The sequence below is a fragment of the Streptomyces sp. NPDC033845 genome, assembly GCF_055576225.1.
On record NZ_JBVIRI010000012.1, the window covers coordinates 113,202 to 169,692 of the forward strand.

The following is a 56,491-nucleotide window of genomic DNA, read 5'->3' on the forward strand; positions in this document are numbered from 1 at the left end:
TGGAGCATGCGCTTCTCGTTGTTCACGATGATCTCGGGGGCACCGAGGTCGAGAAGGCGCTTCAGGCGGTTGTTGCGGTTGATCACGCGGCGGTACAGGTCGTTCAGGTCGGAGGTCGCGAAGCGGCCACCGTCCAGCTGCACCATCGGACGGAGGTCCGGCGGGATGACCGGCACGCAGTCGAGCACCATGCCCTTGGGGCTGTTGCTGGTCTGCAGGAACGCGGAGACGACCTTGAGGCGCTTGAGCGCACGGGTCTTCTTCTGGCCCTTGCCGGTGCGGATGATCTCGCGGAGGCGCTCGGCCTCCTCCTCCAGGTCGAAGGACTCCAGGCGCTTCTGCAGCGCCGCGGCACCCATCGAGCCGTCGAAGTACGTGCCGAAGCGGTCACGCAGCTCGCGGTAGAGGAGCTCGTCGCCCTCCAGGTCCTGGACCTTGAGGTTCTTGAAGCGGTTCCAGACCTCGTCCAGGCGGTCGATCTCGCGCTGGGAGCGGTCGCGGAGCTGCTTCATCTCGCGCTCGGCGCCTTCGCGCACCTTGCGGCGCACGTCGGCCTTGGCGCCCTCGGCCTCCAGCTCGGCCAGGTCGGTCTCGAGCTTCTTGGCGCGGGCTTCGAGGTCGGCGTCGCGGCGGTTCTCGATCTGCTGGCGCTCGACGGAGACATGGGCCTCCAGCGACGGCAGGTCGCGGGTGCGGCGCTCGTCGTCCACGAACGTGATCATGTACGCGGCGAAGTAGATGACCTTCTCGAGGTCCTTCGGCGCGAGGTCCAGCAGGTAGCCCAGGCGCGACGGGACGCCCTTGAAGTACCAGATGTGGGTGACGGGGGCGGCGAGCTCGATGTGGCCCATCCGCTCGCGGCGCACCTTGGCGCGCGTGACCTCGACGCCACAGCGCTCACAGATGATGCCCTTGAAGCGGACACGCTTGTACTTGCCGCAGTAGCACTCCCAGTCCCGGGTCGGACCGAAGATCTTCTCGCAGAAGAGTCCGTCCTTCTCGGGCTTCAGGGTGCGGTAGTTGATGGTCTCCGGCTTCTTGACCTCGCCGTGCGACCAGGTTCGGATGTCGTCCGCGGTGGCAAGGCCGATCCGCAGCTCGTCGAAGAAGTTGACGTCGAGCACTGTGCGTCAATCCCTCTTTCGGGGTCGTGTCTCTTGATCAGTGGTCTGAAACGGTCCCGGGGACGGCCGGGGGATCACGGGGATCCCCCGGCCGGGCCCGTCAGACCTCTTCGACGCTGCTCGGCTCGCGCCGGGACAGGTCGATTCCGAGCTCCTCCGCCGCGCGGAAGACGTCCTCGTCGGTGTCGCGCATCTCGATGGACATGCCGTCCGAGGACAGCACCTCCACGTTGAGGCAGAGCGACTGCATTTCCTTGATGAGCACCTTGAAGGACTCGGGAATGCCCGGCTCGGGGATGTTCTCGCCCTTGACGATGGCCTCGTAGACCTTCACTCGGCCGGTGACGTCGTCGGACTTGATGGTCAGCAGCTCCTGGAGGGCGTAGGCGGCGCCGTACGCTTCCAGCGCCCACACCTCCATCTCACCGAAGCGCTGGCCACCGAACTGCGCCTTACCACCCAGCGGCTGCTGCGTGATCATCGAGTACGGACCGGTCGAACGCGCGTGGAGCTTGTCGTCGACCAGGTGGTGGAGCTTGAGGATGTACATGTACCCGATCGAGATCGGGTCCGGGAACGGCTCGCCGGAGCGGCCGTCGAACAGGCGCGCCTTGCCGGAGGGGAGGACCAGGCGGTCCCCGTCGCGGTTCGGGATGGTGTGCTCGAACAGGCCGGCGAGCTCGTCCTCGCGGGCACCGTCGAACACCGGGGTGGCGACGTTGGTACCGGGCTCGACACGGTCGGCCCCGATGACCTTCAGACGCTCGGCCCAGTCCTCACCGAGGCCGGAGACGTCCCAGCCGCGGCTGGCGAGCCAGCCGAGGTGGATCTCCAGGACCTGTCCCGGGTTCATTCGGGACGGGACACCCAGCGGGTTGAGGATGATGTCGACCGGCGTGCCGTCTTCCAGGAAGGGCATGTCCTCGATCGGAAGGATCTTGGAGATGACGCCCTTGTTTCCGTGGCGGCCGGCGAGCTTGTCGCCGTCGGTGATCTTGCGCTTCTGCGCGACGTAGACGCGGACCAGCTGGTTCACGCCCGGGGGAAGCTCGTCCCCCTCCTCGCGGTCGAAGACGCGGACGCCGATGACCTTGCCGATCTCACCGTGCGGGACCTTGAGCGAGGTGTCACGCACCTCGCGGGCCTTCTCACCGAAGATCGCGCGGAGCAGACGCTCCTCCGGGGTCAGCTCGGTCTCACCCTTGGGCGTGACCTTGCCGACCAGGATGTCGCCGGCGACGACGTCCGCACCGATGCGGATGATGCCGCGCTCGTCGAGGTCCGCCAGGACCTCCTCGGAGACGTTCGGGATGTCCCGGGTGATCTCCTCGGGGCCCAGCTTGGTGTCACGGGCGTCGACCTCGTGCTCCTCGATGTGGATCGAGGAGAGGACGTCGTCCTGGACGAGGCGCTGCGACAGGATGATCGCGTCCTCGTAGTTGTGGCCTTCCCAGGGCATGAACGCCACGAGCAGGTTCTTGCCGAGGGCCATCTCGCCCTCTTCGGTCGCCGGGCCGTCGGCGAGGACCTGGGATTCGATGATCCGGTCGCCCTCGTTGACGATCACCTTCTGGTTGACCGAGGTGCCCTGGTTCGAGCGGGAGAACTTGGCGACGCGGTACGTGGTGTACGTGCCGTCGTCGTTCGCCACGGTGATGTAGTCGGCCGAGACCTCCTGGACCACACCGTCCTTCTCCGCACGGATCGAGTCACCGGCGTCGACCGCACAGCGGTACTCCATGCCGGTGCCGACGAGCGGGGCCTCCGCCTTGATGAGCGGAACGGCCTGGCGCATCATGTTCGCGCCCATCAGGGCGCGGTTGGCGTCGTCGTGCTCCAGGAAGGGGATCATCGCGGTGGCGACGGACACCATCTGGCGCGGGGAGACGTCCATGTAGTCGACGTCGTCGCCGGCGATGTAGTCGATCTCGCCGCCACGGCGGCGGACCAGCACGCGGGACTCGGTGAAGCGCATGTCGTCGGACAGGCCGGCGTTGGCCTGGGCGATGACGAAGCGGTCCTCCTCGTCTGCGGTCAGGTAGTCGACCTCGTCGGTGACGGTGCCGTCGACGACCTTGCGGTACGGGGTCTCGACGAAACCGAACGCGTTGACCCGGCCGTAAGAGGCGAGCGAGCCGATCAGACCGATGTTCGGGCCTTCGGGGGTCTCGATCGGACACATACGGCCGTAGTGCGACGGGTGCACGTCGCGGACCTCGAAGCCGGCCCGCTCACGGGACAGACCACCCGGGCCGAGGGCGGACAGACGACGCTTGTGCGTCAGCCCCGACAGCGGGTTGTTCTGGTCCATGAACTGGGACAGCTGGCTGGTGCCGAAGAACTCCTTGATGGAGGCGACGACCGGCCGGATGTTGATCAGGGTCTGCGGCGTGATGGCCTCGACGTCCTGCGTGGTCATGCGCTCGCGGACGACGCGCTCCATACGAGCCAGACCCGTGCGGACCTGGTTCTGGATGAGCTCGCCGACGTTGCGCAGACGGCGGTTGCCGAAGTGGTCGATGTCGTCGGTCTCGACGACGATCTGGTTGCCGTTCTCGCCCACCGTCTCGGTCTCGCCGGCGTGCAGCTTGACCAGGTACTTGATGGTGGCGATGACGTCGTCGGTGGTGAGCACGCCGGCGTCCAGCGGCTCGTCCGCGCCGAGCTTCTTGTTCACCTTGTAGCGGCCGACCTTGGCGAGGTCGTAGCGCTTCGGGTTGAAGTAGAGGTTCTCGAGCAGCGTCTGAGCGGCCTCGCGGGTCGGCGGTTCGCCCGGACGCAGCTTGCGGTAGATGTCGAGCAGCGCGTCGTCCTGGCCCTGGGTGTGGTCCTTCTCCAGGGTGGCGCGCATGGACTCGTACTCGCCGAACTCCTCCAGGATCTGCTCGGTGGTCCAGCCGAGAGCCTTCAGGAGGACGGTGACGGACTGCTTGCGCTTGCGGTCGATGCGGACACCGACCATGTCGCGCTTGTCGACCTCCATCTCCAGCCAGGCACCCCGGGAAGGGATGATCTTGGCGGAGAAGATGTCCTTGTCGGAGGTCTTGTCGATGGAGGAGTCGAAGTAGACACCCGGGGAACGGACCAGCTGCGACACCACGACACGCTCGGTGCCGTTGATGACGAAGGTGCCCTTGTTGGTCATGAGCGGGAAGTCGCCCATGAAGACCGTCTGAGACTTGATCTCACCGGTCTCGTTGTTCGTGAACTCGGCCGTGACGAACAGCGGCGCCGCGAACGTGAAGTCGCGCTCCTTGCACTCGTCCACGGAGTTCTTCGCCGGCTCGAACCGGTGGTCGCGGAAGGTGAGCGACATCGACCCGGAGAAGTCCTCGATCGGCGAGATCTCCTCGAAGATCTCCTCCAGACCGGACTTCGTGGGGACGTCCTGTCCACTCTCCAGCGCCGACTCGACGCGAGACTTCCAGGCGGCGTTGCCGAGCAGCCAGTCAAAGCTCTCGGTCTGCAGCGCCAGGAGGTTCGGAACCTCGAGGGGCTCCTTGATCTTTGCAAAGGAGATGCGCAGCGGGGCGGTGCTGGCGCCGTTGTTCGTATTGGTCGAGGCGTTGCGCGAGGCGGCCAAGAGGGGGTCCTTCCGAGGGCTCGGACTCACTACGCGCGTACCGGTCCCAGCCGACACAGAAGACATACGGTTTCTCATCCGGCCAAAAGACCAGGTCAGAGACGTTCAGTCTGTGTGCTCTAGCGTGGGCATGCCCCTGGCGACGGGCAGGGGGCAGCTAACAGGCAGCGCAAAGGGTCAGTGTAGCCACTTGGCTCACTGATGTCCAGACCAGGTTTCCGGAAACCGGCAACAGGCCTTCCCCTTGTTGTTAACGCTGCGGCCCTCGTACACAGAGCGCGTATCGATACTGCCCTCTTCGTAATCGATCCATGCCTCGGATTCGGATCGATCTGTGCGTCTCGCGACGGGTCTGAGAATTGCGCGCCGCGTCCCGTTCGTCAAGGCCCTCTGCTCCGTGCGGATCAGCTCGGGGCCCGCCGGGAGGACGACGAAGATCACCATACTCCCCTACGGGAGCAGGGCAAACCAGGCTTTTCGGGTACGCCGAAGGGCGACCACCCTTACGGGTGATCGCCCTTCGTCTGAGGCCGTCAGGCGGCCTCGGAGGTGTTACTTGACCTCGACGGCCGCACCGGCAGCCTTGAGGGACTCGGCAGCCTTCTCGGCGGCCTCCTTGTTGACCTTCTCGAGGACCGGCTTCGGGGTGCCGTCGACGAGGTCCTTGGCCTCCTTCAGACCCAGGGAGGTCAGCTCGCGCACGACCTTGATGACCTGGATCTTCTTGTCGCCGGCGCCGGTGAGGATGACGTCGAACTCGTCCTTCTCCTCTTCCTGGGCAGCGGCGTCGCCGCCACCCTGGCCCGGGGCGGCAACGGCGACGGCCGCGGCGGCGGTGACGTCGAACTTCTCCTCGAAGGCCTTCACGAACTCGGAGAGCTCGATGAGGGTCATCTCCTCGAACTGGGCGAGGAGGTCGTCCTGAGAGAGCTTCGCCATGATGGGCGATCCTTCCACTTTTCGGCAGGTGCCGGATGTATAGAGAGGCGGGCGTACTTACGGCCCGCTACGACCCGTGCGCGAGAGCGCTCGGATCAGTGCGCGAGCCGAATTACTCGGCACCGCCCTGCTCGGCGAGCTTGACGCGAAGCGCTTCCGCGGTGCGGACGAACTTCGACGGCAGCGCCTGGAAGAGCGAGGCAGCCTGGGACTGCTTGCCCTTGAACGCGCCGGCCAGCTTGCTGAGCAGAACCTCGCGGGACTCGAGGTCCGCGAGCTTCTTGATCTCGTCGGCGGTCAGCGCCTTGCCATCAAGGACACCGCCCTTGATGACGAGGTTCGGGTTCTCCTTGGCGAAGTCACGCAGAGCCTTCGCCGACTCCACCGGGTCACCGGTGATGAAGGCGGCCCCGGTCGGACCAGCGAACTGGTCGTCCAGCGAGGCGATCCCGGCCTGGTTGGCCGCAATCTTGGTCAGCGTGTTCTTCACCACGGCGTACTGGGCGTTCTCACCGAGCGAACGACGCAGCGTCTTGAGCTGCGCCACGGTGAGACCCCGGTACTCGGTCAGCACAACGGCGTTCGAGCTGCGGAACTGGTCCTCAAGCTCGGCTACCGCGGCAGCCTTGTCGGGCCTTGCCATAGAGCGTCGGCCTCCTTCCGGGTGATGAGGACCGCTCAGAAGGGGCTGGGAAAAACGAAACGCCCCGGCGCGGGCGCCAGGGCGTAGCTCAACCGGAACGAGTCCGGGAACTTTCCACAGTCACCTGCGCGGGTCGTCCGCATCAGCGGATCCTTCGGCCACCGCCCCCTCACGGGCACGGCAACGACCAGCGGTCTTTGGCTTCTGGGGAACCATACGTGAACCGGATCGGCTCAGGCAAATCGGGCCGTCCGGGTGAGTCGGCGGCGGCCCGGCGGGAGGGTCAGGCGGCGGGGCCGGCGCCCTTCTCCGGGAAGAGCATCGCCGTGACGTCGAGGACCTCGGCCGCGTCGGGGCCCCGCAGGGTGAGCGGGGTGCCGTAGTCGGTGTAGTGGGCGTCCAGGGTGACCGCGCCGCGGCCGGAGTCGACCACGGCCCTGAGCCGGGCCGGGTAGCCGTCCGCGTTGACCCAGACGTCCATGTCGTAGCCCTTGATGCCGGCCTTGCGGACGGCCTCGACCAGTTCACGGCGCTTCTCGGCGGGCAGGCCGGCGGCGGACTCGCGGGTGGCGAGCATCTCCTCGAAGGTGACCAGGCCCTTGTAGTGCTCGGTGGGGGCCCCGTCGACCTTCTCGGCACCCAGGTGCTCGATGTTCGGGGATTCGAGGAGCAGGGCGAGCTGCCTGGCCGGGTCCTGGCTCATGCTCTGCTGCTGGCCGAGGTCCCCGAAGGGGCTGCCGGCGTCCTTGCCGAGGGCCCGGCTCGCGGCCTCGGTGTCGAACTTCATCCACTTCTTGCCCTTGGCCTTGGCCGCGAGCGCGCCGTCCAGCCCGATGTACATGACCTTGTCGAGCATCAGGATGTGCTTGGGGCCGTCGTCGGCCCCGGCGCCGGGCAGCAGGGCGCCGTCCGCCTTGATCCGGATGTCCATGGCCGGCCGCTCGCCCCAGCCCTGGGTCCCGGACAGCTCCATGGTGCCGGTGCCGGTGCCGGCCGCGCCGGCGGTCGCGGAGGCGGAGACGGTCATCCGGACCTTGGCCGAGCTCGCCTTGTCCGTCTTGCGGTAGGCGGCCTGGAGGGCCACCGTGGCCGCCCGGGAGCTCTCGGCCCGCTCGGGGGATCCGGCGGGCCGCTCGGCCGCCTTGTCGCCGCCCTGGCAGCCGGCCGCGCCGAGCACCACGGCCGTGACGACGGCGCAGGCGCCCAACCGTTTCAGAACCGACCGCTCCATGTCCCCCACCCCTGTACACAGTCGTACGAACCTTTGCGCGAACCCGTGCGAATTCGCCGATCCTCGGCAGCCTAGTCACAAAGAACCGGGCCCCGCACCTGGGAAGGTGCGGGGCCCGGTTCGATCACCTCGGTGAGCCGGAGTGCGGCTCAGCCGGCTCAGACAGCGGCCGGGTCCTCTTCGACGAGGAGGTTCCGGGTGCGGTTGGAGTCCAGCTGGATGCCGGGGCCCATCGTGGTCGCCAGGGCGGCCTTCTTGATGTAGCGGCCCTTGGCGGCGGACGGCTTCAGACGGAGGATCTCCTCCAGGGCCGCGCCGTAGTTCTCGACCAGCTGCTCATCGGTGAAGGAGACCTTGCCGATGATGAAGTGCAGGTTCGAGTGCTTGTCGACGCGGAACTCGATCTTGCCACCCTTGATCTCGGTGACAGCCTTCGCGACGTCCATGGTGACGGTGCCGGTCTTCGGGTTCGGCATCAGACCACGGGGACCGAGCACGCGGCCGAGGCGGCCGACCTTGCCCATGAGGTCCGGGGTGGCGACAACGGCGTCGAACTCGTTGAGGCGGTTGCCCTTGGCGATCTCGTCGATCAGTTCGTCGTTGCCGACGATGTCGGCTCCGGCGGCTTCCGCGGCCGCAGCACGGTCACCGGTCGCGAAGACCAGGACCCGGGCGGTCTTGCCGGTGCCGTGCGGGAGGTTCACGGTGCCGCGGACCATCTGGTCGGCCTTGCGCGGGTCGACACCCAGGCGGAAGGCCACCTCGACGGTCGCGTCGAACTTGACGGACGAGGTCTCCTTGGCGAGACGGACGGCCTCGAGCGGGGCGTACAGCTTCTCCCGGTCGACCTTGGCGTCCGCAGCGCGGAGAGTCTTGCTGCGCTTCACTTCTGCTCCTGTGTTGATTGCTTCAGGGTGTGGAGTCGTGGTGCGGACCAGCGCTTGGCCCTACCACTGGGACTACGGGGGCTGATCAGCCCTCGACGGTGATGCCCATGGAACGCGCGGTGCCCGAGATGATCTTCTCGGCGGCGTCCAGGTCGTTCGCGTTGAGGTCAGGCAGCTTGATCGTGGCGATCTCGCGGACCTGCTCGCGCGTCAGCTTCGCGACCTTGGTCTTGTGCGGCTCGCCGGAGCCCTTCTCCACGCCCGCGCTCTTCAGGATGAGGCGCGCGGCCGGCGGGGTCTTGGTGATGAAGGTGAAGGAGCGGTCCTCGTAGACCGTGATCTCCACCGGCACGACCATGCCACGCTGCGACTCGGTCGCGGCGTTGTAGGCCTTGCAGAACTCCATGATGTTGACGCCGTGCTGACCGAGCGCGGGGCCGACCGGCGGAGCCGGGTTGGCCGCACCGGCCTTGATCTGGAGCTTGATAAGCCCCGTGACCTTCTTCTTCTTGGGAGGCATTGCTCTCTCCGGGTCCTAGTGAGAGTTATCCAGCCGCCAACCGGTCATCCGGATGGAGGCATACCGCACCACGATAACGGGTACAGGTGCGGGGCTGAAAACCGAGCAGGTCAGACCGCCCTTGAGGGGGCAGATCTGACCTGTCCGGAAGCTTTCGCGCAGAAGATCCGAATCCCGTGGATCAGTTCTTCTGGATCTGGTCGAAGCTGAGCTCGACCGGGGTCTCGCGACCGAAGATCTCGACGAGGCCCTTGACCTTCTTGGAGTCCGGGTTGATCTCGTTGATGGTCGCCTGGAGGGTCGCGAACGGACCGTCGGTGACGGTGACCGAGTCGCCGACCTCGAAGTCGAGGACCTCGATGGTGCGCTTGACGGCGGGGGCGGGCAGACCGGCGGCCTCGGCGGCGGCGCGGTCGGCCTTCTCCTTGGCCTCGGGCGCGAGCATCTTGACGATCTCGTCCAGGGTCAGCGGGTACGGGTCGTACGCGTTGCCCACGAAGCCGGTGACGCCGGGGGTGTTGCGGACGACGCCCCAGGACTCGTTCGTCAGATCCATGCGGACGAGAACGTAACCGGGCAGCTTGTTCTGCCGGACGTTCTTGCGCTCGCCGTTCTTGATCTGGACGATCTCTTCCTCGGGCACCTCGGCCTGGTAGATGAACTCCTCGACGTTCAGCGAGACGGCGCGCTGCTCCAGGTTGGCCTTCACCCGCTTCTCGTAGCCGGCGTAGGTGTGGATCACGTACCACTCGCCGGGCAGGAGGCGGAGCTCGTCGCGCAGGGCCTGGGTCGGGTCGACGGGTTCGGCCGGCTCCTCGGGAGCGGCCTCGGCCTCGACGACCTCGGAGTCGGCGGACTCGTCCTCGTCGTCCTCGTCGGACTCCTCGTCCTCGTCGGAGTCGGAGTCGGTGTCCTCGGTGTCGGACTCGTCCTCGGCGTCAGCCTCGTCCTCGTCCGCGACGGCGTCGGCGAGCTCGGTCTCGTCGGGTTCCACGGCGTCCGCCGCCTCGACGATGTCGAGCTCGTCCTCGACGGACTCGACGGAGTCGGGGCTCACGTTCAGGTTCGGGTCAGACACGGTGGCGGCTTCTTCCTGGATACAAAAATGGGTGGAACATGCGAAAACGGGCGGCACCCATCAAGGCGCCGCCCTCCGCGGGGATCAGCCGAAGACGAACTTGATGGCTTCCTGGAACCCATAGTCAATCACGGTCACCAGACCGATCATGATGAGCACGAAGACAATCACCACAGTGGTGTACGTCGTCAGCTGGTTACGAGTGGGCCAGACAACCTTGCGGAGTTCCGCTACGACCTGGCGGTAGAACAGCGCGAGCCGACCGAAGGGGCCCTTCTTGCCGCGCTTGCCGCCCTTGCGGGCCTTCTTCTCGCGGGTTTCGTCCTCGGCGTCAGGCATGTCGATGGAGCCCAGGGCGTCCGTCACGTCTCTCACCTGAATCCGGGTCATGGCCGTGCCGCGCCCGGTTGAGCCGCACGGCTGCATCGAAATACGTACCTGCGCACACATCCGGCGAAGGAGTGTGGAGCAGGGCCGGAGGGACTCGAACCCCCAACCGCTGGTTTTGGAGACCAGTGCTCTACCAATTGAGCTACGACCCTTTGCGTGCCCCAACCTACCGCATCCGAGCGAGTGCACCGAGTGCGCTCGTTGTGGAGGGTCCGCTGAGGTCCGACGACAGGTGAGTGTACGTGGTCAGAGCCCCGACGTCGAACAGCATGGAGCGGGAGGGCGGATGGAAGCTGTCCGGAGCGGTGCTGGAGGCGCCACGGAGGCAATCGGTCCGCTCTCTGGAACGGGGTGCGGCGCCGGATTGCGGTCTGGGACGATTGGGTCCATGACCTCTGCAACGCCTTCTTCCGAGCGCCGGGTGTCCGCCCGTATCGGCGCCATTTCCGAGTCCGCCACCCTCGCCGTCGACGCCAAGGCCAAGGCCCTCAAGGCCGCCGGGCGTCCGGTGATCGGCTTCGGTGCCGGCGAGCCCGACTTCCCGACCCCGGGCTACATCGTCGACGCGGCCGTCGAGGCCTGCCGCGACCCGAAGTTCCACCGCTACACCCCGGCCGGCGGGCTGCCGGAGCTGAAGAAGGCCATCGCCGAGAAGACCCTGCGGGACTCGGGCTACCAGGTCGACCCCGCGCAGGTGCTGATCACCAACGGCGGCAAGCAGGCCATCTACAACGCCTTCGCGGCGATCCTCGACCCGGGCGACGAGGTCATCGTCCCGGCCCCCTACTGGACCACCTACCCGGAGTCCATCCAGCTGGCCGGCGGTGTCGCGGTGGAGGTGGTCGCCGACGAGACCACCGGGTACCGGGTCTCCGTGGAGCAGCTGGAGGCCGCGCGCACCGAGCGCACCAAGGTGGTCCTGTTCGTCTCCCCGTCCAACCCGACCGGTGCGGTCTACAGCGAGGCCGACGCCAAGGCGATCGGCGAGTGGGCGGCCGAGCACGGCCTGTGGGTGCTGACCGACGAGATCTACGAGCACCTGGTCTACGGGGACGCGAAGTTCACCTCGCTGCCGGTCCTGGTCCCGGCCCTGGCCGACCGCTGCATCATCGTCAACGGGGTGGCGAAGACCTATGCGATGACCGGCTGGCGGGTGGGCTGGGTGATCGGCCCCAAGGACGTCGTCAAGGCCGCGACCAACCTGCAGTCGCACGCCACCTCCAACGTCTCCAACGTGGCGCAGATCGCCGCGCTGGCCGCCGTCTCGGGGAACCTGGACGCGGTCGCGGAGATGCGGACGGCCTTCGACCGCCGCCGGCAGACGATGGTCCGGATGCTGAACGAGATCGACGGCGTGGTCTGCCCCACGCCGGAGGGCGCGTTCTACGCCTACCCGTCGGTCAAGGGCCTGCTGGGCAAGGAGATCCGCGGCAAGCGCCCGGCCACCTCCGCCGAGCTGGCCTCGCTGATCCTGGACGAGGCCGAGGTCGCCGTCGTCCCCGGTGAGGCCTTCGGCACCCCGGGCTATCTGCGCCTGTCGTACGCGCTGGGCGACGAGGACCTGGTGGAGGGCGTGTCCCGGATCCAGAAGCTGCTGGCCGAGGCCAAGGCCTGACGGCTGCGTCCTTGCGCCTCGCGCCTTCGCGCACCGGAGCGGCGGTTCCCCTCGTGGGAGCCGCCGCTCTGGCGTTCGGGCAAGCCCCCGATCGGTAAAAGCCCCTCCCGCCGGGCGGCGCGGTACGGCAGGATCACCGGATGGAGCACGTACGAGATCTCACGCTTCTGCCGAAAGCCCATCTGCACCTGCACTTCACCGGTTCGATGCGCCCGTCGACCCTGCTGGAGCTCGCCGACAAGTACGGCGTGCGGCTGCCCGACGCGCTGACCGCGGGGGAGCCGCCCAAACTGCGGGCCACCGATGAGCGCGGCTGGTTCCGCTTCCAGCGGCTCTACGACGCCGCCCGGTCCTGTCTGCGGGAGCCGGAGGACATCCGGCGGCTGGTCCGCGAGGCCGCCGAGGAGGACGTCCGGGACGGCAGCCGCTGGCTGGAGATCCAGGTCGACCCGACCTCGTACGCCCCGCTGCTCGGCGGGATGATCCCGGCCGTGGAGATCATCCTGGACGCGGTGGAGTCGGCGTCCCGGGAGACCGGTCTGGGGATCCGGGTGCTGATCGCCGCCAACCGCATGAAGCACCCGCTGGACGCCCGCACCCTGGCCCGGCTGGCCGTCCGCTACGCCGACCGCGGGGTGGTGGGCTTCGGGCTCTCCAACGACGAGCGGCGCGGGATGGCCCGTGACTTCGACCGGGCCTTCGCGATCGCCCGGGAGGGCGGGCTGCTGGCGGCCCCGCACGGCGGGGAGCTGACCGGTCCGTCCTCGGTCCGGGACTGCCTGGACGATCTGCACGCCTCCCGGATCGGGCACGGGGTGCGGGCGGCGGAGGATCCGCGGCTGCTGAAGCGGCTGGCGGACCGGCAGATCACCTGTGAGGTCTGTCCGGCGTCCAATGTGGCGCTGGGGGTCTACGAGAAGCACGAGGACGTGCCGCTGCGGACCCTGTTCGAGGCCGGGGTGCCGCTGGCGCTGGGCGCCGACGACCCGCTGCTGTTCGGGTCCCGGCTGGCGGCCCAGTACGAGATTGCCCGGCGGTACCACGGGTTCACGGACGCGGAACTGGCGGAGCTGGCCCGGCAGTCGGTACGGGGGTCGGCGGCGCCGGAGGAGGTCCGGGAGAAGGTGCTCGGCGACATCGACCACTGGCTGGCCGGCTGAGGTCCGGCCGGCCGCTGCGGCGGGTCAGCGGGTGAGGCGGGTCAGCGGGTGAGGCGGAGGTCGCCCTGCCAGCAGTCGGCCCGGACCCGGTCGCCGTCGGGGAAGCCGAGCTCCAGCAGGGTGCGCCCGGTGAGCGGGTCGGCGAACTCGGCGACGGAGGTCACGGTGTCACCCAGATGGCGCAGGAAGGGGTGGTAGCCGAGGTCCTCGCCGACCTCGATCCGGCCCCACTCCCCCACCTCGTACGGTGCGTGGGGTTCGGCGCACTCGACGATCAGGCACCAGTCGGAGCCGGTGCTGATCCGGGTGGACTCGCCCTCGCTGTCGATCAGCCAGATGTCGAGGGGGGCTTCGGAGCGCTCGCCGTCGTAGACGTGCCAGGACGCGACGATTCTGCGGATCGACCGTCCCACCAGGCGGGTGGGGTCCGTACCGGCCCCGTGCAGGGGACACCACATTCAGATGCTGACGCCTACCGTCACGGGCTCGTTGACCAGGGTGACGCCGAAGGCGGAGTGGACTCCGGCGACGACCTCGCGGGCCAGGGTCAGCAGGTCCTCGGTGGTGGCGCCGCCGCGGTTGGTGAGGGCGAGGGTGTGCTTGGTGGAGATCCGGGCGGGGCCGGTGCCGTAGCCCTTGGTGAATCCGGCCTTGTCGATCAGCCAGGCGGCGCTGGTCTTGGTGAGGCCCTCGCCGGCCGGGTAGGCGGGCGGCTGGGTGTCGGCGCCCAGTCGGGTGCGGACCCGGTCGAGGAACTCGGCGTAGTCGGGGCCGGCCAGGATCGGATTCGTGAAGAAGGAGCCGGCGGACCAGGTGTCGTGGTCCTCGGGGTCCAGGACCATGCCCTTTCCGGCGCGCAGCCGGAGCACGGTGTCGCGGGCGGTGGCGGCCGGGACCCGGTCGCCGGCCTCGACTCCGAGGGCCCGGGCGGTCTCGGGGTACTTGACCGGGGCGGAGAGGCCGCCGGCGTCCTCCAGGGCGAAGCGGACGCGGAGGACCACGTAGCGGTCGGGCTGGTCCTTGAAGGTGCTGTGCCGGTAGGAGAAGGCGCACTCGGCGTTGGTCAGGGTGACCGTCTCGGCCCGTTCGCGGTCGTAGGCGACCACTTCGGTGATGGTGCTGGAGACTTCCTGGCCGTACGCGCCCACGTTCTGGATCGGGGTGGCGCCGGCGGAGCCGGGGATCCCGGCCAGGCACTCGATCCCGGCGAGCCCCGCGTCCACGGTGCGGGAGACCGCCGCGCTCCAGTTCTCGCCGGCGGCGAGTTCCAGGGCGGTGCCCGTAAGGGTGAATCCGGTGGTGGCGATGCGCAGGGCGGTGCCGTCGAAGCCCTTGTCGCCGATGACCAGGTTGCTGCCGCCCCCGATGACCAGCAGGGGGGTGCCGCTGCGGTCCGCGGCGCGGACGGCGGCGACGACCTCGGCGTCGGTGGTCGCGGTGACCAGACGGGTCGCCGGGCCGCCGAGGCGGAAGGTGGTCAGCGGGGCGAGGGGGGCGTCGTGGAGTTCCTGCACGTGGACAAGAGTACGGTCCGTGCCCCCGGCTTCCCGGCGGGGCCACGGACCGTGGGTGCGGCGGGTCAGTGCCGGTCGGGCTGTTCGGCGAGCCGGCGTTCGGCCTCTTCCCAGGTCAGCGGGAGGTCGGAGGCCTTGGCGGTCCACTCGGTGAAGCGGGCCCGCTCCATGTGCGCGGCGGCGGCCCGGGAGCTGGAGCGGTGCGGCTCGCTGCCGGCGAAGCGGTGGAGGGACTCGCGGTCCTGCCAGGCGGAGAGGGTGAGGAAGGTCCGGGAGCCGATCCGGGCCCGGAGGGCGGATCCGTGGGAGCCGGGGGCGGTGCGGAGCTGTCGGAGGATGCCGGGGGTCTTCAGCAGGAACCTGAGGGCGCCGAGCAGGGTCCGGGTCTCGAAGCGGGAGGCCATGACGTGGACTTCGGCGTCGGGGGCGGGCGGGCGGGGCTGGGTCCAGGGCAGGTCGGGCACGGTCGTACTCCTTCCGGGGCGGGGCGGCGCGGACGGCGCGGGGCGGGGTGGGGTGGGGTGGGGTGGGGGGGTGCCGGGTGGCTCAGGCGGAGGTCTTGACGGTGGTGGGAGCCGTGGAAGCGGGGGCGGGCGCGGCGGTGGCGGTGGCGTCCGGGGCCTTCGCCGGGCCCTGGGCGGAGCCGGCGCGGCGGCCGGGGATCAGCAGGGCGAGCAGGGCGGCGACCCCGACGGCGGCGGCGCCGATCCAGAGGGCGGGGACGGTGCCGTCCACGAAGGTCTGCGCGCTGCGGTAGCCGCCGGCCGCGGAGAAGACCGAGGCCAGGACGGAGACGCCGAGGGCACCGCCGACCTCCCGGAAGGCGTTGTTGGCGCCGGAGGCGATGCCCTGTTCGGCGGGGGCCACGGTGGACATCACCACATGGGCGGCGGGGGCGAAGTAGAGGGCCATACCGATCCCGCTGAGGATCAGGGCGGGCAGCTGGGCGGCGTAGGAGACCTCGGAGTCGAGGATCAGGGCGAACCAGGCCAGGCCGGCGGCCTGGAAGGCGAGGCCGGCCGCGACCACCGGGCGGCCGCCGATCCGGTCGGCGAGGATTCCGGCGATCGGGGCGACCACCATGGGCATGGCGGTCCAGGGCAGGATGCGCAGTCCGGCCTCGGTGGGCGAGTAGCCGAGGACCCCCTGCATGAACTGGCTGAGCAGGAAGATCGCGCCGAACATCCCGAGGTACATCAGCAGGCTGGCGAAGTTGATGCCGGTGAACCCGCGGTTGCGGAAGAGCCGCATCGGGAGCATCGCGTTGCCGCTGCGGGTGCCGTGCAGGACGAAACCGGCGATGAGGACGCCGCCGGCGATCAGGGCGGTCAGCACGGGGGCGCTGGTCCAGCCGTGGGCGTTGGCGTTGACCAGGCCGTAGACGACGCCGAACAGACCGCCGCTGATGAGCAGGGTGCCGGGGAGGTCGAGCCGGGCGCCGGGGGCGGTGGACTCGGCGAGGCGGAGCCGGGAGAGCGGGATCAGGGCGAGACCGATCGGGACGTTCAGCCAGAAGATCCACTGCCAGGAGATGTGCTCGGTGAGGCTGCCGCCGATGAGCGGTCCGCTGGCGACGGCGATGCCGCTGACGGCCCCGTAGATGCCGAGGGCCATGCCGCGGCGGGCGGCGGGGACGGCGGCGGTGAGCAGGGTGAGGGTGAGCGGCATCATGATCGCCGCGCCGACGCCCTGGACGGCGCGGGCGGCGATCAGGGCGTCGATGCCGGGCGAGAGGGCGGCCGCGGCGGAGGCGGCGGTGAAGACGGAGAGCCCGGCTATGAAGAGCCGGCGGCGGCCGAAGCGGTCGCCGAGGGCGGCGCCGAACATGAGGAGGACGGCGAAGGTGAGGGTGTAGGCGTTCACCGTCCATTCGAGGTCTTCGAGCCTGCCGCCGAGGTCCTCGCGGATGGCCGGGAGGGCGGTGGTGACGACGAGGTTGTCGAGGGCCGCCATGAAGCTGGCGGCCGCGGTGAGGACCAGGGCCCAGACGGCCGGTCCGCGGAGCTTGTCTTCGTGCCGGGTGGTCATGGTGTCTCCCCCTGTGGTGTCAGTTACTTCAGTCACTTCGGTTACTTAGTAATTGCTGACTAACTTTCTGGGACAGAAAGCGGCGTCCTGCGGGGCGCCGGGTGGCGCGATGCCCTGCGGGGCGCCGGCAGTACGGGAGGTGCGGGTGGCGCGGGTGGTGGCGCGGGTGGCGCGGTGTCACTCCGCCGCGGGCGCGCCGGGGCGGGCGGAGGGGTAGAGCCCCTCCCAGATCCGGTGTCCGGGCGGGAAGCCCATGGCGGCCAGGCTGTTGACCAGCATGCCGTAGGCCATGAAGGTCGTGGTCTCGGCGACGTCGCCGCCGAGCGGGCGCATGACGGTGTCCCAGAGCTCCAGCCAGCCGGCCCGGACGAGCTCCCCGAGCTCGGGGTCGCCGGCGGCCTCGCTGGCGGAGACCGTGACGTACATCTGGAGCTGCAGCTGGAGCATCTCGGGCTGCTCGGTGATCATCCTGCCGTAGGCGGTGGCCATGGCATGCAGGGCCTCCTCGCCGGTCAGGCCCTCGCAGGCCTCGGCGAAGACGCTCCGGGTGTGCTCCAGGCAGCGGGCGGCCGCGGCGAGGAAGATGGCCTGCTTGTTCGGGAAGAGCCGGAACAGATAGGGCTGCGAGACGCCGACCCGCTTGGCGATCGCCTCGGTGGAGGTGCCGTAGTAGCCGCCCTTGGCGAACTCCCCCACCGCCGCGCGGATCACGCTCTCGCGCCGTTCGTCTGCGCTCATCCTGACCATGAGAGGAAGTTAGTACGCAATCACTAACCTCGTCAAGGCCGGAAGAAGGGGCGCCCGTGCCGCGGAGCGCCCCTTCTCCCCCACGCTTCGGAGGATCCGCCGGTCAGGCCAGCTGGACCACGGCGCGGGACATGCCCAGCACCTTCTGGCCGCCGCTGACCGCGGTCAGGTCGACCCGCACCCGGTTGTCCTCCAGCAGGGCGCCGACCTTGGCGCTGACCTCGATCAGGGCGCCCTCGCCGTCGTTCGGGACCACGACCGGGCGGGTGAACCGCACTCCGTACTCCACCACCGCGCCGGGGTCCCCGACCCAGTCGGTCACCACCCGGATCGCCTCGGCCATGGTGAACATGCCGTGCGCGATCACGTCCGGCAGGCCCACCTCCTTGGCGAACTTCTCGTTCCAGTGGATCGGGTTGAAGTCCCCGGAGGCGCCCGCGTAGCGGACCAGGGTGTCGCGGGTCACCGGGAAGGTGTCGGCCGGCAACTCGGTACCGACCTCGACGTCCGCGAACCGGATCTTCGCCGTCATCTCAGGCCTCCTCGGCGGCGCGGGAGACCAGCTTGGTCCACGCGGTCACCACGTGCTCGCCGGTCTCGTCGTGGACCTCGCCGCGGACGTCGATGACGTCGTTGCCCGCGAGGGACTTGATCGCCTCGATGGTGGAGGTGACGGAAAGCCGGTCACCGGCACGCACCGGGCGGACATAACTGAACTTCTGGTCCCCGTGCACCACCCGGCTGTAGTCCAGCCCGAGCTGCGGGTCCTGGACCACCGCGGCCGCCGCCTTGAACGTGATGGCGAACACAAAGGTCGGCGGGGCGATCACATCAGGGTGTCCGAAGGACTTCGCCGCTTCGGTATCCGTATAGACGGGATTCGCGTCGCCGACGGCCTCGGCGAATTCGCGGATCTTCTCCCGGCCGACCTCATACGGATCGGTGGGCGGATACGTCCGCCCCACGAAGGACTGGTCGAGCGCCATGCTCACTACCTCCTGTTGAGAACGTCACAAAGGCGACACGTGCGGAAACGACACGAGGCCGCCCCCTCGGAAGGGGACGACCTCATGACGGTGCCTGTATTCGAGACTTCGCCAGTGACTAGCGGGTCTCGCGGTGCGCGGTGTGCGAGTTGCAGCGCGGGCAGTGCTTCTTCATCTCCATGCGGTCCGGGTTGTTACGCCGGTTCTTCTTGGTGATGTAGTTCCGCTCCTTGCACTCCACGCAGGCCAGCGTGATCTTCGGGCGGACGTCGGTGGCAGCCACGTGAGTGCTCCTTGACGGACTATGGGACGGATGAACGCATAAAAGAGTAGCCGATCGGGAGACCGACCCCGCAATCGGCTACTGTGTGTAGCGGCGACCGGACTTGAACCGGTGACACAGCGATTATGAGCCGCTTGCTCTACCGACTGAGCTACGCCGCTTTGATGTGATCACTTCCCCACCCGAGGGCGGGGAAGCTCTCTCACCAGAGCCCCAATGCGGAATCGAACCGCAGACCTTCTCCTTACCATGGAGACGCTCTACCGACTGAGCTATTGGGGCGAGCAGGGAAGACATTACACGGCCTCCCGCCGATCGCCCAAATCCTTTGTCCGCGGGGCCCGGCCAACAGGTTTCGGCGCAGGTCCGGGGGTCCCGAGGGGCTCCTGTGACGGCCGTGGAGCCATGGCGCGACACCGGTACGACTATTCGGTCCTTCCCGGAAGCGGGCAGCCGGGCGCCCTAGGCTCGGAGCACGCCGCGTGATCTTGGGCCGTGGCCTCGGCCATCGCCCGGAACCGCCCGAGCCACCGCCAGGAGCGCGATGCCCGACAGCCACGCCCACGGACACGGCGCCGCGCACGGATCCGCCGCCGAGTCGACCACCCTGCTGCTGGCCGGGGCCCGGCTGACGGACGGCCGGACCGTGGACGTCCGGCTCAGCGGGGGCCGCATCCAGGCCGTCGGCACCGCCGGGAGCCTGCCCGCCCCCGGCCCCTCCCGGGTGGACCTGAGCGGCTACCTGCTGCTCCCCGCCCCCGCCGAACCGCACGCCCACGGGGACACCGCGCTCACCGCCGACACCGAGGGACCGGTCTCCTACGCCGCCGACGAGGTGCAGCGGCGGGCCACCGAGGCGGCCCTCCTCCAGCTCGGCCACGGGGCCACCGCGGTCCGCTCGCACGTCCGGATCGGCGATGTGCACGGACTGGCCCCCATCGAGGCCGTGCTCCAGGCCCGCCGCTCCCTGCGCGGGCTCACCGACCTGACGGCCGTCGCGGTGCCCCGGCTGCTCACCGGGGTGGCCGGGGCGGACGGACTGGCCATGCTCCGGGACGCCCTGAAGATGGGCGCCTCGGTGGTCGGCGGCTGCCCCGATCTGGACCCCGACCCCACCGGGTTCGTCGAAGCCGTCCTGGAACTGGCCGCCGAACACGGCTGCCCGGTGGACCTGCACACCGACGGCGACGACCCGGGCCGGCTGGCCCGGCTGGCGGCCATGGCCGGGGGGCTGCGCCCCGGGGTCACCATCGGCCCCTGCGGCGGCCTCTCCCGCCTCCCCCTCGACGTGACCACCCGGGCCGCCGACCAACTCGCCGCGGCCGGCGTACGGGTCACCTGCCTGCCCCAGGGCGCCTGCGCGGCCCTGGAGCGCCGCGGGCTGCGCACCGCCCCGGTCCGGCTGCTCCGGGCCGCCGGGGTGCGGGTCGCCGCCGGCAGCGGGGCGCTCCGCGACGCCGGCAACCCGGTGGGCCGCGGCGACCCCCTGGAAGCGGCCTACCTGCTCGCCTCCCAGGGCGGGCTCCGCCCGGCCGAGGCCTACGACGCGGTGAGCACCTCGGCCCGGTCGGCCATGGGCCTGCCGGAGATCCGGGTGGAGGCCGGCTTCCCGGCCGAGCTGCTCGCGGTGCGCGGGGAGGGGATCGCGGGGGTCCTGTCGCTCGCCTACAGCCGGATCGTGATCCACCGCGGCCGGGTGGTGGCCCGGACCAGCGCCGTACGGGAGTACTGCGACTCGGCCGTCGCCGTGGCCCTGGACCTGCCCCGGCAGGGCCGGATGGAGCCGGGCCCCTGAGCGTGCGCGGGCGGCGGCGGGCGGCTCGTCGTACGGTCGGGGCATGCGCATCGTCATCGCTGGTGGACACGGTCGGATCGCGCTGCGGCTGGAGCGGCTGCTCGCGGCGCGCGGGTACGAGGTCGCGGGCATCGTCCGCGACCCGGCACAGGGCGAGGACCTGCGCCGGGCGGGAGCCGAACCGGTGCTGTGCGACCTGGAGTCCGCCTCGGTGGAGCAGGTCGCCGCGGTCCTCCAGGGCGCCCACGCGGCGGTGTTCGCGGCGGGCGCCGGACCCGGCAGCGGGGCCGCCCGCAAGGACACCGTGGACCGGGGTGCCGCCGTGCTCTTCGCCGACGCGGCCGAACGCGCCCGGGTCCGCCGCTTCCTGATGCTCTCTTCGATGGGAGCCGACGCCCGGCACCCGGGCGACGACGTGTTCGACGCCTATCTGCGGGCCAAGGGCGAGGCGGACGACCACGTCCGCACCCGCCTCGGCCTGGACTGGACGGTGCTGCGCCCCGGCTCCCTGACGGACGGGCCGGGGACCGGCCGGGTCCGCCTGGAGGCGCACACCGGCCGCGGGGACATCCCCCGCGACGACGTCGCGGCGGCCCTGGCCGAACTCCTGGAGACCCCGGCGACGGCCGGGCTGACCCTGGAGCTGGTCTCCGGCGGCACCCCGGTGGACGTGGCGGTGAAGGACGTGGCCGGCAACTGACCGGCCGGCCGGGCCCGACGGGTGGTCAGAAGTCCACGGTCACCTGGTCGTCGGACCGGCCCACGGAGTCCTGGTGGAACCGGTGCTCGTAGGCCTTCCGGATCCGCTCGATCCGGGTGTCCCGCTCGTCGGCCGCCTTCTCCGGGTACAGCAGGATCAGCTCGTAGGAGGTCTCGCGGACGATCCGGCCGTCCGCTCCCCGCCACTGCCCGTAACCGTCCTGCAGGGTCAGCCCCTCGGGGAACGCCGGGGTGACCTCACGGTCGAGGAACCCCATGAACTCGGGTCTGCGGATCTCGGCTCCGCCGGGCCGCTGGGTACCGAAGTAGAGCCGGGTCTCCACATAGTGCTCTCCCGTGTCGTGCTCCAGGGCCGCGCCCACCAGCGCCGGCACTCCGGCCGCCAGCAGCGCGGCGAGCACTCCGCCGCCCACTTTTCCCCGCGTGTCAGAAATCCAGGTCACGCGAACCCAACGAACTCCGCCCGGGGCGGATGCGCGCCGCTCGGCCGAATGCGAAGAAGACCTCCGGTCAATGACCGGAGGTCTTCTTTCGCGTGGCGGCGCCAGGGTTCGAACCTGGGTAGGCTGAGCCGGCAGATTTACAGTCTGCTCCCTTTGGCCACTCGGGCACACCGCCAAGAGATGCTGCCGTTTTTTCCGCCTTGCGGCGGCGCTCCCCGGCAACGACGTAAACGATACCCGATGACCGGGGGTGCTTCACCACCGGATTGATCAGCGCCGCGGGTGAGCGCGGTGGCTAGGCTTTGCGGTGCGGACCGCGGATGCGCGGGCCGCGCCCGCCGAGCACATCCCAGCCGACTTCAAGGAGCCACAGCACATGGCCGACTCCAGTTTCGACATCGTCTCGAAGGTCGAGCGGCAGGAGGTCGACAACGCCCTCAACCAGGCCGCCAAGGAACTCTCGCAGCGCTATGACTTCAAGGGCACCGGGGCCTCCATCGCCTGGTCCGGCGAGAAGATCCTGATGGAGGCGAACTCCGAGGAGCGGGTCAAGGCCGTCCTCGACGTCTTCGAGACCAAGCTGGTCAAGCGCGGGATCTCGCTGAAGGCGCTCGACGCCGGCGAGCCGCAGCTCTCCGGCAAGGAGTACAAGATCTTCGCCTCGATCGAGGAGGGCATCTCCCAGGAGAACGCCAAGAAGGTCGCGAAGATCATCCGTGACGAGGGCCCCAAGGGCGTCAAGGCCCAGGTCCAGGGCGACGAGCTGCGGGTCAGCTCCAAGAGCCGGGACGACCTCCAGGCGGTCCAGGCCCTACTCAAGGGCAAGGACCTGGACTTCGCCATCCAGTTCGTCAACTACCGCTGATCCCGGGCACGCCCCCGGGGCCGGCGTGACCGGCGTGAACCGGGGGCGCCCGTTGGCCTGGTGCGGCGCACGTGCGGCGCATGCCCCTTTGTGCTCCCTGTGACCCCTTATGTCCGTGCTGGTGAGCCCAGCACGCTGGGTGACGACCGTCACTGTGAGGACAGGGGGTTTTCGTATGCCCGTGGCCGGGACATTCCGCGAGGATTTCGGGGCATCCGTGGTCGTCGCGCTGGTCGCGCTGCCGCTCTGTGTGGGCGTGGCCGTGGCCTCCGGGGTACCCGCCGAGCTGGGGATCGTCACCGGGATAGTGGGCGGTCTGGTGACCGGCTGGTTCCGGGGCAGCGCCCTCCAGGTGAGCGGACCGGCCGCGGGACTCACCGTGCTCGTCTACGAGATCGTGCGGACCTACGGGCTGCCCTCGCTCGGGGTGCTGGTTCTGGCCGCCGGACTGGTGCAGCTGGCCATGGGCCTGCTGCGGCTCGGGCGGTGGTTCCGGGCGATCTCGCTGGCCGTGGTGCAGGGGATGCTGGCCGGCATCGGCGGGCTGCTGATCGTCGGGCAGTTGTACGCCGTGGCGGACGTGACCGCTCCCGGCGGGACGGTGGAGAAGATCGCCGGGCTCGGCCGGCTGGCCGGGCGGGCCGACTGGACGGCGGTGGCCCTCGGGGCCGGGACCGTCCTGGTGCTGATCGGCTGGCGCCGGATGCCCGCCCGGGCCCGGACGGTCCCCGGGGCCCTGGTCGGGGTGGCCGCCGCCGCGGCCGCGGCGGCACTGCTGCACCTGCCGGTCGGGATGGTCTCGGTGCAGGGGGTGCTCACCGCCGTGTCCCCGCCGGCCGGTAGGGACTTCGGGGTGCTCGCCTCGGTGGGGGCGGCCGGCACCGTGCTCGCGCTGGCCCTGATCGCCTCCGCCGAGACCCTGTTCAGCGCCGCCGCGGTGGACCGGATGCACCGGGGGCCGCGCACCGACTACGACCGCGAGCTGGTGGCGCAGGGGGTCGGCAACTCCGTGTGCGGGCTGCTGGGTTCCCTGCCGATGACCGCGGTGATCGTCCGCAGCGCGGCCAATGTGGAGGCCGGGGCGCGCAGCCGGAACTCGCGGATCCTGCACGGCGGCTGGCTGCTGCTGTTCGCGGTGTGCGTGCCCGGGGTGCTGGAGGTGGTGCCGCTGGCCGCGCTGGCCGGGGTGCTGCTGCACGCCGGGTGGAAGCTGCTGCCGGGCCGGGCCGTGGTGGCGCTGTGGCGTGCCCATCGGGGCGAGGCGGTGGTGCTGGTGGTGACGGCCGGGGCGATCGTGGCCACCAGCCTGTTCGAAGGGGTGCTGGTGGGACTGGGGCTGGCGGTGGCCAAGGCCGCCTGGGAGACCTCGCAGGTGCAGATCGAGCAGGAGTGGGAGGAGGACACCCTCTGTGTGCGCTTCGCGGGCAACGCCAGCTTCCTCCGGCTGCCGAAGCTGCTGGACGCCCTGGACTCGCTGCCCGGTGACCGGCCGGTCCGGCTGGACCTGACCGGGCTCCGCCACTCGGACCATGCCTGCCGGGCGGCCCTGGACGGCTGGGAACGGCAGCGGGCGGCCGCCGCCCCGGCCGGTCGCGAGGGCGTCATCTAGGTCGGCTACGGTGCGCGGCATGACGGGGGAACTGCGGCGCACGTTGAGTGTCCGGGACGCGGTCGTGGTCGGGCTGGGCGCCATGGTCGGCGCCGGGGTCTTCGTGGCCTTCGGCCCGGCGGCCCGGGCGGCCGGTACCGGCGGGGTGCTGCTGGCGGCGCTGGGGGTGGCCGCGCTGGTGGCCTACTGCAACGCGAGCTCCTCGGCCCGGCTGGCCGCCCGGTACCCGGCCTCCGGGGGGACGTACGTGTACGGGCGGGAGCGGCTGGGCCCGTTCTGGGGGTATCTGGCGGGCTGGTCCTTCGTGGTGGGCAAGACGGCCTCCTGTGCGGCGATGGCGCTGACGGTGGGGGCCTACCTGTGGCCCGGCCGGGAGCGGGTGGTGGCGGTGGCGGCCGTGCTGGCGCTGACCGCCGCCGGCTGTCGGGGGGTGCAGAAGTCGGCTCGGATCTCCCGGGTGATCGTGGCCGTGGTGCTGGTCGTGCTGGCCGGGGTCGTGGTGGTGTGCCTGGGGTCCGGGCAGGCCGAGGCCGGACGGCTGGGGTCGGTCGACGGGGTGCCCGGCGGCGGGGTGCACGGGCTGTTGCAGGCGGCCGGGCTGCTGTTCTTCGCCTTCGCGGGCTATGCCCGCATCACCACCCTGGGCGAGGAGGTGCGGGATCCGGCCCGGACGATCCCGCGGGCCGTCCCGCTGGCGCTGGGGATCGCGCTGGCCGTGTACGCGGCGGTGGCCGTGGCCGCGCTGTCGGTGCTGGGTGCGGAGGGGCTGGCCGGGGCCGCCGCCCCGCTGGCCGACGCCGTCCGGGAGGCGGGCCGGCCCGAGCTGGTGCCCCTGGTGCGGGCGGGGGCGGCGCTGGCGGCGGTCGGCTCGCTGCTGGCGCTGCTGCTGGGGGTGTCCCGGACGGCCCTGGCGATGTCCCGGGACGGCCATCTGCCCCGCGCGCTGGCCGCCGTGCACCCCCGGCACGGGGTGCCGCACCATGCGGAGCTGGCCGTGGGCGTGGTGGTGGCGGGGCTGGTCGCCGCGGTGGACCTGCGGGGGGCGATCGGTTTCTCGTCCTTCGGCGTGCTGGTCTACTACGCGATCGCGAACGCGTCCGCCTGGACGCTGGGCTCGCAGGGCTCGCGGGGCTCGCAGGGCTCGCAGGGCTCTCACGATTCAGGTGTCAAGGAGCGGGTCGTGCCGGTGGTGGGGCTGGTCGGCTGTCTGGTGCTGGGGGCCGCGCTGCCCGCCGCCTCGGCGGTCTCGGGCGCGGCCGTGTTGGCGGTGGGGGTTCTGGTCCATCTGGTGCGGGGGCGGATCAGGCCCCGGGTATGACCCCGGGCCGGACCGCCGGCCCTGACGACGCGCGGACGGCGGGCAGGCGGGATGCGGATTGCTCGGGCAACTGCTCGGTCGTGTTCATGGGCCCATGGTGGACCGGTCCGCCCATCCCGCGCTCGGCCTGTGGAAAACCCTCAGCGGGTGGCGAAGGGGGCGTCCGTGCGCACGATGTCGCGGCCCAGCGGCAGCAGGGAGATCGGGATCATCTTGAAGTTCGCGATGCCGAACGGGATCCCGATGATGGTGAGGCACAGGGCGATGCCCGTGAGGATGTGCCCGAGGGCCAGCCACCAGCCGGCCAGCACCAGCCACAGCACGTTGCCCACGCAGGACGGGGCGCCCGCGTCGTGCCGCTCCACGGTGGTGTAGCCGAAGGGCCAGAGGGCGTACACGGCGATCCGGAAGGCGGCGATGCCGAACGGGATCCCGATGATGGTGACGCAGAGGATCAGACCGGCCAGGCAGTAGCCCAGGAACAGCCAGAATCCGCTGAGCACGAGCCATATGACGTTCAGGATGGTTTTCACTGACTTCGGCCTGCCATCTGTTCGAGCCGGGCGATGCGCTCGGCCATGGGCGGATGGGTGGAGAACATCTTGGAGAGGCCCTGGCCGGGCCGGAACGGGTTCGCGATCATCATGTGGCTCGCGGTCTCCAGCCGGGGCTCGGGCGGCAGCGGAAGCTGCTTGGTGCCCGCGTCCAGCTTGCGCAGGGCGCTGGCGAGGGCCAGCGGGTCGCCGGTGAGCTGGGCGCCCGAGGCGTCCGCCTCGTACTCCCTGGACCGGCTGATGGCCAGCTGGATGACGGAGGCGGCCAGCGGTCCCAGGATCATGATCAGCAGCATGCCGATCAGCCCGGGACCCTCGTCGTCGTTGGACCGGCCGACCGGGATCAGCCAGGCGAAGTTGACCAGGAACATGATCACGGAGGCCAGGGCTCCGGCCACCGAGGAGATCAGGATGTCCCGGTTGTAGACGTGGCTGAGCTCGTGCCCGATGACCCCGCGCAGTTCGCGTTCGTCGAGGATCCGGAGGATGCCCTCGGTGCAGCAGACGGCCGCGTTGCGCGGATTGCGGCCGGTGGCGAACGCGTTGGGTGCCTCGGTGGGCGAGATGTAGAGCCGGGGCATCGGCTGGCGCGCGGAGGTGGAGAGCTCGCGGACCATCCGGTACAGCTCCGGGGCCTCGAACTCGCTGACCGGGCGGGCGCGCATCGCGCGTAGAGCCAGCTTGTCGCTGTTCCAGTACGCGTACGCGTTGGTGCCCAGGGCGACGAACACGGCCACGATCAGGCCGGTGCGTCCGAAGAAGCTTCCGATGACGATGATCAGTGCGGAGAGACCGCCGAGGAGTACGGCGGTCTTCAGCCCGTTGTGCCGGCGGTGCACGGTACGCCCTCCAAGTGGTGCGGCAGGGGGACCCGGCGTGGATCTCAGGGTCTTACGGTCCAGTGGACCCTCCCTGCCTGGTCAACGCCAGGCGAGGGCGCCGGGTTCCCGGGCCTGCCTTCGCCGGCCTGGTCGGGCGTTACTCCGTACGGGTTGTTCCGCGGCCCCGTTACTGGGCGAAGAGGCTGGTCGCGGCGAACCGGAGCAGCAGCTGCGGGGCGCCGGAGACGATCAGCGAGGCGACCGCGGTGACGATCACGGCGGCGGTGACCGGGAAGGGCACCTTGGCGCGGGATGCGGGGGCCGCGGCGGGGTCGGTGCCCTCCGCCGGGGCGCGGAAGAGCAGGGCCGTCCACTGGAGGTAGTAGTAGAGGGCGACGACCACGTTGACCGCCATGACCACGGCGAGCCAGCCGAGGCCCGCGTCCACCGCCGAGCGGAAGACGGTGACCTTGGCGAAGAGCCCGATGATGCCCGGGGGCAGGCCGGCCAGGCAGAGCAGGAAGAAGGCCAGGGCGAGGGCGGCCAGCGGGCGCTCGGCGTACAGGCCGCGGTAGTCGGAGATCCGGTTCAGCGGCTTGCCGCGGGCGACCAGCACGGCGACGGAGAAGGCCCCGAGGTTCACCACCGCGTACATCAGGGCGTAGGCGACGGTGGAGCCGATCTGGTCGCGTTCCGAGTACGCGGCGGCGGCGATGGGGACCAGCAGGTATCCGGCCTGGCCCACGGAGGACCAGGCGAGCAGCCGGACGGCGCTGTGGGCGCGGTCCGGGGCCTGGCGGAGGGCGGCGGCGTTGCCCAGGGTCATGGTGAGGGCGGCGAGGACGGCCAGGGCGGGGCCCCAGATGTCGGAGTACGCCGGGAAGGCGATCACCGTGACGAGGATCAGGCCGCTGAAGCCGACCGCCTTGCCGATCACCGACAGGTAGCCGGCGATGGGCAGCGGGGCGCCGACGTAGGTGTCCGGGACCCAGAAGTGGAAGGGGACCGCGGCGGTCTTGAAGGCGAAGCCGACGAGGGTGAGGGCCACGCCCGTCATGGCCAGGGTGTCGAGCTGGCCGGGGACGTCTTCGAGGCGGTCGGCGAGCCGGGTGAGGTGCAGGGTGCCGGTGGCCCCGTAGACGAAGCTGACGCCGAGCAGGGAGACGGCGGTGGCGGTGACCGAGGAGAGGAAGAACTTGAGGGCGGCCTCGGAGGACATCCGGTCGCCGCGGCGCAGGCCGACGAGGGCGAACGCGGGCAGCGAGGCGACCTCCAGGGCGACGATCAGGGTGGCGAGGTCGCGGGAGGCGGGCAGCAGGGCGGCGCCGGCGGCCGAGGAGAGGAGCAGGAACCAGTACTCGCCGGCCGGGAGCCGGGTCTCGCGGACCGAGGTGACCGAGAGCAGGGCGGTGACCAGGGCGCCCGCCAGTACCAGGAGCTGGATGACCAGGGCGAAGCGGTCGGCGGTGTAGCTGCAGGCGGGGCCGTCCGCGAGGGCGTCGCCGACCAGGCAGAAGGTGGAGCGGTCGTCGCCGGCCAGCGGCAGCAGGGTGACGGCGGCGGCGGCCAGGCCGGCCACCGAGATCCAGCCGAGCAGCGGCTTCCTGCCTTCGGGCAGGAAGAGGTCGGCGACCAGCACGATCAGAGCGACGGCGGCGGGGATCACCGCGGGCGCGATGGCGAGCCAGTCGACGCTCTGGACGAGACTGGGGACGCCGGGGGCGGCGAAGGCCGTCATGCGTTGCCTCCTGCGAGGAGCTTCTGGACGGCCGGGTCGGTGAGGCCGAGGAGGACCGCGGGCCAGAGGCCGGCGAGGACGGTGAGGGCGACGAGCGGGGTCCAGGCGGCGAACTCGTAGTGCTGGACGTCGGGCACCGCGGCCGGGGCCTGCTTGGGCAGGGTGCCGGGATCGCCCATGCACACCCTTCGTACGACGATCAGAAGGTATGCGGCGGTGAGCAGGGTTCCGAAGGCACCGACCGCCGTGAAGGTCAGGAAGGCGGGGCGGGACAGGCCCGGAGCCGGGTCGAACGCACCGAACAGGGCCAGCATCTCGCCCCAGAACCCGGCCAGGCCGGGAAGTCCCAGAGAGGCGACGGCGGCGAAGGCCAGCAGCCCGCCGAGGCGGGGGGCGCGGCCGTAGAGGGCGGCGCCGGTGGCCCCGGCGAGGGTGTCGAGGTCGGTGCTGCCGTAGCGGTCCTTGAGGGCGCCGACCAGGAAGAAGAGCAGGCCGGTGATCAGGCCGTGGGCGATGTTGGCGAACAGCGCGCCGTTGACCCCGGTGGGGCTCATGGAGGCGATGCCGAGCAGCACGAAGCCCATGTGCCCGACCGAGGAGTACGCGATCAGGCGCTTGAGGTCGCCGTTGGCGCCCTTGCGGGCGAGGGAGAGGCAGGCCAGGGAGCCGTAGACGATGCCGACGACGGCGAACGCGGCCAGGTACGGGGCGAAGGTCCGCATGCCGTCGGGGGTGGCGGGGAGCAGGATGCGGACGAACCCGTAGGTGCCCATCTTCAGCATCACGCCGGCCAGCAGCACCGATCCCACGGTGGGGGCGGCGGTGTGGGCGTCCGGGAGCCAGCTGTGCAGCGGCCACATCGGGGTCTTCACCGCGAGGCCCACGCCGATGGCGAGGACGGCCAGCAGCTGGGTGGTGTGGGAGAGTTCGCGGCCGTTGTCAGAGGCCAGTGCCACCATGTCGAATGTGCCCGCGCTGAGTCCGATCAGGAGCAGCCCGAGCAGCATGACCACGGAACCGAGCAGCGTGTAGAGGATGAACTTCCAGGCGGCGGCCTGGCGCTGGGCACCGCCCCAGCGGGCGATGAGGAAGTACATCGGGATGAGGACCATCTCGAAGGCCAGGAAGAACAGCAGCAGGTCGAGCACCGCGAAGGTCGCCAGGGTGCCCGACTCCAGGACCAGCAGCAGGGCGACGAAGGCCTTCGGGGAGGGGCCCGCGGGGAGCTTGAAGTAGCTGTAGAGCGCGCAGAGGAAGAACAGCAGCGCGGTCATCAGGAGGAGGGGGAGCGAGATGCCGTCGATGCCGAGGTGGATCCGGACGTTCAGGGCCTGGATCCAGCTGATGTCCGTCGTCGCCTGGAAGCGGGACGGGGCGTCGTGGTCGAAGCCCAGGGTGAGGGCGACCGCCGCGGCGAGGATGACGCCGGTGACGGTCACGCCGTGCCGGAGCACGGCCTGTTCGGGGCTGCGGCCCTTGAGTCCGGGCGGGGCCGGCAGCAGGGCCGCGAGCGCGCCGAGGAGCGGTGCGGCCACGATGAACGCCAGAAGGATCTGCATCACGGACGGGCTGATATCAATCACTGCTGACTCACGGCTCACGATCCGGCGTTGACGTTGGCAAGGACGGCGGTGGCGATCGCCAGGACCACGGCACCGGCGAGCAGGGCGCTCAGGTAGCTCTGCACGTTGCCGGTCTGGGCGCGGCGGACCAGGGCGCCGAGCAGGCCGGGGGTGGCGCCGGCGCCGCGCACATAGGTGTCGACGACCGCGCGGTCCAGGAAGCGGACCAGCTCGGCGGCTCCGCGGACGGGGCGGACGAACACCGAGTCGTAGACGGCGTCGAGGTGGAAGCCGGCCCGGGCGTGCGGGTACAGCGGTCCGAGGAGCGGCTTGCCGGGGTCCGGGTCGGGGCCGGCGGCGGCCCGCTGCCACAGGGCGTAGGTGAGCACGATGCCGACCACGGCGGCGCCGGTGCCGATCACCGAGGTGGTCAGGGTCGGGGTCAGCTCGCCGTCGAACCATTCGGCGATCGGGCCGGCGGCGAGGCCGAAGGCGAGCGTGGGGAGGGCCAGCAGCCACAGCACGCCGGTCATGGCGAGCGGCTCCTTGCCGTGGTCGGGGGCGGTCTCGCCCCGGCCGCGGAAGGCCAGCAGCCAGAGCCGGGTGGCGTAGGCGGCGGTGAGCAGGGCGGTCAGCACACCGGCGACCAGCACCAGCCAGCCGGCCGCGGTGGGGGCGGACTCGGAGTGGCCGGTGGCGGCGTGCTCGGCGGCGACCAGGACGGCTTCCTTGGAGAAGAAGCCGGCGAACGGCGGGATCGCGGCGAGCGCGAGCAGCGCGATCGTCATCGTCCAGAAGGCGTCGGGGATCCGCTTGGCCAGGCCGTCCATCCGGGCCATGGCGGTCAGCGAGTTGGTGCCCGCGGCGTGGATGACCACGCCGGCGCCGAGGAACAGCAGGGCCTTGAAGAAGCCGTGGGACAGGAGGTGGAAGACGGCGGCCGAGCGGTCGGCGACGGCCAGCGCGCCGGTCATGTAGCCGAGCTGGCCGACCGTGGAGTAGGCGAGCACCCGCTTGAGGTCGTCCTGGGCGAGGGCGGCGAGACCGGAGCCGACCATCGTCACGGCGGCCATCACGGCCAGCACCACCAGTGCGGCCTGGGAGGCCGTGAACACCGGAAGGAGACGGGCGATGAAGTAGACGCCGGCGGCGACCATCGTGGCGGCGTGGATCAGCGCGGACACCGGGGTCGGGCCGGCCATGGCGTCGGGGAGCCAGGTGTGCAGCGGGAACTGCGCGGACTTGCCGGCGACTCCGGCGAGCAGCAGCAGGGCGATCAGCGTCGGGTGATCGAGCCCGCCCGCGGCGACGGTGTCCAGGATCTTGGTGATCCGGAAGGAGCCGGCGTCGGTGGCGAGCGCGAACAGGCCGATGAGGAAGGGGACGTCACCGAGCTTGGTGACGAGGAAGGCCTTCAGGGAGGCGGCGCGGGCCGCTTCGGTCTCCCAGTAGTGGCCGACCAGGAAGTACGAGCAGATGCCCATGATCTCCCAGCCGACCAGCAGCACCATCAGGTCGCCGGAGTAGACGACGAGCAGCATGGCGGAGGTGAAGAGGGAGACCAGCGCGGCATAGGACGGATAGCGCGGGTCCTCGCGCAGATAGGCCGTCGAGTAGAGCTGGACGCAGGTGGCGACGACACCGACCAGGACGGCCACCAGGGCGGCGAAGGCGTCCAGGTGGAGGGACAGCTCGATCGGGACGGACCCGGTCGGCGTGAGTTCCGTGGTGGCGTCGATCGCCCGGCCGCCGCCCTGCCGGACGGCGACGAGTACGGCCAGCACGGCGGCGGCCAGCGAGGGCAGCACGGCCAGCGGCCGGACGAAGCCGGGGGCGGTGCGGCCGAGCAGCAGTCCGGCCACCGCGCCCAGGAAGGGGAGCAGGGGGACGAGGACGGCGAGGGTCGTGGTGGTCACGCGGCGACCTCGGTGGGGGCGTTCTCGGTGGTCTCGGTGCCGGGTGCGGGCGGCTCGTTGCCCTCGGCGGTGTCGCGCAGCCGGTCGACGTCGGAGCTTCCCCGGTTGCGGTAGACCATCAGCACGATGGCCAGGCCGATGCCGATCTCGGCGGCGGCGATGGCGATGGTGAAGAGGGTGAGGGCCTGGCCGGAGTGCAGGGTGTCGCGCAGCCAGACGTCGAAGGCCACCAGGTTGAGGTTGACGGCGTTGAGCATCAGCTCGACGGACATCAGCACCAGGATGGCGTTGCGGCGGGCCAGCACTCCGTACAGGCCCGTGCAGAAGAGCAGCGCCGCGAGGACGGCGGGGTAGGCGAGGTGCATCAGGGCTTCCCCTTCTCGCCGGTGCCGTCGTTTCCGTTCTTGCGGGACAGCACGATGGCTCCGATCAGCGCGGCCAGCAGGAGGACGGACAGCGCCTCGAAGGGCAGCACCCAGTGCCGGAAGAGGATCTCGCCGGTCACCTGGGTGGAGCCCTGGACCGGTCCGTCGAGGTCGATCCAGGTGGTGCGGAAGGCGTCGACCACCACCCAGACGAGAGCGACGGCCGAGACCACCGCGACCCCGAGGGCGACCCAGCGGTTTCCGGAGTCGGCGTCCGGGGAGCGGCCGATGGGGGCCTTGGTGAGCATCAGACCGAAGAGCAGGAGGACGACCACGGAACCGAGATAGATCAGCACCTGGACCCAGGCGATGAACTCGGCGGTGAGCAGGAGGTACTCGACGGCGATCCCGCCCAGCGCCACCACCAGCCAGAGCGCGGCGTGCACCAGCTGCTTGGTGGTGACGGTGATCAGGGCCGCGCCGAGGGTGGCCAGGCCGACCAGGACGAAGGCGATCTCCACCCCGGTCGGGGAGAGGAAGCCGTTGCCCTGGGAGGCCGTGCCGGTGGCCGCGGCCGCGGTGGTGAAGACGGTGGGTGTCATGCGGCACCTCCGGCGGGGGCGTCGGGGCCGTTCGGGCCGTCTGTGGCGGCAGGGCCGTCTGTGGCGTTGGAGCTGTCTGCGGCCTTGGGGGCGTCTGTGGCGTTGGGGGCGTCTGTGGCCTCGGGGGCGTCCGCCGGCTCGTCGGCCGGGGTGGCTCCGGCCGCCTTCGCGGCGGCTTCGGCCTCGGCTGCCGCCGTGGCGGCGGCCGCCGCCACGGCCAGGGCCTCCGCCTCGGCCTTCTCCACGGCCTTGCGGGCGGCGGCGAGTTCCTTGGGCTCCTCGGCCGCCGGGTCCAGGGCGGGCGGGGCCGGGACCGTCCACATCCACTCGCGGAGCTTGTCCCGCTCGTGGGTCAGTTCGTGGATGTCCGTCTCCGCGTACTCGAACTCCGGCGACCAGAAGAGCGCGTCGAAGGGGCACACCTCGATGCAGATACCGCAGTACATGCAGAGGGAGAAGTCGATGGCGAACCGGTCGAGGACATTGCGGCTGCGCTCACGGCCGCCGGGGGCGGCGGCGGGCACCGTCTCCTTGTGGGAGTCGATGTAGATGCACCAGTCGGGGCACTCCCGGGCGCAGAGCATGCAGACCGTGCAGTTCTCCTCGAACAGGCCGATGACCCCGCGGCTGCGGGGCGGGAGCTCGGGCTGTGCCTCGGGGTACTGGGCGGTGTGCGACCGCTTGGTCATGGTGCGCAGGGTGACGGCGAGGCCCTTGGCGAGGCCGGATCCGGGGATGGGCATCAGTTGATCGCCACCTTCACGATGCCGGTGAGCGCGATCTGGGCGAGCGCGAGCGGGATGAGTACGGTCCAGGCGAGCTTCTGCAGCTGGTCCTCGCGCAGTCGGGGATAGCTGACCCGGAGCCAGATCACCACGAAGGCGAGCAGCCCCGTCTTCAGCAGGGTCCAGACCCAGCCGAGGCCGTCCGCACCGAGCGGGCCGTGCCAGCCGCCGAGGAAGAGGACGGTGGTCAGACCGCAGAGGACGACGATGCCGGCGTACTCGGCGAGGAGGAACAGTGCGAAGCGGAGACCGGTGTATTCGGTGTAGGCACCGAAGATGATCTCGGAGTCGGCCACCGGCATGTCGAAGGGGGGCCGCTGGAGTTCCGCCAGGCCCGCGGTGAAGAACACCAGGGCTCCGACGATCTGCCAGGGCAGCCACCACCACTCGAAGGCCTCGACGATGCCGGGCAGCGAGACGGTGCCGGCGGCCATGGCCACCGAGGCGGCGGCGAGCAGCATGGGGAGCTCGTAGGCGAGCAGCTGGGCGGCGGTCCGGAGGCCGCCGAGCAGCGAGAACTTGTTGGCCGAGGCCCAGCCGGCCATCAGGCTGCCGAGCACTCCCACACCCATCACGGCGAGCACGAAGAAGAGCCCGGCGTCGATGACCTGACCGACCGCGCCCTCGCCGGGGCCGATCGGAATGGCCACCAGCACGAGGAGGTACGGGAGGAGGGCGACGGCGGGGGCGAGCTGGAAGATGCGGCGGTCGGCGTTGGCCGGGACCACGTCCTCCTTCTGCGCGAACTTGACGCCGTCGGCGACGAGCTGGGCCCAGCCGTGGAAACCACCGGCGTACATGGGGCCGAGGCGGCCCTGCATATGGGCCATCACCTTGTGCTCGGTCTGGCCGACGACGAGCGGCAGGACCAGGAAGACGGCGAAGACGACGATCAGTCGCAGCGCGACGTCCAGGACGTCGTTCACGCGTCGCCTCCGGTGTCGGGTCGGGTCTCGGGGCGGGCCTTGCGCCGGGGGGCGGGGTCCGGGTCGTGGTCAGGGTCGGGATCGGGGTCGGAGGCGGCGTCGGGTCCGGTGGTCGGGTCGTCACCGGGGGCGGCGTCGCCGCCCTCCGAGGACGCCGGCCGGGTCGCCGGGGCGGCGCCTTCCGGCGTGGCCGCCGGCGTGGTGTCCGGGGCGCCGACTTCCGGCGCGGCGGATTCCGGCGCGGCGGATTCCGGCGCGGCGGATTCCGGCGCGGCGGATTCCGGCACGGCCGCCGGGGGCGGCGTGGTGTCCGGGGCGCCGCCTTCGGGGGTGGCCGGGGTGGCCGGCTCCGGGGTGTCGAAGGCCGGCTTCGGGTTGTGCCAGGGCGCGTCCGGGCTGCGCGGGGCCGTCGACTGCGCCGCCGGTGCCGCCTGGCTCGCGGAGCCGTCGGAGGCCGAGCGGGTGCGGCGCGCCGGGGCCGGCGGGGCGGCGCCTGCCGGGGCGCCGGGCTCCGGCGTGGCCGCCGGGGGCGGAGTGGTGTCCTCGGTGCCGGCCTCGGGCATGGGCTGGCTCGCGGAGCCTTCCGAGGCCGAGCGGGTGCGGCGGGCCGGGGCCGGCGGGGTGCTGCCTTCCGGGGCGCCGGTTTCCGGCGCGGGTGCCGGGGTGGCCTGGCTCGCGGAGCCCTCGGAGGCCGAGCGGGTGCGGCGCGGCGGGCGCGCCGGGGCGGCGCCTTCCGGGGCGCCGGGCTCCGGCGTGGCCGCCGGGGGCGGAGTGGTGTCCTCGGTGCCGGCCTCGGGCGTGGGCTGGCTCGCGGAGCCGTCCGAGGCCGAGCGGGTGCGGCGCGCCGGGGCCGGCGGGGTGCTGCCTTGCGGGGCGCCGGGTTCCGGCGCGGGTGCCGGGGTGGCCTGGCTTGCGGAGCCTTCCGAGGCCGTGCGGGTGCGGCGGACCGGGCGGGGCGGGGTGGCGCCTTCCCTGGCGTCCGCTTCGGGAGGGGTGGGCTGGGTGGCTGAGCCTTCGGTCACCGAGCGGGTGCGGCGGGGCGGGGCGCCTTCGCGGGGGGTGCGGGCGGGCGGGGCGTCGCCGGCCGCCCGCGGGGCGCGCGGGGTGCGGGCCGGGCGGGTGGGGGCGGGTGGCAGCTGGCCCTTGAGCGGGCCCCATTCGTTCGGGTCCGGCACGCCGGGCGGCAGCATGGTGCGCCGCTTCGGGCCGTCCGGGTCGGCGCCCTCGCCCGGCTCCTTGGCTCCCGGCCAGGCCTTCGCGACCCGGGCCGCGAGGACGAAGTCCTTGCGCAGTGGATGGCCTTCGAAGTTCTCCGGGAGCAGCAGCGGCACCAGGTGCGGGTGGTCGGTGAAGACCACGCCGAACATCTCGTGGGTCTCCCGCTCGTGCCAGGAGGCGCCGGCGTAGACGGCGATGGCCGAGGGCAGCGAGGGCGCCGCGTGCGGGACCGTGGTGCGGAGCAGCAGCCGGCGGACCCGGCCGTTCTCCAGTGCGGCCACGTGCGCGCAGACCCGGAAGCCGGTGCCCGGCTCGTCGACCGCGCTCAGCCAGTCGAAGTAGGTGCAGCCCAGTGCGTCGCGGGCGGTCTCCAGGGCGGTGATCCAGGAGCCGGCCGGGACGTCCACGGTCAGCACGTCGTAGGAGAGATCGGCGACCGCGTCGGGGCCGAAGACCTCGGCGGCGGCGTCGGGCAGCGAGTCGTACGCGGTCACGCCGTCCCCTCCCCCGGCGCCGGGGGCGCCACCAGGCCGCTGGTCAGCTGGGAGACGGAGGGCGTGGGCGCGTTCTCGTACCGGGTCGCGAGGGACTCCCGGGCGATCTTCTCCTGGAGCTTGAGGATGCCCTGGAGCAGTGCTTCGGGGCGGGGCGGGCAGCCGGGGACGTAGACGTCGACCGGGATGATCTGGTCCACGCCCTTGGTGACCGAGTACGAGTCCCAGTACGGGCCGCCGCAGTTGGAGCAGGCGCCGAAGGAGATGACGTACTTCGGTTCCGGCATCTGCTCGTAGAGCCGCTTGACCGCCGGGGCCATCTTGTCCGTCACCGTGCCGGACACGATCATCAGGTCGGCCTGGCGGGGGCCCGGCGCGAAGGGGATCACGCCGAGCCGGATGAAGTCGTGCCGGGCCATGGACGCGGCGATGAACTCGATCGCGCAGCAGGCCAGACCGAAGTTGAAGACCCAGAGGCTGTAGCGGCGGCCCCAGTTGAGGACCACCTTCATCGGCTCCGGGGCGAGCCGGGAGAGCACTCCCAGGCGCTTGGGTTCCGGAAGGAGCGTGCCCTCCACGGGGGGTGCGGCCGGGGTCGCGGCCGGTGTCACGTCCATTCGAGGACGCCCTTCTTGTACGCGTAGAGCAGGCCGACGGCCAGGAAGCCGAGGAAGACGAACATCTCGACCAGCGTGGTGGCCCCGTACTGGGGGTCCGCGAACACCGTCGCCCACGGGAAGAGGAAGATGGAGTCGACGGCGAAGATGACGTAGAGGAACGAGTAGACGTAGTAGCGGACCTGGGTGTGCGCCCAGCCCTCGCCCACCGGGTCGACTCCGCATTCGTACGTCAGCAGCTTCTCCGGGGTCGGCACGGAGGGCCGCAGCAGCCGGCCCGCTCCGAACGCCACCGCCACGAAGAGCACACCGATCAGCGCGAGCAGACCGACGACCGAATAGCTTCGGAAGTAGTCCGCCGCGAGCACGGTTACGGTCGGAACCGTTGGGTCGGGCACGTCCGTTCCTCGCTCCTCTGGCCACTGTCGACGATCTGGTACGGCAGGGAGTCTAGGGCCTGCCTCACACGGGGTGGGGTTATCCCCCGTTCACTGAGACAAGGGCACCCCATGGCACCGGCCGGGCACGGGTTGGCAGGCTGTGCGCATGACCGCCAACACCCAGGTACCCGACCACGACCGGCCCTCGCCCGTGCGTCCCGTCTTCAGCGCGGACACGTGGAAGGAGATCGCCTACCTGCTGACGAACCTTCCCGTCACGATCATCGGTTTTGTTTACACCGTGTTCATGATCAGCACGGCGGGCGGTCTGTCCGTGACCGCGATCGGACTGCCTCTGCTCGCCGGCGGACTGTTCCTGTCCCGCCAGACGGGACGCCTCGAACGGGCCCGCGCCCGGGGCCTTCTCGGCCTCCGCATCGACGAACCGTCACCCCTCCCGGGAGTCGGGCGCTCCGGCGGGTTCTTCCCCTGGCTGTGGGCGGCGATCAAGGACCCGGTGGCCTGGCGGAGCGTCCTCTACCACCTCATCCGGCTGCCGTGGGGGATCGCCACCTTCACCGTGGTGCTGACCGGACTGTTCGTACTGTGGCCGGTCCTGCCGTACCTGGTGCGGGGGCTGACCAACGCCGACCGGGCCATGGTCCGGGGACTGCTGTCCCCCTCGGACGAGCTGGAACGGCGGATCGCCGAGCTGGAGTCCGACCGGGGCGTGGTGGTCGACACCGCCGCCGCCGACCTGCGGCGCATCGAACGGGACCTGCACGACGGGGCACAGGCCAGGCTGGTGGCGCTGGCCATGGGGCTGGGCATGGCGAAGGAGAAGCTGCTGGAGGACCCCGACGCGGCAGCACTGATGGTCGACGAGGCACACGGCGAGGTGAAGCTGGCCTTGCAGGAGCTGCGGGACCTGGCACGCGGGATCCACCCGGCGGTCCTCACCGACCGCGGCCTGGACGCGGCACTCTCCTCCGTCGCCTCCCGGTGCACCGTTCCGGTACGCGTCACCGTGGACCTGCCGGCCCGGCCGGCCGCCGCCATCGAAGGCATCGCCTACTTCACCGTCTCCGAACTCCTCCAGAACATCAGCAAGCACTCCGGGGCGCGGAGCGCGGCCGTGGAGGTGTGGGCGGCGGGGGTCGTCGGGGCCGGTGGCGGTGGCGTTGCCGTTGCCGGTGCCGGTGCCCAGGCCGGTGCGGATACGGGTGCGGGCGCCGGTGCCGGTGCCGGTGCCGGTGCGGGTACGGGTGCGGGGCCGCGCTCCCTGGTGGCCATGGCCCGGCGGGGCGGGAAGGGCGGCGGGCGGCTGATGATCCGGGTCTCCGACGACGGGCGCGGCGGGGCCCGGCCGGACCGGGGGTCCGGGATCGCGGGGCTCGCGGAGCGGCTGGGGGCGGTGGACGGGGTCTTCGTCCTGGACTCGCCCGAAGGGGGCGGAACGACGGTGGAGGCGGAGTTGCCGTGGCGTGACCGCGAGTAGCCATCGGCTCCGCCCGCGCCTGCGACGACGCCGTGCCCTGACCGGGGCACGGCGTCGTCGTGCGTACGGGGCCATAGCGCGGGGCGCGGGGCGCGGGCTCGCGCCCCGGGCCTGCGGCCGGGCCCGAGGGGACCTTGGCCCCGGTGCCCGGCTGGTCCGGGGGCCAGCCCTGTGTACGGGGCCGCCGCGCGGGCGCGGACGGGCGGACGGCGCGGGTGGCGCAGCAGGCCGACTGTTCGGGCGCGCGGCGCCGGGCCCGGCGGAACCCCCGCCGGGGCTCCGCGGATGGTACGTGGGGCCGGGGCGCGGCCCGGCGCGGGCTCGCGGCCCGGCGGGTCCGGCGGGTCCGGCGGGTCCGGTCCAGCGTGCGCCCCAGCGGCACGGCGCCCGCGGCGCGCCCCGGCCTGTGGCCCCGGCGGGCGCGGTCGCGGGGTGGGTCGCGCGGCAGCCGGCCGATCCGGGCGCGGGGCGCGGGGGCGCGACGTGCACCGGGGCGCGGGGCCGAAGGGGGCCCGGCCCGGTGCGGGCTCGCGCCCTGGGCCTGCGGCCGGGCCCGAGGGGACCTTGGGCCCCGGTGCCCGGCTGGTCCGGGGGCCAGCCGTGTGTACGGGGCGCCGCGCGCGCGGACGGGCGGACGGCGCCGGTGGCGCAGCAGGCCGACTGTTCCGGCGCCGGGCCCGGGCCGGGGCGCGGCCCGGTGCGGGGTCGCGCCCCGGCGGGTGCGGTCCGGCGGTGGCACCGCCGGACCCGGCGCCCGTGCGCGTCCCGGCCTGCGGCCGGGCCGGGGCCTTGCCCCCGGTTCCCCGCGGAACCCCCGCCGGGGCTCCGCGGATGGTACGTGGGGCCGGGGCGCGGCCCGGCGCGGGCTCGCGCCCCAGCGGGCCCGGCGGGTGCGGTCCGGCGGTGGTACCGCCGGGCCCGGCGCCCGTGCGCGTCCCGGCCTGCGGCCGGCACCGCCGGGCCCGGTGGTGGCGCGGGAGCCGGTGGGGTGGGGTTATCCCCCCGGTGGGGAGGCCTACCTGCTGGATGGATGGGGGGTGGGGGGAGGCGGGAGGGTGGGGGTAGTGGATGGCCTTGGAGTGGATGGGATGGGGTTCGGGATGGGGAACGGTGGAGTGGGGCGGGGGGCGCGGGTGGGGGTCGTGCTGGGGGCGCCGGTTTCCGGGCGGACCTGGCGGGAGTTCGGGTATCTGATGATCGGGCTGCCGCTGGGCGTCCTCTACTTCTCGCTCGCGATCGCCGGGCTCAGCACCGGTGCCGGCCTGCTGGTGACCTTCATCGGGATCCCGGTGCTGGCCGGGGTGCTGGCCATGTGCCGCGGGTTCGGGGCGTTCGAGCGGGCCCGGGCGCGCGGGCTGCTGCGGCTGGACATCGCCGATCCGGAGCCGATCCGGGGAGCGAAGCCCGGGGCCTTCGGCTGGATGGGCGCGATGCTCAAGAGCGGCAGTGCCTGGCGGCACGCGCTGTACGCGCTGCTGCACATGCCGTGGGCGATCTTCTCGTTCACGGTGGCGCTGGTCTTCTGGGCCTATGGGTGGGCGTTCCTGCTCTACCCGCTGTGGTTCTGGGTCTTCCCCGTGTTCACCGACTGGCCCGGCCTCCAGCTGTTCCAGAACGACGACTACACGTTCTACCTGTCCGGTCCGCTGGGGGTCACCGGGGCCGCTCTGACCGGGCTGCTGCTCACCCTGGCCGGCCCCTGGCTGTTCCGGGCGCTGGTCACCGTGGACGGTCTGCTGGTGACCGGGCTGCTCGGCCCGTCGCGGCTGGCGAACCGGGTGACGGAGCTGGAGTCCGACCGGGGCGTGGTGGTCGACACCGCCGCCGCCGACCTGCGGCGCATCGAACGGGACCTGCACGACGGGGCACAGGCCAGGCTGGTGGCGCTGGCCATGGATCTGGGGCTGGCGAAGGAGAAGCTGCTGGAGGACCCCGACGCGGCAGCACTGATGGTCGACGAGGCACACGGCGAGGTGAAGCTGGCCTTGCAGGAGCTGCGGGACCTGGCACGCGGGATCCACCCGGCGGTCCTCACCGACCGCGGCCTGGACGCGGCACTCTCCTCCGTCGCCTCCCGGTGCACCGTTCCGGTACGCGTCACCGTGGACCTGCCGGCCCGGCCGGCCGCCGCCATCGAAGGCATCGCCTACTTCACCGTCTCCGAACTCCTCCAGAACATCAGCAAGCACTCCGGGGCGCGGAGCGCGGCCGTGGAGGTGTGGAAGGCCGGGGAGCGGCTGCTGGTGCAGGTCACGGACGACGGTCACGGCGGGGCCCGGGCCGCGGGCGGCGGCGGGCTGGCCGGGCTGGGCGAGCGGCTGGGCGCGGTGGACGGGCTGCTGGTCGTGGACTCCCCGTCCGGGGGCGGGACCACGGTGACCGCCGAGCTTCCCTGGCGGTACTAGGCCGTCTCTTCCGGATCTTGCGGGGTCTCCCTAGCTGACACAAACGCGTCCCCGGCACCGCGGGCCCTCCGCGGGTGCCGGGGCCTTGGCGCGTACGGGTGCCGCGTACGGGTGTCCTTCCCGTCCGGGCATGGGTTTCTCATCTATCTCCACCGGTCTCCAAGGCTGGCCCTGTCCGGGATGCGAGGCTGGGATGCTTGGCTCAGCCATAGCCGGATACGAGTGCACGCGGGAGCTGCTGAACGTGGAAGACAGGGTGCGGGTGGTCATCGCCGAGGACTCGGTGCTGCTTCGGGAGGGCCTGACCCGGCTGCTGACCGACCGGGGACACGATGTCGTCGCGGGCGTCGGGGACGCGGAGGCCCTGCTCAGGACGGTTGCCGAGCTGGCGGCCGGAAACGCACTGCCGGACGTGGTGGTCGCCGATGTGCGGATGCCCCCGACCCACACCGACGAGGGCGTCCGGGCGGCCGTACGGCTGCGCCGGGAGCATCCCGGGATAGGGGTGCTGGTGCTCTCGCAGTACGTCGAGGAGCAGTACGCCACCGAGCTGCTCGCCGGATCCAGCACCGGGGTGGGGTATCTATTGAAGGACCGGGTGGCCGAGGTCCGTGAGTTCACCGAGGCCGTGGTCCGGGTGGCCCGGGGCGGTACCGCGCTGGACCCGGAGGTGGTGGCCCAGCTGCTGGGCCGCAGCCGGAAGCAGGACGTTCTCGCAGGTCTGACCCCCCGCGAGCGCGAAGTGCTCGGTCTGATGGCCGAGGGCCGCACGAATTCCGCCGTCGCGAAACAGCTGGTGGTCAGCGATGGTGCGGTCGAGAAGCACGTGAGCAATATCTTCATGAAACTCGGGCTGTCACCGAGTGACGGGGATCACCGCAGGGTTCTGGCGGTCCTCACCTATCTGAATTCCTGATCGACTGCCAACCTGACAAGAAGTCAGCCTTATGTCAGCGAGGCAGGCAATGGTCATCCCCACGGACGTAGGGTTGGCCTTGGGGCGCACCCTCGAAGGAGGTCCAGTTCAGTGACCAGCCAGGTCAGCAGCCCAGCCGAGCGGCCGGAACAGGCCGACGGGGCCGAAGCGGCTCTTGTGGGCGGGCAGCGCGCGCCCGCCGGCACGGAGGCCAAGGAGGTGCGCCGCCTCGATCGCGTGATCATCCGTTTCGCGGGTGACTCGGGCGACGGGATGCAGCTCACCGGTGACAGGTTCACCTCGGAGACGGCGTCGTTCGGAAACGATCTTTCCACCCTGCCCAATTTCCCCGCCGAGATCCGGGCCCCCGCAGGCACCCTGCCGGGCGTCTCGTCTTTCCAGCTGCATTTCGCGGACCACGACATCCTGACCCCGGGCGACGCCCCGAACGTGCTGGTCGCGATGAATCCGGCGGCCCTGAAGGCGAACATCGCCGACGTCCCGCGCGGCGCCGAGATCATCATCAACACCGATGAATTCACCAAGCGCCCGATGGCGAAGGTGGGCTACGAGACCTCCCCGTTGGAGGACGGCTCGCTGGAGGCGTACACCGTCCACCCGGTGCCGCTGACCACGCTCACGGTGGAGGCGCTGAAGGACTTCGGGCTCTCCCGCAAGGAGGCCGAGCGCAGCAAGAACATGTTCGCGCTGGGGCTGCTGTCCTGGATGTACCACCGGCCGACCGAGGGGACCGAGAAGTTCCTGCGGAGCAAGTTCGCGAAGAAGCCGGAGATCGCCGAGGCGAACATCGCGGCCTTCCGGGCCGGCTGGAACTTCGGCGAGACCACCGAGAGCTTCGCGGTCTCCTACGAGGTGGCACCGGCCACCCGGGCCTTCCCGACCGGCACCTACCGGAACATCTCCGGCAACCTGGCCCTCTCCTACGGGCTCATCGCCGCAGGTCAGCAGGCCGATCTGCCGCTGTACCTGGGCTCGTACCCGATCACCCCGGCCTCCGACATCCTGCACGAGCTGTCCAAGCACAAGAACTTCGGTGTGCGGACCTTCCAGGCCGAGGACGAGATCGCCGGCATCGGTGCCGCGCTCGGCGCGGCCTTCGGCGGCTCCCTGGCGGTGACCACCACCTCCGGCCCGGGCGTGGCCCTGAAGTCCGAGACCATCGGTCTGGCGGTCTCCCTGGAGCTGCCGCTGCTGATCGTGGACATCCAGCGCGGCGGCCCCTCAACCGGTCTGCCCACCAAGACCGAGCAGGCCGACCTGCTCCAGGCCATGTACGGGCGCAACGGCGAGGCCCCGGTGCCGGTCGTGGCCCCGAAGACCCCGGCGGACTGCTTCGACGCCGCCCTGGACGCGGCCCGGATCGCCCTCACCTACCGGACCCCGGTCTTCCTGCTCTCCGACGGCTATCTGGCCAACGGCTCCGAGCCCTGGCGGATCCCGGACCTGGAGGACCTCCCCGACCTGCGGGTCCGGTTCGCCTCCGGCCCCAACCACGAGCTGGCGGACGGTACCGAGGTCTTCTGGCCGTACAAGCGCGACCCGCGGACCCTGGCCCGCCCCTGGGCGGTCCCCGGCACTCCGGGCCTGGAGCACCGGATCGGCGGCATCGAGAAGCAGGACGGCACGGGCAACATCTCCTACGATCCGGCCAACCACGAGTTCATGGTCCGCACCCGGCAGGCCAAGATCGACGGCATCGAGGTCCCCGACCTGGACGTGGACGACCCGGACGGGGCCCGCACGCTCGTCCTGGGCTGGGGTTCCACCTACGGTCCGATCACGGCCGCGGTCCGCCGGCTGCGGCTGGCCGGCGAGCCGGTCGCGCAGGCCCACCTGCGCCATCTCAACCCCTTCCCGAGGAATCTCGGCGAGGTCCTGAAGCGTTACGACAAGGTAGTGGTGCCTGAGATGAACCTCGGGCAGCTGGCCACCCTGATCCGGGCGAAGTACTTGGTCGACGCCCAGTCGTACAACCAGGTCAACGGAATGCCCTTCAAGGCGGAGCAGCTCGCGACGGTTCTCAAGGAGGCCATCAATGACTGAGACGGCGGCGGCGCCGGCCGGCCACTCCCTGCTCTCCCTGGTCCCCAAGGCCGAGGGCCGGCAGTCGATGAAGGACTTCAAGTCGGACCAGGAGGTCCGCTGGTGCCCCGGCTGCGGTGACTACGCGGTCCTCGCGGCGGTCCAGGGCTTCATGCCCGAGCTGGGGCTCGCCAAGGAGAACATCGTCTTCGTCTCCGGGATCGGCTGCTCCTCACGCTTCCCGTACTACATGAACACGTACGGGATGCACTCCATCCACGGCCGGGCCCCGGCCATCGCGACCGGGCTGGCCTCCTCCCGCCGCGATCTGAGCGTCTGGGTGGTCACCGGGGACGGGGACGCCCTGTCCATCGGCGGAAACCACCTGATCCACGCCCTGCGGCGGAACGTCAACCTCAAGATCCTGCTGTTCAACAACCGGATCTACGGTCTGACCAAGGGGCAGTACTCCCCCACCTCCGAGGTCGGCAAGATCACCAAGTCCACCCCGATGGGCTCGCTGGACGCCCCCTTCAACCCGGTGTCCCTGGCCATCGGTGCGGAGGCCTCCTTCGTGGCCCGGACCGTGGACTCCGACCGCAAGCACCTCACCGAGGTGCTGCGGGCGGCAGCCGACCACCCGGGCACCGCGCTGGTGGAGATCTACCAGAACTGCAACATCTTCAACGACAACGCCTTCGAGGTCCTCAAGGACAACGAGCGGGCCCAGGACGCGGTGATCCGGCTGGAGCACGGGCAGCCGATCCTCTTCGGCGCCGAGGGTTCGAAGGGCGTGGTCCGAGACCCGGTCACCGGCGATCTCCAGGTCGTCGCGGTCACGGAGGAGACCCAGTCGCGGATCCTCGTCCACGACGCCCATTCCGCTTCTCCGACCACCGCTTTCGCGCTGTCCCGGCTGGCCGACCCGGACACCCTGCACCACACCCCGATCGGGGTGTTCCGCAGTGTGGAGCGGCCGGTCTACGACACCCAGATGGCGGACCAGCTGGACGCCGCCATCGAGCAGAACGGCAAGGGCGACCTGGGCCGGCTGCTGACCGGCAACGACACCTGGACGGTCGTCGGCTGAGCCGCCGCCAGGCGGAACACCACCGGGCGGGCCCGGGGCTCTCAGGAGCCCCGGGCCCGCCCCCTTTCGCCGCTCGCTCCGCCGCTTGAGGGTGTCATGAGCGTCACTGTGGACGGCCATGACATCCGGCGGTTCCGGCGCTACCGTCGTCAGGTTGGCCGGAAAACGCCCGCAGCACCCAGGAGGGCCCGTGAAGACGGAGAACGAGCAGCGCACGGGTCTGCTCTACGGATTCGGCGCCTACGGGATGTGGGGGCTGGTCCCCCTCTTCTGGCCGCTGCTCAAACCGGCCGAGGCCGTGGAGATCCTGGCCCACCGGATGGTGTGGTCGGTGGTGGTCCTGGGGCTCATCCTGCTGGCGATGCGCCGCTGGGGCTGGATACGCGAGCTGCTGCGGCAGCCCCGCAAGCTCGCCCTGACCTCCCTGGCCGCCGCCGTGATCTCGGTGAACTGGGGCGTCTACATCTGGGCGGTCAACAACGGCCAGGTGGTCGAGGCCAGCCTGGGCTACTTCATCAACCCGCTGGTCACCATCGCCATCGGGGTGCTGGTGCTCGGCGAGCGGCTGCGCCCGGCCCAGTGGACCGCCGTGGGCATCGGCTGCTCCGCGGTCCTGGTGCTGGCCGTCGGCTACGGCCGGCCGCCGTGGACCTCGCTGGTCCTGGCCTTCTCCTTCGCCGCCTACGGCCTGATCAAGAAGAAGATCAACATGGGCGGGGTGGAATCCCTGGCCGCCGAGACGGCGGTCCTCTTCCTGCCCGCGCTCGGCTATCTGCTGTGGCTGGGCGGCCGGGGCGAGCTGGCCTTCGGCTCGCACGGCGCCGGGCACGCCGCCCTGCTGGCCGGCACCGGCCTGGTCACCGCCATCCCGCTGATCTGCTTCGGCGCCGCCGCCATCCGGGTCCCGCTGTCCACCCTGGGCCTGCTGCAGTACCTGGCGCCGGTGTTCCAGTTCTCCCTGGGGGTCCTCTACTTCCACGAGGCCATGCCGCCCGAGCGCTGGGCCGGCTTCGCGCTGGTCTGGGCCGCGCTCGCGCTGCTCACCTGGGACGCCCTGCGCACCGCCCGCCGCTCCCGGGCCGCGCTCGCCGCGGCGGCCGTGCCGGTCCCCTCCCCCGTCACACCCCCCGCTCCCGCCACGCCCACCGCGCCCGCACAGCCGGCGCAGCCCGCCTGAGCCGGCGCCCGGGCCGGCGCCGCAGGCGCCCCTTCCGTCCCCCGATGACCCGTACGCCCCGCGCGTACGGGTCATCGTCCGTTAAACGAACCGCCATGACCGGATTACGCTCTTGACGGATAGTCACACTCTCGCTGAACATCGGGCTCGCACAGACGCACCACCCCCGCACGTTCCGTTCCATCCCCGTTCGGAATCCCGGAGAGCCCCCACATGAGTCTGTCCGTCCCCCGGCGTCCCGCCGTCCTCGCCGCCGCCGCCCTCGCGGTGGCCGGCCTGGCCGCGACCACCGCCCCCGCCGCCCTCGCGGCGCCCACCGCAGTCACCACCACGGCCACCGCCGCCGCGACCCCGCCGGACATCCCGGTCGCCAACGTCAAGGCGCACCTCCAGCAGTTCTCCACCATCGCGGCCAACAACGGCGGCAACCGGGCCCACGGCCGGGCCGGCTACAAGGCGTCCATCGACTACGTGAAGGCCAAGCTGGACGCGGCCGGGTTCACCACCACCCTCCAGACCTTCACCAGCAGCGGCGCCACCGGCTACAACCTGATCGCGGACTGGCCGGGCGGCGACCCGAACTCGGTCCTGATGTCCGGCGCCCACCTGGACAGCGTCACCTCCGGCGCCGGCATCAACGACAACGGCTCCGGCTCGGCGGCGCTCCTGGAGAACGCCCTCGCGGTGTCCCGGGCCGGCCTCCAGCCCACCAAGCACCTGCGGTTCGGCTGGTGGGGCGCGGAGGAGCTCGGCCTGGTCGGCTCCAAGTACTACGTCAACAACCTGCCGACCGCGGAGCGCTCGAAGCTGTCCGGCTACCTGAACTTCGACATGGTGGCCTCGCTCAACGCCGGGTACTTCGTCTACGACGACGACCCCACGATCGAGCAGACCTTCAAGACCTTCTTCTCCGGCATCGGGGTCCCGACCGAGATCGAGACCGAGGGCGACGGACGCTCCGACCACGCCTCGTTCAAGAACGTGGGCATCCCGGTCGGCGGCCTCTTCACCGGCGCCAGCAACACCAAGTCCGCCGCTCAGGCCCAGAAGTGGGGCGGCACCGCCGGACAGGCGTTCGACCGCTGCTACCACTCCTCCTGCGACAACCTGGCGGCGGTCAACGACACCGCCCTGGACCGCAACAGCGACGCGATCGCCTACGCGATATGGACCCTGGGCGCCTCCACCCCGGTGCCGCCCGGCCCGTCCTTCGAGAACACCGCGGACGTGAACATCCCGGACAACAACACCACCGGGGTGACCTCGCCGATCACCGTCTCGGGGGTGGCGGGCAACGCCCCGGCCACCACCAAGGTGGAGGTCAACATCGTCCACACCTACCGCGGTGACCTGATCGTGGACCTGGTCGCCCCGGACGGCAGCGTCTACAACCTGCACAACCGGTCCGGCGGCAGCGCCGACAACCTGGCGCAGTCGTACACGGTCAACGCCTCCAGCGAGGTCGCCAACGGCATCTGGAAGCTGCGGGTCCGGGACGCGGCCAGCGCCGACGTCGGCTACATCAACAGCTGGAAGATCACCTTCTAGCGATACCGCACACCCCGCACGGCCGGCCGCCGCTCCCGTACCTCCCGTACGGGAGCGGTGGCGCGTCCGGGCCGCAGCGGGTCGGGCGGTCCGGGCCGGAGCGGGTCAGGCGCCCTCGGCGCGGACCTCCAGCGGCTCGGGCACCGGTTCGCGTATCTGGGCGCGGAGCTCCTCGGCGACGCCGGCGATGTCCACCCGGCCCTTCTTCGCGGCCTCCACCAGATCCCCGAGCGCCTCCGGGGAGGGCAGTTTCCGGGCCCCGGCCACCCGCAGGTAGGAGCGGGTGGCGGCGGCCGCGTAGAACTCGTTCATCGGGGATTCCAGCGCCGGGCACACGGCCAGGGTGTGCAGGAAGGCGGCCGCCCGCCAGGCGGTGTCGGGGGCCGGCTGCTCCGGGACCAGGACCAGGTCGTTCTGGTGCCGGGCGACCGCGGCCGCGACCCCGGAGGGGTCCCAGACGGCGGGGTCGGAGGGCAAGTGGTGGGCGAGCGCCGTCCAGGCCCACTCCATGGTGATCTTCAATTGCCGAACCGCTCCTGGAAGTAGCTCCAGTGGTCGGCGAACTCCTCGATCCCGCTGAGGAACCGTTTGCGGTCCTCGTCGAGTTCACGTTCGGTGACCTCGGTGATCATCGCGGTGACCGTCGTACCCAGCGCCGCCGCACGTGCCTTGAGGCGTTCGTGGAACTCTTCGTCCAGGCGGATGGTGACGTGTCTCGACATGCCCATCACCGTACAGCGGGTCCGCTGTACGGCGAACAGGAACGGCCAAAGGGTGGCCCGGGACACAGTCCCCGGGCCACCCTCCGTACGGGCGGGCGCACTTGCCCGCGCGCGGCTACTTGTCGGCGTCGGCCGTGGCGACCAGCCGGTCCTTGGTGACGGCGCCGACGTAGACCTTGCCGTCGTCCGTGATCAGCGCGTTGACCAGGCGGGTGGAGAAGACCCGGCCCTCGCCGAACTTCCCGGAGACCTTGTCGCCGAGCGAGTCGAGGAACTGCTTGGCCTCCTTGGGCGCGTTCTGGTCGTTCTCCAGCTCCTTGAGACCGCCCTTGCCGGTGCCCGAGACGATCCGGGCCACCGAGGCCCAGCCCTCGCCGAGGACCTCGACCTCGCCCGGGCCGCCGGCCCCGCCGGTCAGGCCCTCCAGGCCGGGCAGCGCGTCCAGGCCCTTGAAGGGCCCGCCGTCGCGGTCGTGTCCGGCGCCGCCCTCGTTGATCTTCGCGCCCTTGGGCGGGGTGAACTTGAAGGTGTCGGCGGCCGGCTTGGCGAAGTCGACCTTGGTGAACCCGGCCTCCACGATCGGCTTGCCGCCTCGGGCGGAGAGCAGCTGGAAGCGGAGCGGGGCGCCGTTCTTCGCGTCCACCGCGATCCGGACCGAGCCGACGGTGGATCCGGACTGCTTGGGCTTGAGGACCAGCTGGTAGGCGTCCCGGCCGGCCACCTGGGCGGTGTCGCCGACACTGACCTCGGTGGTGCCCTCGGCGGCCTTCAGGGCCTCCTCGGCGAACTGCTTGGGGGTGGCGGGCAGCCGGTCGGCGGTCTTCCGCTCGTGGCCCCTGGCGGACTTCCCGTGCCGGGGGTCCTTCTCGTGGAAGACCTCGCCGGACTTGCTGTCGTACCCCCACACGTCCGCGCCGTCGTGGACCAGGGTGTACTCGTCCTTGCCGTCCAGGAAGGTGAGCTTCTGGCGGTCCGGCCCGTCCGCGGCCACCTTGAAGGTGTGCGTGCCGGAGGCCAGCTGGGCCACCTTGTCCTCGGGGGCGGCCGATCCGCCCGTCACCCCGGCGCCGCCGCCGATCCCGCCGAGCAGTCCGCCGGCCAGTTTGGGCAGGCCCAGGTCGGTGCTGATCTTCGCGGTGCCGGAGAGCTGCTCCACCTCGGAGGAGGCGATCTTCTCGATCAGCTCCTGGGCGGTGACCTTCGGCAGGTCCGGGCCGCCGGCGTTGGCGAACGCCGGGACCAGTGCGACGGTCGCCCCGACCACGCCGATCACCGCGACCGGTACGGCGTACCGCGCGGCCTTGCGGAAGCTCTTCGTGTTCGTGTTCGCAGCCATGTCAGTGACCTGCCCTCTGTGTCTACGGCGGCGACCCCCGTGTCGCCACGCTCACCCGATCCGGTGGGGTTTGTTGCACCCATCTGACCAAACCGGGCGCCCTCGGCGCGTCAGTCCCCGGAGCCAACTCCGCGTACGACCGTGGGATGACACGACCCGGTGCCCCCTAGGGGGCACCGGCTAGCCGGCCCGGTGGACCACCGCGTCGCAGAGCTCTTCGAGGGCGGACTTGGCGAAGCACTCGGGCAGCGGGGCCAGCGTGGCGCGGGCGTCCTCGGCGTACCGGACGGTGTCGCGGCGGGCCTGCTCCAGGGCCGGGTGGACCCGGAGCCGGGCCAGGGCCTCGGCGTGCCGGGCGTCGTCCGTCAGGTCGCTGTCCAGGAGGGCGACCAGATCGAGGTCCGCGGGGTCCCGGTCCCGGGCGGCCCGTTCGCGGAGCAGCAGGACGGGCAGGGTGGGGATGCCCTCGCGGAGGTCGGTGCCGGGGGTCTTGCCGGACTCGTGGGAGTCGGAGGCGATGTCCAGGACGTCGTCGGCGAGCTGGAAGGCCAGGCCCAGCCGTTCGCCGTACTGGGTGAGGATGTCGACGGTCATCTCGTCGGCGCCGGACATCAGCGCGCCGAACCGGCAGGAGACGGCGACCAGGGAGCTGGTCTTGCCGGCCATCACGTCGAGGTAGTGGGCGACGGGGTCGCGGCCGTCCCGCGGGCCGGCGGTCTCCAGGATCTGCCCGGTGACCAGCCGCTCGAAGGCCTCGGCCTGGATCCGGACGGCCTCGGGTCCGAGGTCGGCCAGGATGTGGGAGGCCCGGGCGAAGAGGAAGTCGCCGGTCAGCACGGCCACCGAGTTGCCCCAGCGGGCGTTGGCGCTGTCCACGCCGCGGCGGACGTCCGCCTCGTCCATGACGTCGTCGTGGTAGAGCGTGGCCAGGTGGGTGAGCTCCACGACCACGGCCGAGGGGACGATGCCGGGGGCGTAGGGGTCTCCGAAGCGGGAGGCCAGCATCACCAGCAGCGGCCGGAAACGCTTGCCACCGGCCCGCACCAGGTGCTGTGCGGCCTCGGTGATGAAGGGGACCTCGCTCTTGGTGGCCTCCAGCAGGCCCGCCTCCACGGCCGCGAGTCCGGCCTGGACATCGGTCTCAAGAGCCTGGTCCCGCACGCTCAGTCCGAACGGCCCGACGACGGTCACGAGGGGTACTCCTGTCTGCTGCCGATCACGGTGACGATCACCCGGATCGTCGATGTGTCGCTGCCTTCGCTGGGGCCAGCGTATCCGGTCCATTTTCGATCACCGTGAGCGCCCGGCGGACCAGGCCGGGCCCACGTCCCGCGCACTGCCCGAAGGGCACCGGTATGTTCGTGAGCAGCCCATAACAACCGGAGAACGCGTTTTGTCCAGAAAAGAAACTGACGTGGACGTGGAGGACCCGGAGGCCGACCGGCCGCCGCCCTCCGACGACCACGCCTTCCTCGGGCACCCCCGCGGCCTGGCCACCCTGTCCGGGCTGGAGGTCTGGGAGCGGTTCTCGTTCCTGGGCATGCAGGCCATCCTCGTCCTGTACTTCGCGGACTCGGTGGCCCACGGCGGCCTGGGCATGGCCCCGGGCACCGCCGCCTCCGTCTCGGCGGCCTACGGGACGATGGTCTATCTGGTCTCCGTCGCGGGCGGCTGGCTCGCCGACCGGATCCTCGGCTCCTACCGGGCCGTGCTCTGGGGCGGGATCCTGATCGCCTGCGGGCACTACGCCATGGCCGTCCCCACCGTCGCCATGACCTGGACGGGCCTCGGTCTGATCAGCGCCGGCACCGGCCTGCTCAAGCCCAATGTGGCCAGCATGGTCGGCAGGCTGTACCGCACCGACGACCAGCGCCGGGACGCCGGCTTCGCCCTCTACTACATGGGCATCAACATCGGCGCGTTCGCCGGACCGCTGGTCACCGGCTGGCTGGGCGAGCACCAGGGCTGGCACTGGGGGTTCTCGGCCGCCGCCTTCGGCATGACGGCCGGCCTGGTGCAGTACGTCCTGGGCCGCCGCCATCTGGCCGGGCGCAAGCACTCGGCGGAGTTCCCGCTGGCCCCCGCGGCGATGCGCCGGGCCGTGCGGGGGATCGCCGCCGGGCTGCTGGGCGCCGCCGCGCTCTGCCTGGTGCTGGCCCGGGCCGGCTGGCTGACCATGGACCGGTTCGTGGACCTGCTCACCCTCGTCTCGGTGATCGCGCCGGTGGTGTACTTCACCCTGATGTTCCGCAGCCCGAAGGTGACGGCGGCGGAACGCGGCCGGCTGCGGCCCTACGTGGTGCTCTTCCTCGCCTCGGTGGCCTTCAACTTCATCCTCTTCCAGGCCTACTCCACGATGATGCTGCTCGCCTCGGAGAACGCCCGGACCACCATCCTCGGCTTCGACTTCCCGGCCGGCTGGTACGCCTCCGCGCTCGGCGCCTTCGAGGTGGCGCTGGCCCCGGTGGTGGCCGCCGTCTGGGCCCGGATGGGGCCCCGCCAGCCGCACGCCTCCAACAAGATCGCCTTCGGGGTGGTGCTGGGCGGCCTGTCCTTCCTGCTGATGGTGCTGCCCACCTCCGGGCACGACACCGACACGTACCGGATGGCCGCCTGGTGGATCGTCGGCTCCTACCTGCTCCTCGGGCTCGGCGACGTCCTGCTGGAGACCTCGGGCATGTCGGCCACCACCAAACTCGCCCCCCGGGCCTTCGCCAGCCAGACCATGGCCCTGTGGTTCCTGTCGCTGGCGCTGGCGAACGGCATCCAGGCCCAGGTGGTGAAGCTCTACGGCGAGGTGTCGAACCCCGTCTACTTCGGCGTCAACGGCGCCGTCGCGGTGGCGGCGGGCCTGGCCGTGATGGCGCTGGCGCCATGGCTCCGCCGCACCATGCACCCCGTCCACTGACCCACCGGCCGACCGCACCGGCGCAGCCAGGGAGACCGACCGAGCATGATCATCCGCACCGAGTTCCCGTACCGGACCCGCCACGAGGACGTCCGGATCCCGATGCCCGACGGCACCCCCCTCTACGCCCGGATCTGGCGCCCGGTCACCGAGGAGCCGGTGCCCGCCCTGCTGGAGTACCTGCCCTACCGGCTCACCGACTGGACCGCCCCCCGGGACGCCCAGCGCCACCCCTGGTACGCCGGGCACGGCTACGCCTCCGTACGCGTCGACGTCCGCGGCCACGGCAACAGCGGGGGCCTGCCCGGCGACGAGTACGACGCCCGGGAGCTCGCCGACGGGGTGGCGGTCGTCGAATGGCTGGCCCGGCAGCCCTGGTGCAGCGGCCGGGTCGGCATGTTCGGCATCTCCTGGGGCGGGTTCAACTCCCTCCAGATCGCCGCCCTGGCCCCCGAGGCGCTGGGCGCCGTGGTCACCGTCTGCTCCACCGACGACCGGTTCGACAACGACGTGCACTACACCGGCGGCTCCGTCCTGGCCGTGGACATGCACGCCTGGTCGGCCACCATGCTGGCCTTCGCCGCCCGCCCGCCGGACCCCCGCCACGCGGGCGAGGGCTGGCGGGAGCGGTGGCTGGAGCGGCTGGAGTCGGTGGAACCCCTGGTCCACACCTGGCTCTCGCACCAGACCCGGGACGACTACTGGCGGCACGGCAGCGTCTGCGAGGACTACGGGGCGATCGGCGCGGCCGTGCTCGCCGTCGGCGGCTGGCACGACCCCTACCGGGACACCGTGCTCCGGCTGGTCGAGCACCTGCCCGCGGACCGGGTGCGGGGGCTGATCGGCCCCTGGTCCCACCAGTACCCGGACCGCGGGCTGCCGCCCGGACCGGCCATCGGCTTCCTCCAGGAGACCCTCCGCTGGTGGGACCACTGGCTCAAGGACGCCGACAACGGGGTCATGGAGGAACCGCTGCTCCGCTCCTGGATCAGCGCCTCCCACCCGCCCGCCACCCGCTACGAACGGCTGGACGGCCGCTGGGTCGGCGACCGGGCCTGGCCCTCCCCCGCCGTCACCCCGGTCGCGTACGCCTTCCAGGGCGCGCCCGTGCCGGTCGCCTCCCCCCAGCACACCGGGCTGGACGCGGGCCGTTTCTTCCCCTTCGGCAACGACGCCGACCTCCCGCCGGACCAGCGGGAGGAGGACGCCAAGTCGGCCTGCTTCGAGTTCCCGGTCGCCGAAGGGCCCGGGGTGGAGATCCTGGGGCGGCCCTCGGTCTCCGTGCGGCTGCGGATGGACGTGCCGTACGGGCAGGTCGCCGCCCGGCTCTGCGACGTCGCCCCGGACGGCTCCTCCACCCTGGTCACCCGGGGGGTGCTCAACCTGTCCGCGCGGCAGGGCCGGGACCGGGCCGTGCCGTGGAAGGCCGGGACCTGGGAGACGGTCTCCTTCGAGCTGAACGGCATCGGGCACGCCTTCCCGCCCGGGCACCGGATCCGGCTCGCCCTGTCCTCCGCCTACTGGCCCTGGGTGTGGCCGCGGGCCGGTTCCGAGGCGGGCTGGACCCTGGACCCGGCGGGCAGCTCGCTGACCCTGCCGGTCCGCACGGCCCCGCCCGGCGGCGAGCCGGCGATCGCCTTCGAGGCCCCCGAGCAGGCCGAACCCCTGGGCGTGGTCCACCCGGCCACCCTGGACGAACCGCGCCCCGAACGGCTGGTCGTCCGGGACGTGGCGCAGGGCCTGTGGCGGCTGGAGGTGGACCCCCGGTACGGCGGCACCCGGGTCTACCCGGACGGGCTGGAGTTCACCGAGGACGCCCTGGAGGTGTACGAGATCCGGGACGCCGACCCGCTGTCGGCCCGGACCCGGTCGGACTGGCGGATCCGGCTGCACCGGCCGGAGGAGGGCTGGGACGCGCGGGTGGAGACCCGGTCGGAGATCACCTGCGACGAGGGCGGGTTCCTGACCTCGAACGAGCTGGTGTGCCGGGAGGGCGAGGAGGTCGTCTTCCACCGCACCTGGGAGCGCCGCCTGCCGCGCGCGGCGGGCTGACCGGGAGGGATGCGCCGGGGGCGGCGGGGACGGCGGGGAGGGTGATCGTCCGGGCGGCGGTGCGTGTTAGCGTGCCGCCGGTCAGACGATCATCATCCACGGGGGGAATCCGTGCACCGCCGAAACTTTCTGAAGGGTGCCGCCGCGACCGCGCTGAGCGCCCCGGCCCTGTCGCTCGCCGCCGCCGGGCCCGCCCACGCCCAGGGCAACTACGACGTGCTCATCACCGAGCAGCTGAAGAACAGGATCATGCTGTTCCGGGCGTACAAGGAGTGGCGGCCCGAGAACCTGGGCTGGGCCTGGACCGCGCCCGACCAGCCCGCCTGGGAACGGCTCAACGACGCCCGGTTCCGGGAGACCGACCGGCACGGCTGGGTGTGCGTGGTCGCCGCCGGCGGCGGCCGGGTCGGCATCGTGAACTTCGGCGACGACGACGCCCTGCTGTGGTCGGCGGCCCCGGGCGGCAACCCGCACGCGGCCGAGTACCTCCGCGGCCACGGCCTGGTGGTCACCGCCTCCTCCGCCGCCTCCTCCTCGGTGGACTACGAGGGCTTCCTGACGGTCTACGCGCCCACCAACGCTGCGGACCCCGGCACCCTCGCCCAGGTCCAGCAGATCACCTTCTCGGGCGCCCACGGCCTCTGGTGGGACGGCGCCCACCTCTACGCCCTGGGTTCCTGGACCCTGGCCAAGTACAAGGTCACCGGCAGCCTGCGCGGCGCCCGGCTGGAACTCGTCGACAAGCACGTGTGGGACACCGTCTTCCACGGCCACAGCCTGGACATGGACTTCACCGACCCGAACCGGCTGCTGCTGAACGGGGCGGGCGCCATCTGGTCCGTGGACAAGCGGACCCTGGCCCTCAGCTCCGTCCGGCCGCGCAGCTACGGGGTGAAGTCCTTCTCCCGGGCCGCCGACGGGGAGTCCTTCTGGGTGCAGGCGATCGACACCACCGACCCGGGCCGGGTCGGCTGGTGGAACGAGTACGTCCAGTTCTTCGACCCGGCCGGCGCCCCCAGCTACCGCCGCGGCCTCGACGGATACGGGTACGAGGGCCGGATCTACCGCTCCCGGATCTCCAGCGTCCGGCTCTCCTGAACGGCCGGTCAGGGGTAGAGGCGCTCCAGGACGGCGGCGATGCCGTCCGCCTCGCAGGACAGGGTGAGCTCGTCGGCGACCGCCCGGAGTTCGGGGTGGGCACCGGCCATCGCGACCCCGTGGGCGGACCAGGCGAACATCGGGATGTCGTTCGGCATGTCCCCGAAGGCGATGGTGTCGGCGCCGCTCAGGCCCAGTTCGGCCGCCGCCACCGTCAGCCCGCTCGCCTTGGTGACACCCGG

The 56,491-nt window shown here is 71.4% G+C and carries 52 protein-coding genes and 4 tRNA genes (2 of these 56 only partly in view); 17 read left to right on the forward strand and 39 right to left on the reverse strand.

All coding sequences use genetic code 11. From position 1 onward, the window contains the following. From ACZ50K_RS24905 to ACZ50K_RS24950, 10 genes are all read right to left on the reverse strand, one after another. On the reverse strand, positions 1–1,124 hold the 5' portion of the coding sequence (locus tag ACZ50K_RS24905) for a DNA-directed RNA polymerase subunit beta' (protein ID WP_468906886.1). Its footprint begins 2,776 nt before the window's first position; the window shows 1,124 of its 3,900 coding nt (coding positions 1–1,124); it begins with the start codon at positions 1,122–1,124; its stop codon lies beyond the left edge, outside the window. Positions 1,125–1,224: 100 nt separating this feature from the next. Next, a complete protein-coding gene (gene rpoB / locus ACZ50K_RS24910; RefSeq protein WP_468906889.1) occupies positions 1,225–4,707 on the reverse strand; it encodes a DNA-directed RNA polymerase subunit beta in 3,483 nt (1,160 codons plus the stop codon). Positions 4,708–5,259: 552 nt separating this feature from the next. Further along, the gene (gene rplL, locus ACZ50K_RS24915) at positions 5,260–5,646 is read right to left on the reverse strand and encodes a 50S ribosomal protein L7/L12 (protein ID WP_468906892.1); all 387 of its coding nucleotides are present in this window, start codon (positions 5,644–5,646) and stop codon (positions 5,260–5,262) included. A gap of 112 nt (positions 5,647–5,758) precedes the next feature. Next, positions 5,759–6,289, reverse strand: coding sequence for a 50S ribosomal protein L10 (gene rplJ / locus ACZ50K_RS24920; protein ID WP_468906895.1), 531 nt, complete (start codon positions 6,287–6,289; stop codon positions 5,759–5,761). Between the two features lie 283 nt (positions 6,290–6,572). Then, on the reverse strand, positions 6,573–7,520 hold the full coding sequence (locus ACZ50K_RS24925; protein WP_468906898.1) for an SCO4651 family lipoprotein: 948 nt from the start codon (positions 7,518–7,520) through the stop codon (positions 6,573–6,575). A 158-nt stretch (positions 7,521–7,678) separates the two neighbouring features. Further along, a complete protein-coding gene (gene rplA, locus ACZ50K_RS24930; protein ID WP_468906901.1) occupies positions 7,679–8,407 on the reverse strand; it encodes a 50S ribosomal protein L1 in 729 nt (242 codons plus the stop codon). A gap of 85 nt (positions 8,408–8,492) precedes the next feature. Further along, positions 8,493–8,927, reverse strand: coding sequence for a 50S ribosomal protein L11 (gene rplK, locus ACZ50K_RS24935; RefSeq protein ID WP_468906904.1), 435 nt, complete (start codon positions 8,925–8,927; stop codon positions 8,493–8,495). A gap of 181 nt (positions 8,928–9,108) precedes the next feature. Then, a complete protein-coding gene (gene nusG / locus ACZ50K_RS24940) occupies positions 9,109–10,005 on the reverse strand; it encodes a transcription termination/antitermination protein NusG (protein ID WP_468906907.1) in 897 nt (298 codons plus the stop codon). Between the two features lie 84 nt (positions 10,006–10,089). Then, the gene (secE, locus tag ACZ50K_RS24945; RefSeq protein WP_468906910.1) at positions 10,090–10,371 is read right to left on the reverse strand and encodes a preprotein translocase subunit SecE; all 282 of its coding nucleotides are present in this window, start codon (positions 10,369–10,371) and stop codon (positions 10,090–10,092) included. Positions 10,372–10,474: 103 nt separating this feature from the next. Beyond that, a tRNA-Trp gene (locus tag ACZ50K_RS24950) sits at positions 10,475–10,547 on the reverse strand. A 236-nt stretch (positions 10,548–10,783) separates the two neighbouring features. On the opposite strand from ACZ50K_RS24950, the gene ACZ50K_RS24955 reads away from it, so the two are divergent. Beyond that, entirely contained in the window at positions 10,784–12,010 is a 1,227-nt protein-coding gene (locus ACZ50K_RS24955) for a pyridoxal phosphate-dependent aminotransferase (protein WP_468906913.1), read from the forward strand. A 140-nt stretch (positions 12,011–12,150) separates the two neighbouring features. Continuing rightward, complete coding sequence (locus tag ACZ50K_RS24960; RefSeq protein ID WP_468906916.1) at positions 12,151–13,170, forward strand: adenosine deaminase; 1,020 nt, start codon at positions 12,151–12,153, stop codon at positions 13,168–13,170. A gap of 41 nt (positions 13,171–13,211) precedes the next feature. On the opposite strand, the gene ACZ50K_RS24965 is transcribed toward ACZ50K_RS24960, so the two are convergent. The 10 genes from ACZ50K_RS24965 to ACZ50K_RS25010 all read right to left on the reverse strand — a co-directional run bounded on the left by ACZ50K_RS24965 (position 13,212) and on the right by ACZ50K_RS25010 (position 19,010). Continuing rightward, on the reverse strand, positions 13,212–13,583 hold the full coding sequence (locus ACZ50K_RS24965) for a hypothetical protein (protein ID WP_468906919.1): 372 nt from the start codon (positions 13,581–13,583) through the stop codon (positions 13,212–13,214). A 45-nt stretch (positions 13,584–13,628) separates the two neighbouring features. Beyond that, positions 13,629–14,684, reverse strand: coding sequence for a UDP-N-acetylmuramate dehydrogenase (locus ACZ50K_RS24970; protein ID WP_468906921.1), 1,056 nt, complete (start codon positions 14,682–14,684; stop codon positions 13,629–13,631). A 65-nt stretch (positions 14,685–14,749) separates the two neighbouring features. Next, complete coding sequence (locus ACZ50K_RS24975; protein WP_468906923.1) at positions 14,750–15,148, reverse strand: DUF3291 domain-containing protein; 399 nt, start codon at positions 15,146–15,148, stop codon at positions 14,750–14,752. Between the two features lie 82 nt (positions 15,149–15,230). Further along, positions 15,231–16,712 carry a DHA2 family efflux MFS transporter permease subunit gene (locus ACZ50K_RS24980; RefSeq protein ID WP_468906926.1) on the reverse strand — a complete coding sequence of 494 codons (1,482 nt, stop codon included), beginning with the start codon at positions 16,710–16,712 and terminating at the stop codon, positions 15,231–15,233. Positions 16,713–16,889: 177 nt separating this feature from the next. Next, positions 16,890–17,459 (reverse strand): TetR/AcrR family transcriptional regulator, encoded by a 570-nt coding sequence (locus ACZ50K_RS24985; protein WP_468906929.1) that lies wholly within the window; start codon positions 17,457–17,459, stop codon positions 16,890–16,892. Between the two features lie 103 nt (positions 17,460–17,562). After that, entirely contained in the window at positions 17,563–17,991 is a 429-nt protein-coding gene (locus ACZ50K_RS24990; RefSeq protein WP_468906932.1) for a MaoC family dehydratase, read from the reverse strand. A 1-nt stretch (position 17,992) separates the two neighbouring features. Next, on the reverse strand, positions 17,993–18,445 hold the full coding sequence (locus ACZ50K_RS24995) for an FAS1-like dehydratase domain-containing protein (protein WP_468906935.1): 453 nt from the start codon (positions 18,443–18,445) through the stop codon (positions 17,993–17,995). A gap of 118 nt (positions 18,446–18,563) precedes the next feature. After that, complete coding sequence (rpmG, locus tag ACZ50K_RS25000) at positions 18,564–18,728, reverse strand: 50S ribosomal protein L33 (RefSeq protein WP_007265873.1); 165 nt, start codon at positions 18,726–18,728, stop codon at positions 18,564–18,566. 88 nt (positions 18,729–18,816) lie between these two features. Continuing rightward, positions 18,817–18,889: transfer RNA gene (locus ACZ50K_RS25005), tRNA-Met, on the reverse strand. 48 nt (positions 18,890–18,937) lie between these two features. After that, a tRNA-Thr gene (locus ACZ50K_RS25010) sits at positions 18,938–19,010 on the reverse strand. Positions 19,011–19,272: 262 nt separating this feature from the next. Here ACZ50K_RS25010 and ACZ50K_RS25015 point away from each other — a divergent pair. Then, complete coding sequence (locus tag ACZ50K_RS25015; protein WP_468906938.1) at positions 19,273–20,523, forward strand: amidohydrolase family protein; 1,251 nt, start codon at positions 19,273–19,275, stop codon at positions 20,521–20,523. Between the two features lie 43 nt (positions 20,524–20,566). Continuing rightward, positions 20,567–21,223 carry an SDR family oxidoreductase gene (locus tag ACZ50K_RS25020; protein WP_468906941.1) on the forward strand — a complete coding sequence of 219 codons (657 nt, stop codon included), beginning with the start codon at positions 20,567–20,569 and terminating at the stop codon, positions 21,221–21,223. A gap of 25 nt (positions 21,224–21,248) precedes the next feature. Here ACZ50K_RS25020 and ACZ50K_RS25025 read toward each other — a convergent pair whose 3' ends face one another. Together ACZ50K_RS25025 and ACZ50K_RS25030 are read right to left on the reverse strand one after the other, a co-directional pair. Next, positions 21,249–21,686, reverse strand: coding sequence for a DUF3574 domain-containing protein (locus ACZ50K_RS25025; RefSeq protein ID WP_468906944.1), 438 nt, complete (start codon positions 21,684–21,686; stop codon positions 21,249–21,251). A gap of 93 nt (positions 21,687–21,779) precedes the next feature. Beyond that, a tRNA-Tyr gene (locus ACZ50K_RS25030) sits at positions 21,780–21,861 on the reverse strand. Between the two features lie 201 nt (positions 21,862–22,062). Between ACZ50K_RS25030 and ACZ50K_RS25035 the strand changes: the two genes are divergently transcribed. The 3 genes from ACZ50K_RS25035 (at position 22,063) to ACZ50K_RS25045 (ending at position 25,478) form a co-directional block, all read left to right on the forward strand. After that, positions 22,063–22,551: a YajQ family cyclic di-GMP-binding protein gene (locus ACZ50K_RS25035; protein ID WP_468906946.1), complete on the forward strand. Its 489-nt coding sequence runs from the start codon at positions 22,063–22,065 to the stop codon at positions 22,549–22,551. 175 nt (positions 22,552–22,726) lie between these two features. Continuing rightward, positions 22,727–24,160 carry a SulP family inorganic anion transporter gene (locus tag ACZ50K_RS25040; protein ID WP_468906949.1) on the forward strand — a complete coding sequence of 478 codons (1,434 nt, stop codon included), beginning with the start codon at positions 22,727–22,729 and terminating at the stop codon, positions 24,158–24,160. A 19-nt stretch (positions 24,161–24,179) separates the two neighbouring features. Then, positions 24,180–25,478, forward strand: coding sequence for an APC family permease (locus ACZ50K_RS25045; RefSeq protein ID WP_468906952.1), 1,299 nt, complete (start codon positions 24,180–24,182; stop codon positions 25,476–25,478). Positions 25,479–25,618: 140 nt separating this feature from the next. Here ACZ50K_RS25045 and ACZ50K_RS25050 read toward each other — a convergent pair whose 3' ends face one another. The 12 genes from ACZ50K_RS25050 to ACZ50K_RS25105 form a co-directional block, all read right to left on the reverse strand. Next, complete coding sequence (locus tag ACZ50K_RS25050; protein ID WP_468906954.1) at positions 25,619–26,011, reverse strand: YccF domain-containing protein; 393 nt, start codon at positions 26,009–26,011, stop codon at positions 25,619–25,621. After that, on the reverse strand, positions 26,008–26,871 hold the full coding sequence (gene htpX / locus ACZ50K_RS25055; RefSeq protein WP_468906957.1) for a zinc metalloprotease HtpX: 864 nt from the start codon (positions 26,869–26,871) through the stop codon (positions 26,008–26,010). Before htpX ends, ACZ50K_RS25050 begins: the two co-directional genes overlap by 4 nt. Before the next feature lie 169 nt (positions 26,872–27,040). Further along, positions 27,041–28,591, reverse strand: a complete 1,551-nt coding sequence (locus tag ACZ50K_RS25060; protein ID WP_468906960.1) for an NADH-quinone oxidoreductase subunit N — start codon at positions 28,589–28,591, stop codon at positions 27,041–27,043. Continuing rightward, on the reverse strand, positions 28,588–30,150 hold the full coding sequence (locus ACZ50K_RS25065) for a complex I subunit 4 family protein (protein WP_468907261.1): 1,563 nt from the start codon (positions 30,148–30,150) through the stop codon (positions 28,588–28,590). The genes ACZ50K_RS25060 and ACZ50K_RS25065 overlap by 4 nt, the downstream gene beginning before the upstream one ends. A 38-nt stretch (positions 30,151–30,188) precedes the next feature. Continuing rightward, entirely contained in the window at positions 30,189–32,069 is a 1,881-nt protein-coding gene (locus ACZ50K_RS25070; RefSeq protein WP_468906963.1) for an NADH-quinone oxidoreductase subunit 5 family protein, read from the reverse strand. Then, entirely contained in the window at positions 32,066–32,434 is a 369-nt protein-coding gene (gene nuoK, locus ACZ50K_RS25075) for an NADH-quinone oxidoreductase subunit NuoK (RefSeq protein ID WP_468906965.1), read from the reverse strand. The genes ACZ50K_RS25070 and nuoK overlap by 4 nt, the downstream gene beginning before the upstream one ends. Beyond that, positions 32,434–33,036 (reverse strand): NADH-quinone oxidoreductase subunit J family protein, encoded by a 603-nt coding sequence (locus ACZ50K_RS25080; protein ID WP_468906967.1) that lies wholly within the window; start codon positions 33,034–33,036, stop codon positions 32,434–32,436. The genes nuoK and ACZ50K_RS25080 overlap by 1 nt, the downstream gene beginning before the upstream one ends. Continuing rightward, complete coding sequence (locus tag ACZ50K_RS25085) at positions 33,033–33,782, reverse strand: NuoI/complex I 23 kDa subunit family protein (RefSeq protein WP_468907263.1); 750 nt, start codon at positions 33,780–33,782, stop codon at positions 33,033–33,035. Before ACZ50K_RS25085 ends, ACZ50K_RS25080 begins: the two co-directional genes overlap by 4 nt. Beyond that, complete coding sequence (locus ACZ50K_RS25090) at positions 33,779–34,747, reverse strand: complex I subunit 1/NuoH family protein (RefSeq protein ID WP_468906970.1); 969 nt, start codon at positions 34,745–34,747, stop codon at positions 33,779–33,781. The genes ACZ50K_RS25085 and ACZ50K_RS25090 overlap by 4 nt, the downstream gene beginning before the upstream one ends. Further along, on the reverse strand, positions 34,744–36,459 hold the full coding sequence (locus ACZ50K_RS25095) for an NADH-quinone oxidoreductase subunit C (protein WP_468906973.1): 1,716 nt from the start codon (positions 36,457–36,459) through the stop codon (positions 34,744–34,746). Before ACZ50K_RS25095 ends, ACZ50K_RS25090 begins: the two co-directional genes overlap by 4 nt. Next, positions 36,456–37,076: an NADH-quinone oxidoreductase subunit B gene (locus ACZ50K_RS25100; RefSeq protein ID WP_468906976.1), complete on the reverse strand. Its 621-nt coding sequence runs from the start codon at positions 37,074–37,076 to the stop codon at positions 36,456–36,458. Before ACZ50K_RS25100 ends, ACZ50K_RS25095 begins: the two co-directional genes overlap by 4 nt. Next, positions 37,067–37,474, reverse strand: a complete 408-nt coding sequence (locus ACZ50K_RS25105) for an NADH-quinone oxidoreductase subunit A (protein ID WP_468906978.1) — start codon at positions 37,472–37,474, stop codon at positions 37,067–37,069. Before ACZ50K_RS25105 ends, ACZ50K_RS25100 begins: the two co-directional genes overlap by 10 nt. A 148-nt stretch (positions 37,475–37,622) precedes the next feature. On the opposite strand from ACZ50K_RS25105, the gene ACZ50K_RS25110 reads away from it, so the two are divergent. From ACZ50K_RS25110 to ACZ50K_RS25140, 7 genes are all read left to right on the forward strand, one after another. Further along, positions 37,623–38,954 carry a sensor histidine kinase gene (locus ACZ50K_RS25110; protein ID WP_468906981.1) on the forward strand — a complete coding sequence of 444 codons (1,332 nt, stop codon included), beginning with the start codon at positions 37,623–37,625 and terminating at the stop codon, positions 38,952–38,954. Between the two features lie 1,088 nt (positions 38,955–40,042). After that, a complete protein-coding gene (locus ACZ50K_RS25115) occupies positions 40,043–41,359 on the forward strand; it encodes a sensor histidine kinase (protein WP_468906984.1) in 1,317 nt (438 codons plus the stop codon). A 256-nt stretch (positions 41,360–41,615) separates the two neighbouring features. Continuing rightward, positions 41,616–42,275 (forward strand): response regulator transcription factor, encoded by a 660-nt coding sequence (locus tag ACZ50K_RS25120; RefSeq protein ID WP_468907265.1) that lies wholly within the window; start codon positions 41,616–41,618, stop codon positions 42,273–42,275. A gap of 111 nt (positions 42,276–42,386) precedes the next feature. Beyond that, on the forward strand, positions 42,387–44,339 hold the full coding sequence (locus ACZ50K_RS25125) for a 2-oxoacid:acceptor oxidoreductase subunit alpha (protein WP_468906987.1): 1,953 nt from the start codon (positions 42,387–42,389) through the stop codon (positions 44,337–44,339). Further along, positions 44,332–45,408 (forward strand): 2-oxoacid:ferredoxin oxidoreductase subunit beta, encoded by a 1,077-nt coding sequence (locus ACZ50K_RS25130; RefSeq protein WP_468906990.1) that lies wholly within the window; start codon positions 44,332–44,334, stop codon positions 45,406–45,408. The genes ACZ50K_RS25125 and ACZ50K_RS25130 overlap by 8 nt, the downstream gene beginning before the upstream one ends. 190 nt (positions 45,409–45,598) lie before the next feature. Further along, positions 45,599–46,585, forward strand: a complete 987-nt coding sequence (gene rarD, locus ACZ50K_RS25135; protein ID WP_468906993.1) for an EamA family transporter RarD — start codon at positions 45,599–45,601, stop codon at positions 46,583–46,585. Between the two features lie 213 nt (positions 46,586–46,798). Continuing rightward, positions 46,799–48,133 (forward strand): M28 family metallopeptidase, encoded by a 1,335-nt coding sequence (locus ACZ50K_RS25140; RefSeq protein ID WP_468906996.1) that lies wholly within the window; start codon positions 46,799–46,801, stop codon positions 48,131–48,133. Positions 48,134–48,238: 105 nt separating this feature from the next. Here the strand turns inward: ACZ50K_RS25140 and ACZ50K_RS25145 are convergent, their stop codons facing one another. The 4 genes from ACZ50K_RS25145 to ACZ50K_RS25160 all read right to left on the reverse strand — a co-directional run bounded on the left by ACZ50K_RS25145 (position 48,239) and on the right by ACZ50K_RS25160 (position 51,382). Next, a complete protein-coding gene (locus tag ACZ50K_RS25145) occupies positions 48,239–48,655 on the reverse strand; it encodes a hypothetical protein (protein WP_468906999.1) in 417 nt (138 codons plus the stop codon). After that, positions 48,652–48,855: a plasmid partition protein ParG gene (locus ACZ50K_RS25150; RefSeq protein ID WP_468907002.1), complete on the reverse strand. Its 204-nt coding sequence runs from the start codon at positions 48,853–48,855 to the stop codon at positions 48,652–48,654. Before ACZ50K_RS25150 ends, ACZ50K_RS25145 begins: the two co-directional genes overlap by 4 nt. Before the next feature lie 115 nt (positions 48,856–48,970). Next, positions 48,971–50,191: a LolA family protein gene (locus ACZ50K_RS25155; RefSeq protein WP_468907005.1), complete on the reverse strand. Its 1,221-nt coding sequence runs from the start codon at positions 50,189–50,191 to the stop codon at positions 48,971–48,973. Positions 50,192–50,371: 180 nt separating this feature from the next. Next, complete coding sequence (locus tag ACZ50K_RS25160) at positions 50,372–51,382, reverse strand: polyprenyl synthetase family protein (protein WP_468907007.1); 1,011 nt, start codon at positions 51,380–51,382, stop codon at positions 50,372–50,374. Positions 51,383–51,605: 223 nt separating this feature from the next. Here ACZ50K_RS25160 and ACZ50K_RS25165 point away from each other — a divergent pair, with 223 nt between their 5' ends. From ACZ50K_RS25165 to ACZ50K_RS25175, 3 genes are all read left to right on the forward strand, one after another. After that, positions 51,606–53,099 carry a peptide MFS transporter gene (locus tag ACZ50K_RS25165; protein ID WP_468907010.1) on the forward strand — a complete coding sequence of 498 codons (1,494 nt, stop codon included), beginning with the start codon at positions 51,606–51,608 and terminating at the stop codon, positions 53,097–53,099. A 45-nt stretch (positions 53,100–53,144) separates the two neighbouring features. Next, the gene (locus ACZ50K_RS25170; protein WP_468907013.1) at positions 53,145–55,151 is read left to right on the forward strand and encodes a CocE/NonD family hydrolase; all 2,007 of its coding nucleotides are present in this window, start codon (positions 53,145–53,147) and stop codon (positions 55,149–55,151) included. 111 nt (positions 55,152–55,262) lie between these two features. Continuing rightward, positions 55,263–56,249 carry a hypothetical protein gene (locus ACZ50K_RS25175; protein ID WP_468907016.1) on the forward strand — a complete coding sequence of 329 codons (987 nt, stop codon included), beginning with the start codon at positions 55,263–55,265 and terminating at the stop codon, positions 56,247–56,249. Between the two features lie 8 nt (positions 56,250–56,257). Here the strand turns inward: ACZ50K_RS25175 and ACZ50K_RS25180 are convergent, their stop codons facing one another. Next, positions 56,258–56,491 carry the 3' end of an HAD family hydrolase gene (locus tag ACZ50K_RS25180; RefSeq protein WP_468907019.1) on the reverse strand. The gene runs 597 nt beyond the window's last position, so the window shows 234 of its 831 coding nt (coding positions 598–831); the start codon falls outside the window, past its right edge; the stop codon is at positions 56,258–56,260.

Bases quoted from the DNA above. Each gene is read 5' to 3' on its own strand.
- rplL (WP_468906892.1), bottom strand. From the start codon at position 5,646: ATGGCGAAGCTCTCTCAGGACGACCTCCTCGCCCAGTTCGAGGAGATG.
- rplJ (WP_468906895.1), bottom strand. From the start codon at position 6,289: ATGGCAAGGCCCGACAAGGCTGCCGCGGTAGCCGAGCTTGAGGACCAG.
- ACZ50K_RS24925 (WP_468906898.1), bottom strand. From the start codon at position 7,520: ATGGAGCGGTCGGTTCTGAAACGGTTGGGCGCCTGCGCCGTCGTCACG.
- rplK (WP_468906904.1), bottom strand. From the start codon at position 8,927: ATGCCTCCCAAGAAGAAGAAGGTCACGGGGCTTATCAAGCTCCAGATC.
- ACZ50K_RS24955 (WP_468906913.1), top strand. From the start codon at position 10,784: ATGACCTCTGCAACGCCTTCTTCCGAGCGCCGGGTGTCCGCCCGTATC.
- ACZ50K_RS24960 (WP_468906916.1), top strand. From the start codon at position 12,151: ATGGAGCACGTACGAGATCTCACGCTTCTGCCGAAAGCCCATCTGCAC.
- ACZ50K_RS24980 (WP_468906926.1), bottom strand. From the start codon at position 16,712: ATGACCACCCGGCACGAAGACAAGCTCCGCGGACCGGCCGTCTGGGCC.
- ACZ50K_RS24985 (WP_468906929.1), bottom strand. From the start codon at position 17,459: ATGGTCAGGATGAGCGCAGACGAACGGCGCGAGAGCGTGATCCGCGCG.
- ACZ50K_RS24990 (WP_468906932.1), bottom strand. From the start codon at position 17,991: ATGACGGCGAAGATCCGGTTCGCGGACGTCGAGGTCGGTACCGAGTTG.
- ACZ50K_RS24995 (WP_468906935.1), bottom strand. From the start codon at position 18,445: ATGGCGCTCGACCAGTCCTTCGTGGGGCGGACGTATCCGCCCACCGAT.
- ACZ50K_RS25015 (WP_468906938.1), top strand. From the start codon at position 19,273: ATGCCCGACAGCCACGCCCACGGACACGGCGCCGCGCACGGATCCGCC.
- ACZ50K_RS25020 (WP_468906941.1), top strand. From the start codon at position 20,567: ATGCGCATCGTCATCGCTGGTGGACACGGTCGGATCGCGCTGCGGCTG.
- ACZ50K_RS25035 (WP_468906946.1), top strand. From the start codon at position 22,063: ATGGCCGACTCCAGTTTCGACATCGTCTCGAAGGTCGAGCGGCAGGAG.
- ACZ50K_RS25040 (WP_468906949.1), top strand. From the start codon at position 22,727: ATGCCCGTGGCCGGGACATTCCGCGAGGATTTCGGGGCATCCGTGGTC.
- ACZ50K_RS25045 (WP_468906952.1), top strand. From the start codon at position 24,180: ATGACGGGGGAACTGCGGCGCACGTTGAGTGTCCGGGACGCGGTCGTG.
- ACZ50K_RS25060 (WP_468906960.1), bottom strand. From the start codon at position 28,591: ATGACGGCCTTCGCCGCCCCCGGCGTCCCCAGTCTCGTCCAGAGCGTC.
- ACZ50K_RS25065 (WP_468907261.1), bottom strand. From the start codon at position 30,150: ATGCAGATCCTTCTGGCGTTCATCGTGGCCGCACCGCTCCTCGGCGCG.
- nuoK (WP_468906965.1), bottom strand. From the start codon at position 32,434: ATGCACCTCGCCTACCCCGCCGTCCTCGCGGCGCTGCTCTTCTGCACG.
- ACZ50K_RS25080 (WP_468906967.1), bottom strand. From the start codon at position 33,036: ATGACACCCACCGTCTTCACCACCGCGGCCGCGGCCACCGGCACGGCC.
- ACZ50K_RS25100 (WP_468906976.1), bottom strand. From the start codon at position 37,076: ATGGACGTGACACCGGCCGCGACCCCGGCCGCACCCCCCGTGGAGGGC.
- ACZ50K_RS25110 (WP_468906981.1), top strand. From the start codon at position 37,623: ATGACCGCCAACACCCAGGTACCCGACCACGACCGGCCCTCGCCCGTG.
- ACZ50K_RS25115 (WP_468906984.1), top strand. From the start codon at position 40,043: ATGGGGTTCGGGATGGGGAACGGTGGAGTGGGGCGGGGGGCGCGGGTG.
- ACZ50K_RS25130 (WP_468906990.1), top strand. From the start codon at position 44,332: ATGACTGAGACGGCGGCGGCGCCGGCCGGCCACTCCCTGCTCTCCCTG.
- ACZ50K_RS25140 (WP_468906996.1), top strand. From the start codon at position 46,799: ATGAGTCTGTCCGTCCCCCGGCGTCCCGCCGTCCTCGCCGCCGCCGCC.
- ACZ50K_RS25150 (WP_468907002.1), bottom strand. From the start codon at position 48,855: ATGTCGAGACACGTCACCATCCGCCTGGACGAAGAGTTCCACGAACGC.
- ACZ50K_RS25155 (WP_468907005.1), bottom strand. From the start codon at position 50,191: ATGGCTGCGAACACGAACACGAAGAGCTTCCGCAAGGCCGCGCGGTAC.
- ACZ50K_RS25170 (WP_468907013.1), top strand. From the start codon at position 53,145: ATGATCATCCGCACCGAGTTCCCGTACCGGACCCGCCACGAGGACGTC.